Consider the following 44,188-nt stretch of genomic DNA (forward strand, 5'->3'; position numbering starts at 1 on the left):
CTGACACCGGCATCCTGCACGGGGCCCAGCTCTGGTATGCCCTACCCGACACCGCCAGGAACATGGCCCCAACCTTTGAGCACTACGCCCCGGAACCTGTCCCGGGCGACGGCACCGAACTGCGGGTCTTCCTTGGCTCCCTGGCCGGTTCCTCCTCGCCAGTGACCACCTACACCCCGCCGCTGATGGGAGCCGAAGCGGTGCTCAGGGCCGGTGCACGGCTCGAACTGAACCTGGACCCGTCCTTCGAACACGGAATCCTGCTCGACACCGGCGACATCTCCCTGGACGGCACCCCCATGGCCGTGGACCACCTCCACTACCTGCGCACCGGCCGCGGCAGGGTCGTCCTGGAGGCCGGGCAGACCCCGGCCCGGGTACTGATCCTCGGTGGAGAGCCGCTCGGTGAACAGATCGTGATGTGGTGGAACTTCGTCGGCCGCACCCACGAGGAGGTGGTCGCCTATCGTGCCGCCTGGCAGGCCGAGATCGGCGCCGAACCGGCCGGCCCTCCCACCGGCAACACCTACCAGGACGGCGCCCCGTACCCCCGCTTCGGACCCTACCCGGAAGGGTACCCGGCACCGCTGCCGGCCCCGGCCCTGCCCAACGCCCAGCTACGCCCCCGCGGCTGACCAACAACCCCAGGAGACCTCCATGGAAAACCAGGCGAACATCACCGTCCGGAACACACCGGAACGCCACCGCTACGAAATCCTCGACGGCGACGCCATCATCGGCAAAGCCCACTACCTGCCCCACGACGGCAATAAAGGGCGTGAGCGGATTTTCTACCACACCACCGTCAGCGAGGACTACGCCGGGCAGGGCCTCGCCGCACGCCTCGTACAGGAAGCGCTGGACGATACCCTCGCGGCCGGAATCGCCGTCGTCCCCGTCTGCCCCTACGTGAAGGTCTGGCTGCGCAAGCACCCGGACTACCAGCCGCGGATGACCGCCGTACACCCCGAGCACCTGACCGCCGTCGAAAACGCCGGACGGCAGCAGCAACAGCCCCGTCCGTGAACCAACGGCCGAGCACGGCCGGGGCGGCGCCGGCACCTTCTGCCAGCACCGCCCCTAAAACGCGTCAGCAGGTCAAGGGGCCAGCCGCCCGTGCTACTTGCTCGTGTCCGCGGCGGAGTCGACAGGCATCTCACGCGTCCTGCCGGGGAGGGCCCGGACGGGAAGGGCACGAACTCGCGACTAGGACGAAGGTCCGATCAGGCTTTGGCGAGCGGCAGCACCAGCATGTAGCCGGCCGGCAGATCGCTGCTCCAGCGTCGCGGCTCGCGGACGACGAACTGCGTCGCCAACTGCTTGGGGGTGAGCAGGGTGTTGGGCGCGGGGGACGGTCCCCACCGCTCGTCGCCGTACGGGTAGAGCGGATCTTGGACGCGGATGCCGGTGACCGAGAACTCCGGGAACTGGTCGGGATCGCCGAGTGACGCGAAGCCGCTCATCACCCACACGTGGCGACCGCGCCACATGACCAGCCCGACCGGCCGGTCCGTATCTGCGATGGCGCGCGCCGCGGTCTGCAGCGCTTCCTCATAGTCGGCGATGCTGACGACGGCGTACGACCCCATCCCGACCTCGTTCAGCACCTTCGCCCACCCCAAGGGGTTGGCGCCGTTGAACGAGTTGGACGACCGTGCCCGGGCCATCTCCCACAGCTCGCCCTGCTGAACGCGATCCGCCCACATGCCGGCCCCCTTGTCGTCGATGAGGTTGTGCATGATCTGGATGCTCGCCGCCACACACCATTCAAAGGTGTACTGGGGAACGAAGTCCCCCTCCTGGTAGAGGTTGAGGGCGAACGCCTTGGGCCTCGGGGCCGGCGTGGGGGACTGGGTCCGGTGAGGAGCGGGAATGTCATCGCGTGCGGCCGGCGGGGCCGAGGAGGTCTGGACCGGTCGTTCGGTGGCGGCCTCATCGAGTCTGACAGCGGGCGCGCAGGCCGAAAGGAGGGTGGCTAGGCTGACGAACCAGGCCAGAAGACGGAGCTTGGCACCCATCATGATCAACCCAGTTTATCGCCACGCGGCAGGAAAGCGTCGAGCAGGGGATGGCACAAATGCGCCTCGAGAACGCCAGCGAGCTGTGCTGGAAGAACTCCCGTTTGGCAGCGGCGATCATCTTCGACGTCGGACTTGGTGGCGTCTTTGTCGTCCTCGGACAAAACAACTGCGGCGCCGTCACGGCCGCGAAAGGGGCCGTGGATACTGGGGAGGTGCCCTCCGGCCACATCCCCGACCTGGTTGAGCGGATCACACCGTCGGTGCTGAGCTCGTTGCGTGCAGGCTCCTAGTCGGGCCTTCCGACAACGACGTGTGACGGGCTGTGAGTGACGTACCCCGTAAGCCAGGAGGAGAGTGCCCGGACCTTCTGCTGCGTGCCGGGCAGTAAGGCGAGGTGAACCCCGAGCCAGGATAGGAACGCCAGTGGTCCTTGGAGCTGGATGCGTTTGCGGCCCAGTTCGGCGACTGCTGCGCCGCGGCCGACCATGGCCATGTAACCCTTGTCCCAATAGGCGAAAGGCTGCCGAGTGCCGCCGGTAAGGTCAGCATGGATGTTCTTGGCGGCCCATTTCCCGGACTGTTCAGCAACAGAGCCGAGCTGGGGCAGTTTGGCGCCGGTGGCGTCGGTGATGTTGGCGGAGTCACCCAGGACATAGACGCCTTCGGTGCCGGGCACGGTCAGGTCCGGCAGCACGTCGATGCGTCCGCCTTTCCCCTGCGGCAGCCCGGATTCGGCGATGATTTTTCCAGCTTTCAGGCCCCCGGCCCACACGACGATCTGCGCGGGAATGATAGTCCCGTCCGCCAGCGTCACGCCGTCGGGTCGGACTTCGGTAACGCCCTGGCCCATGTGCAGCTGAACCCCAAGCTTTGTCAGCCGGTCCCGCGTGTACGCCTGCGACTTGGCAGAGAAGGGCATGAGCACGTTCGGAACCATATCCACAAGATGGATGCGGCACCGGGCTGCCAGTCCGGGCGAAAAATACTTGGGCACCAGGTACTTGACGTTCTCGGCGAGGGCGCCGGCTGTCTCCACGCCGGTGGGGCCGCCGCCGACTACGACCACCTCTGCGCGGCCGGCCTTCGCACGGTCCGCCTGGTCCAGGGCCGCAGTGAGGGCAGTGCTCAGGCGCGTGGCGTCGGCCACTGAGTACAGGGGATAGGCGAGTTCTTCGGCGCCGGGAGTGTCGAAGAAGTTCGGTACTGCGCCCGCGGCAATTACCAGGATCTTCGCCTGGTAGCGGGATCCGTCGACTGTGGTGACGGTACGGGTGGCGGAATCAATCGCCGTCACCTCCGCAGTGAGGACCCGGACACTTTCGCTGCTGCGGAACACGGACCGCAGCGGCCGGGCCACTGCGGACACACCGATCTGCGAAGCAGCCACCTGGTAGAGGAGGGGCTGGAACTGGTGGTAATTGTTCGCGTCAATAAGCAGGACCCGGATGCCTTTGCGCCCAAGCTGCTCAGCTGCTGTCATGCCGGCAAATCCGCCGCCGACCACGATCACCTGGTATGTATCGTCCATTCGTGCAACATACCCTGCCAGGCAACGCTGCAACAGGGCACGGTTAGTGCAAAATAGCGCTAATCTCGGCCCGGACCAGCCGCTCGGCCAGTTCGCCAAGGTCCAGGTTCAGGACGGCTTTGAGGGCGCGTGCCATGTTAGGGGCAGCGGCAAGGAATTCGGCCAGGGCCGGATCGGATTCCAGCTCCCGTCCAAGCTTTTCCCTGACGTCATTGGCGCTCCAGTGGCTGTCGGTGTGCTGACTGGTGAGTACAGTCTTGGCGTTCATGGCCCTGCCCTTCGTTCGCCCCGTGCATTGGCTCTGCCATGAACGACAATGCCGGGCTGGGCTCAAGAATCGGTCAGGCAACGGGCCAGATTTGAACAGGTTTTGCCGAAGTTTTCCTAAAGGCCCTTACCGGGACTAATTCGGCGCTTGGCACAGTTATGCGTCTGGGGCCGGAACCGGGATGCGCGCACGCACCTCGCTTTGATGACAACGGGAAAGAGATTACATGACGACGACGACTGCCGAGGGAGTGGGCTTCCGTTCCCGGCGGGGACCGATCCTTATTGCCCTGATGCTCTCGACGGGCCTGGTGGCGATCGATTCGACGATCGTTGCAACGGCGGTGCCGTCGATAGTGGCTGACGTCGGCGGCTTCACGTCCTTTCCGTGGCTCTTTTCGGCCTATCTGTTGGCGCAGGCTGTCTCGGTGCCCGTCTACGCGAAACTCTCGGACGTCGTCGGCCGTAAGCCGATCATCCTCAGCGGTATCGGACTTTTCCTGCTCGGTTCGATCCTCTGCGGAGTGGCCTGGAGCATGCCGGCCCTCATCGCGTTCCGTGTGTTGCAGGGCCTGGGCGCTGGAGCAGTCCAGCCGGTGGCGATCACCATCGCCGGCGATATCTACACGCTGACCGAGCGGGCAAAGGTGCAGGGCTACCTTGCCAGCGTGTGGGCGGTGTCCTCCGTCGTTGGCCCTACGCTCGGGGGCGTCTTCGCCTCACTCGGCATCTGGCGTGGGATCTTCCTCGTGAACATTCCCCTTTGCCTCCTGGCAGGGTGGATGTTGATCCGAACGTTTCACGAGAATGTCGAGCGTGCGAAGCACCGCGTGGACTATTTGGGGGCGGCGCTGCTGACAATTTCCCTAAGCCTGCTCATCCTTGGCGCCCTCGAGGGCGGCCAGGCGTGGGCATGGAACTCTTCCATCAGCATCGCCGTCTTCGCCGTCGGAGCTCTCTTGTTCGCCGCGTTCCTGCTCGTCGAGAGGAAGGCAGCGGAGCCGGTCCTGCCTCCGTGGGTCGTGTCCCGGCGGCTGCTGGCGACGACGGCGATGATCTCGTTCGGCGTCGGCGCAGTCATGCTTGGCCTCACCTCCTACGTTCCCACGTTCCTCGAAGGAGCCCTCTCGACCTCCCCGATTTTCGCGGGACTCGCCTTGGCGGCATTGACCATCGGCTGGCCGATCAGCGCGTCCCAAGCGGGCCGCTTCTATCTGCGGATCGGGTTCCGGAGGACCGCCCTGATCGGCGTCACGGTCACGGTCATCGGGACAGCCGTTCTGGCTCTTACTGCCGCCGCACCCAACATTTTGGTGACAGCGGCAGGTTGTTTCGTCGTCGGACTTGGACTGGGGCTGGTAGCGACCCCGAGCCTCATTGCCGCCCAGTCAAGCGTTGAGTGGAACGAGCGCGGTGTAGTCACCGGTACCAATCTTTTTGCACGATCGATCGGCAGCTCCATCGGCGTCGCCGTCTTCGGGGCAGTTGCCAACGCGATTTACGCCGGTGCCCCGGGCGGCGCTAGCGATCCGCAGACAATCGTGTCGGCGTCGAGCGCCGTATTCCTCGCTGTACTGGTCTGTGCAGTACTCAGCGTTGTTGCCGTTGTCGCGATGCCCGCCGTAGACGTTAAGAGCACGACCCCCGACGCGGCCGCCAAGGCCAGCGCGGCATCTTCACCTGATTAGGACCGTACTCGACTCCGGTGTACTGCTTGCTGCGACTTCTTGGGTCGAACGGGTTGAACAGGCTGAGGGCGGGTGACTGCCAAGATCATGCCGATGCCGGCCAGGGAAGAAACCATCGCTGAGCCGCCGTAGGAGATGAACGGCAAGGGCACGCCGATGACCGGGAGCAGGCCGGTGACCATGGCGATGTTCACGACGGCCTGGCCGATGATCCAGGTGATGACGCTGGAGGAGACAATGCGGGCGAACGTGTCTTGGGTGCGGGCAATGACCTTGAATACAGCGATGCCGAGGACCGTAAACAGCACGAGCACCAGGAGAGTTCCGGCCAGGCCGAGTTCTTCGCCGAGGATTGTGAAGATGAAGTCGTTGTGGGCTTCGGGGATCCAGTTCCATTTCTGCCGGCTCTGCCCCAGGCCCACCCCGAACCAGCCGCCCGAAGCCAGGGCGTACTGGCCGTGCAGCGCCTGGTAGCCGACCCCCTGGGAATCGTCCGCGGAACCCGCACCGAGCCAGGACGAAATTCGCCCGACGCGGTTGCCGCTGGTGGCAGCCAGGACGAGGGCTAACATCGTGCCGAAAATTCCGGCGACACCGAAGACTTTCATCCGTACCCCGCCGTAAAACATCGTGGCGGCGAGGACCATCATGATGATCATGGCCGTGCCCAGGTCATGGCCGAGAACGACAAACCCGATGATGATGACGCCGGCCGGCACGAGCAACGGGACGACTGCGTGCCTCCACTGATGAAGGAGAGCCTGCTTGCGGGACAGGACGGCCGCCGCCCAAATGATGAGCGCGAGTTTGGCGAACTCGGAAGGCTGGACGGTGAACCCGCCGAAGCCCAGCCAGTTCCGGTTGCCGTTCACCGTCATGCCCAAGGGTGTGAATACCAGGCCGAGGGATACGACGGCGGCCCCCAAGAGCGGCCAGGCAAGCCAGCGGATATGCCGGGTCCGGAGACGGGCCAGGCCGAACATGATGGCTATCCCGGCTGCCGTCCACATGGCCTGCCTAAGCGGAAGATCGTAGGGGTTCTTTCCGGCCGCCACCGATTCCACCGACGACGCGGAGGCAACTTCGATCAGGCCAAGGGCTGCCAGAACCAGTACAACCGCCAGGATAACCGGCCGGGTGCGGTCCCCGGACTCGTCACCGAGCCAGCGTCCGATGCGGAGCAGGAAATCGCCGCGGCCCGTCATTTTGCTCGGCGGATGCGTGGCGGTCATTTGCTCATCACTGTTTCCTTCCCTCGGGCCGGCCCTGCTCCGGGCCGTTCCGGGAAGGAGAAACCCGCCGGGGAAAAATCATACGTCCTTGTCTGCGCAATCAGGTGCTTTGCCGGACGTGAGGTCATCCCATGTAGAGGTGCCAGCGCCGTGGCTGCCGAAGCGGGGGAGCGGAACAGAACTGCTGGAGGTCTGCGACCAGCCGGAAGTACCGGTCGGATTCGAGCGCTGCCAGCGCCTTGTCGTAAGCCGCCTCATAATCGGATCCCTGAGCCTGGCCGCGGTCGTGGAGGTTCCGTGGGGTCTGTTCGTGGACAAGTGCGGACTTGCTCAGTGGCCCCAGGGCTTCGGCAAGCCATGTTAGTTCTGCACGAAGCTTCTCCGATTCGGTCCTGTTGAAGAGCTTCCGGTCCCCGAGTATTGACCAGACCCGCCCGGCGGCGTCACTCATGGCATTTGAGGCGTCCTGTTCACCGGATCGCACGCTGGGGTCGTAACAGAGCAGCGCCGCAACCTGATCGAAAAGGAAGGATGATGCGACCGGCTCGGCCTGTTGGCTGGTTTTCTCAAGAGCTTTTAGCATTTTATGTCCCGACTGTCCCGACTCTTCCGATGTCCGGGCCGGAAGAAGGCCCCGCTGGATTCATCGCTTTCGACACCTTCCATGGTGACTTGAGGACCTGAGACTGCCATGAGAAGCCCGTGAGGGTCTTCTCATGTCGAGGCGACAGCCCGTGTGGAACGGGGCCGGCGGCAGCGCCGTGGTCTATGCGTCCCGGTGGCAGCGCAGCGCTCCGTCGGCCCTTCGGGTCGAGCCCCTTGATGGTCTCGGTGACGACTGGCCGACGACCTACGGGGACCTCGTACCGTTCTACGCGCAGCTCAAAGCCGGCTTCGGAGTCTCAGGAAAGCCCTCGACGTGTGCCAGTACGAAATTCAGGGAGAGCCATAGCCACGGATGGCACAGTAAGAAGGAATGAGGCGACGTTCAGCCAATCTTTTACACATTCACCAGCGGGCCAGTCACGAAACTGAGTTCACCAGCTGGAGCTTCGATGTGAGATGTTCTTCAGCGTCCGGCGAGAGGTCGGCCCCGACGATCACGTAAAGGGCGCGCGCCTTGTTGCCTGAGGAGATAAAGGCCATTACCTTGATGACGTCCGATTCCAGGGTAGGAGGCCAGGTGATGACAAGTTTCCCATTCTCGAAGTCCAACGTGCCAGATACAGCCCACGCCTCGTTGTCCTGCAGGGAAAGCGCACCAGGGTTGTCCCAGCGGAAAACTCCGTAATGCTTGTCGCCCCCGACTTCAGTTGTGTAGTGGAGCCTCCCCTTTGTGCCGGTCAATTGGCCGGCATCCCTGGTCAGGCAGGCCGCCAATTGCCAAGCGTCTATCTGCTCAGGCGGTAGAACGTTGTGCCCGCGGGCTGCGCCGTCCGCCCATTTGCCCTGCTTGTGGGCTTCCCTCGTCAACTCGAACGAGTAGTTCGTCAAGTTAGCAACGCGGATGGCCACCGTGTCATCGGCATCGACCGCCTCATAAACAGTCCTCAAGGCCTTTTCGACTTCTTGTGCTGCTGAAGAGACCTTCTTGGCGGTCTCGTCGATGGCAGAGGCGATGTCGCCAACGTTTTCAATTGCCTGAACGATTGCCATTGGGGCTTCCTATCGAAGGGCGCAGGACAGAAGCTCTGGCCGACACTTGTGTGCGTGCGTATTGGCAATAGTGGACCGACGTGGATGGTCGGTCAGGGCGCTCGTCGTCCCGTCTAGCTGGGCGGCCAAGATGATCGGCGCATTTTGCCCATTGGACGCTGTGCCGTGGCTGTCTATGCTGATGCTTGCAAGCAAGCTCACCGCGACGCGATGGAGGTCGCCATGAGGAGCGTAGAGCAATGACTGAACGTACGGGGCGGGTGGTCTGCGACATCACGGTTACGGCAGACGGGTACTCGGCCGGGCTCAACCAGACCGAGCAGCGCCCGTTCGGCGACGACGGCGGCGACGGCTTCGGCGACGGGCTGCACGCCTGGATGTTCAAAACTCCCGACGAGAACCGGGCGGAGATCGACCAGATCATTGCCGCCAAGGCCTTCATCATGGGGCGCAATATGTTCGGCCCGGTGCGTGGTGAGTGGGATCGGCCGTGGAACGGGTGGTGGGGCGACAGTCCGCCGTACCACGGCCCGGTCTTCGTGCTCACGCACCACGCCCGCGAACCGCAGCCGATGGACGGCGGCACCACGTTCCACTTCGTCACCGACGGCATCGAGTCGGCGCTGGCCCAGGCACGCGCGGCGGCCGGCGACGGCGATGTGGCGATCGGGGGCGGCGCGACAACCATCAACCAGTACCTAGCCGCCGGCCTGATCGACGAGCTGCGCGTGCACATTGCGCCGCTCACGTTCGGCGCCGGCACACGGCTGTTCGAGGGCGTCCCGCCGCTGAAGCTCGAGCAGGTGAAGTCACGGGCAGCGACCCTGGTCACTCACGTGACTTACCGCGTGCTGGTTTAGCTCAGGTACGCGTCGGCTGCAGACAGTGCCTCGTCCAGGATGGCCAGGCCGGCCGAAGCATCGGAGTCGTTCACGTTGAGGGGTGGAGCGACGTGGACGCGGTTGCCCTGGACCAGAGGCAATAGCCCCCGTTCCAGGCACGCCTTGGCGACGGAGACCATCGGCGCGTTCTCGGAAGCTGTGGCTCCCGGGGGTACGAGTGGCTGTTTGGTCTGTCGGTCGCGGACCAGTTCGAGGCTCCAGAGGCCGCCAATACCGCGCACGTCCCCCACCGATGGGTGCCTCTCGGCGAGCCCCCTGAGTCCCGGCCCGAGGACGTCGGTGCCGAGGCGGGCAGCTGCCGCGGCGATGTGCTCCTCATGCATTGCGTTGATGGCGCCGACGGCTGCCGCGCAGGCGAGGGGATGGCCGCTGTACGTCATGCCCGCCGGGTACGGGCGCTTGGTGAACGTCTCGTAGATTGCGTCGCTGACCAGGACGCCGCCCAGCGGGACGTATCCGGAGTTAACGCCCTTCGCGAATGCCATCAGGTCCGGTGCCACACCAGCATGGTCCACGCCGAACCAGGCCCCCGTGCGGCAGAAACCGACCATGACCTCGTCGGCGATGTAGACGATGCCGTGGCGGTCGCATAGCTCACGGACCCCTCGCAGGTAGCCCGGTGGCGGCACGATGACCCCCGAACTGCCGGTGACTGATTCGAGGACCAGACCGGCGATCGTCGACGGGCCTTCCAGGAGGATCACCTGCTCTAGATGGGCCAGCGCCCGCTCGCACTCTTCCTCCGGCGTCCTTGAGCCGAAGGCCGATCGGTACAGGAAAGGACCAAAGAAGTGGACGGCACCCGCCGCGCCCGTGTCCGAGGCCCAGCGGCGCGGGTCGCCCGTGAGATGGATCGATGTCGTGGTGGAGCCATGATAGGAGCGGTAGGCGGCGAGCACCTTGGGCCGTCCCGTGTGGAGACGTGCCATCCGCACCGCGTGCTCAATTGCTTCCGTTCCGCCGGTGGTAAACAGCACGTGCCCGAGGTTCTCCGGCGCGACTTCTATGATCAGCCGGGCCGCTTCGCCCCGTACATCTGAGGCGTGGCCGGGTGCGAGCGTGCACAGGCGGTCAGCTTGCTCCTTGATCGCGGCCACAATGCGCGGATGTTGGTGACCGAGGTTGGTGAACACCAGCTGCGAGCTGAAGTCCAGGTAGCGCCGTCCGTCCACGTCGACGACGTGGCTCCCGGAGCCGCCGGCCAACGTAGGCACCTCGCGCGGCCCCTGGACAGCCCAGGGGTGGAAGACCAGATCGTCGAGATTCATGACATCCTCCGTAGCTTGAGTGCCGGACGGTTCACCCCACTGCTTCACACTGGCACCTTCCAGCACCAGTTTCCAGAGCTCTGCCACCGTCACCTGGCGAAGGACCTGCGGGACCCGGAACTTAGCCACGAACGCGGTGATGAGGAGGCCTTGAACGGCTGATCGCTCCGTGGATAGCATTGCCGGCATCGACGGCGCAGCGTCCCGGCGGCTCCTGACGTCGATCGGACGAAGGAGACGGCCATGGGCGAAACAAGTGCAGAAACGTCATCAGCGAGCCTGATGGTCGACCTCATCATCTCCCTGGATGGGTATGCCTCCGCCGAGGGATGGCCCGGCTGGTGGGGTCTGGAGGGGCCGGAATACCTGGCGTGGCTCGAGCAGGAGGGGGAGAAGGGCTACACCTTCCTCCTGGGGGCGAACACCTACCGGGTGATGTCCAGCATGTCTGAGGAAGCATCGGCTGATCGCTCCGGATTCTCCCAGGATGAGGGAGCCGCCCTGACCGGCCTTGACGCCGTTCCCAAGATGGTCTTCTCCTCCACCCTGCAGGCACCCCTGACCTGGCCGAACTCGGAGCTGGTCACCGGCGACGCCGTCGAGGCCGTGAGGGAGATGAAACGGACCGGGACCGGGCCATTGAGTACCCTCGGGAGCCTTAGCCTCTGCCGGTCACTGCTGACCGCCGGCCTCGTGGACCGGTTCAGGCTGGTGGTTTTCCCGGTCATCACGGGCCGCAACGGCCGGGAGCGGATCTACGACGGCTATCCGGACGTCTCGCTCGAAATGGTGGACAGCAGGACCTTCGACGGCCGGCTCCAGCTGCTCGAGTACGTCCCCACGGTGCTCGCCCGGCCGCCGGGCAGCGGGCCGAAGTGAGTCATTCCCTTGAACTTTTCGCTTCGGTGCCGTTGATCTGACCGGAAGCGAGGGCTGCCCAGGGATGTCGAGAAGCTTGGTTACCTCACCGCCTACGCCTACTTGGGCTTTTCCAGTTCCACGCATGCTGCTTACTGCGGAACGAGCCGCTTCTCAAGGCGCTGCCGCGCGCTGGCCAGGGACTGCTTGGTCAGCTTGGTGGCTTCCTTGACATCCCGTGCCCGTGCTGCGTCCAGGATGGCGGGCTGCGGGGTCCACAGGCTGGCGTCGTTGTGCTCCACGGCCTCCGTTGCGCCGATGACCTTGTACGGCCGGCACTGCAGCCAGAGCGTTTCGATGACACTCACCAGGACCGGATTGCCGCCCGCAGAATAGAACGTCCGGAGCAGGTCTTCGTCATCGTCCAGCGCATCCGAGACGCGGCGTTCCGCGACCGCCTTCTGCATCCGGGCCAGGGCGGCTTCCATGCGGGCCACGTCGGCGTCCGTGATGTTGGCGGCTCCGCGGCGGGCGGCCTCCACCTCCAGCGTGGCCCTGACCTCGTAGATATGGATCAGTTCACCGACCGTGAACTCCCGGACAACTGCGCCCCGGTGGGCGGCCACCCGCGTGGCAAGTCCGGTCTCCTCGAGCCGGCGGATGGCTTCCCTGACCGGCATGACGCTGGTGCCCACCATCTCGGCCACATCGCGGACGCGCAGCGGGGAGCCCCCGGCCAGTTCTCCCGTGAGGATGGCGGTGCGCAAAGCCTCATAGACCTGGTCCGCCACGAGAGTGGGGGTGATGGCAAAAGCCGGCGAGGATCCCATGGCGGCCGCCAGCCCAACCTTCTTGTTCTCCGGCTGTTGAGAAGCATCGACTTTTTTTCCTGGCATGGGACGATCCTATGGCGCATGGACCGGTTTCGCGCTTATTTGCAGGGCCAGCGGCGGAACGACGGCGTCCCCGGGGGGGTCGCCGTCGCCGTCGTTATCCAAAAGCCGCCAAAGTTATGAAAGTCGCCGGCTCAAACAGGTGCGGCGACCTGGCTGAGGTCCGCAGCCGCCTGGCGGGTGCTGCTGATGAAGTCGGCACGCGCCTCATCGGTGGCAGCCCGCTCGAGTGGCACCATGGTGGTGACGACGCCGGCAAGCCGGCCGCCGTCGTCGAACACCGGGGCGCTGGCGCCCCAGACGCCCGGGGCCAGGGCGCCCGAACTGGTGGCATAGCCGCGTTCCCGGATGGCTTCCAGATCGGCGCGGATGGTGAGTCCCTCCTCCGGGCGGAGGAAGTGGCCGGCAAGGTGATCGTCCCTTTCCTCGTCCGGAAGGAAGGCGAGGATGGCCCGTGCACTGGCCCCGTTCAGGAGGGGGCGGGAGCGTCCGGCGGCGTAGCTGCAGCTGAGGATGTGGGCGCTTTCCACGGACTCCACGCACAGCACTTCGTCACTGCTCTGCACCAGGTAGGCGGCCAATTCGCCGGTGTCCTGCGACAATTGCTCGAGCCTGTGCCGCACCTCGCCCTGGGCCAGGGCTTCCTCGCGGTAGTTGTCGGCAAGCCGCACCACTTCAGGTCCGGCCGAATAGCGGCCGATGAGCTGGTTTTCCACCACGAAGCCGGCCTGCAGCAGAGTCTGGAGGTGACGGTAGACAGTGGAGGCGGGGATCCGAAGGAGGCCGGAAATCTGCTCGCTGCTCAGGGTCCTGTGGCGGGCGAACAGGAGCAGGATGGACATCGCCGTGCCGCGTTCGTCACGGCGTTTCAGGGGTGGCAGTGCACTTGGGCTGGTTTTGGGTCGGGAGCTGATGCGTTTCTTCATTGGTGAACTTCCGTGGCTGGGTGGAAGGCCGGAGAGGGCAGCAGCCGCTGCCTGGACAGGTCAGGCAGCGGCTGCTGGGAAGCCGTTCGGTCTGTTGCGAAGGAGTCCGACGGCGGTTGGAGGCTGGGTGCGCGGGTGCGCACCCAGCCGGTCAGGAAAGGCCCGGGTTACCGGTCGCTTGCTTAGTCAGCGAGGTACGGCTGGCGCCATTCGCTGGACGGCGAGAAGTTCTCGTGGATGAAGCGGCCGCTGAGCCAGCGCTGCAGTGCCAGGCGGGAACCGGCCTTGTCATTGGTGCCCGAGCCGCGGCCACCGCCAAAGGCGACCTGTCCCATGAGGGCGCCGGTGGGCTTGTCATTGATGTACGTCATGCCCGAGGCGTTGCGGAGCTTGTCCAGGGCAAACGAGACGGCGCGGCGGTCATTGGCAAAGATGGACAGGGTCAGGGCATAGTTGCTGGTCTGGTCCACCAGATCCAGCACGGACTCCCACTCGCTGTCCTCGTAGACGTAGACCGTCAGGAGGGGGCCGAAGAACTCTTCGCTCATGGTGAAGGCGTGCGGATCGGTGGTCTCGAAGATCGTGGGTTCGACGAACCAGCCCTCTTCGGCGTGGACGCTGCCGCCGGCCAGGAGGGTGTGGCTCGGGAGGGCCTTGGCCTTCTCAAGGGCAGCCTCGATCTTGCGCAGCGACGTCTCGTCGATGACGGCTCCGAGGAACGTCTCGTGCTCGGCGACGTCGCCCACGCGGAGCGACTTGACGGTCTCGACGAGTTCGTCCTTGATCTGGTTCCAGATGCTGCGCGGGATGTAGGTCCGTGATGCCGCGGAGCACTTCTGGCCCGAGTATTCGAAGCCACTCCGGATCAGGGCTGCGCGCAGGGCATCGGCGTCGGCGCTCGGGTGTGCCACCACAGCGTTCTTGCCACCTGTTTCGCCTACCAGGCGCGGGAAGGAACGGTACTGGTCGATGTTGTCACCGGCTTTTTTCCAGAGGCTGCGGAAGACGTCCGTGGAACCCGTGAAGCTCAGCCCCGCAAAGTCCGGGTGGCTCATAGCCTGGTCGGAGATCGCACGGCCCGAGCCGTGGACGAGGTTGATCACACCTGGCGGAAGGCCGGCTTCCTCGAACATCCGCATGAGGACGTCATTGCTGAGGGCCGCCTTCTCGGAGGGCTTCCACACAACGGTGTTTCCCATGAGTGCAGCAGTAGTGGGAAGGTTGCTGGCAATGGCGGTGAAGTTGAACGGCGTGATAGCCAGGACGAAGCCTTCCAGGCCGCGCTGGTCCAGCGAGTTGCCTTCGCCCTGCAAGGACTCGGGCTGATCAGCGAAGATCTGCTGGGCGAGGTGGGCGTTGAAGCGGAAGAAGTCCGCCACTTCGCTGGCGGCGTCGATCTCTGCCTGGTGGAACGTCTTGGACTGCCCGAGCATGGTGGTAGCTACCAGTTCGTCCCGGTACTTGCCGGCGGCCAGGTTTCCGGCGCGCAGGAAGATTGCGGCCCTTTCCCACCAGGGTGTCCGGGACCAGTCGTGCTGAGCGGCCAAGGCTGCGTCGATCGCCGACTGGGTTACTGACTCATCGGCAGTGGGGATGCGGCCCAATACCTGGGAGTGGCGGTGGGGAGCCGTGACGTTGCGCAGCTCGCCGGTCATGGAGCGCACCCCGTTGATGACGTGGGGCAGGTCGCGGACGCTGGATGTGACCTCGGCGATCATCTTCTTGACCGAGGCCGCCTCCGGTGAGCCGGGACGGAATTCCCGCGACGGCTCGTTATAGGGCGTGGGGACCTTGAAGTTTCCAGTAACGCTGACAGATTGGGTGGACATTATCTGGGTTTCTCCTTTTGGACGTTCCCGGACCTTGGGGGTCGCGGGTTGGTTATTGGGTTTCGAGCCGCAGCTCCAGCCGGCGCAGCGCGCTGGCCAGGGAGTCCGCGGTGATAGTGGTGACTGCGGCAGTGTCGCCGTCGAACAGTGCCTGGACCAACGCTGGTTGCGGAGTCCAGAGAGTGTTGTCGTTCTTGGCTAGGGCCTCAGTTGCGCCGATCACCTTGTAGGGGCGGCACTGGAGCCAAAGTTGTTCGATGATGCTGACGAGTACGGGATTGCCCGAGGCTCTGTACAGGGCACGGAGAACATCCTCGTCCAGGTCCAGGGCGTCAATGATGCGACCTTCCGCAACGGCCTTCTGCATCTTTTCGCAGGAGGATTCCATCTCCCGTAGGTTCTTGCGGCTGACATTAGGGGCTCCCTGGGTCGCAGCTTGTACCTCGAGGATGGTCCGTACGTCGTAGATGTGCATCAGTTCGATGGCAGTGAATGTCCTGACTACTGCACCCTTGTGGGGGATGCGGGTGGCCAGCCTTGCTTCCTCCAGGCGGCGGATTGCCTCCCGGACGGGCATGACGCTTGTGCCTACCATGGCTGCCAGATCGCGGACCCGAAGGGGTGACCCGGATTCCAAAGTGCCAGTCAAAATGGCGTTCTCCAGGACCTCGTACACCTGGTCAGCCACCAATGTGGGGGTGACTGGACGGGTCATTTCAAGGCTCATGGAGTACTCCGTTTCTAGCTGGCGGCCGCTAATCGTGATATTTGATCACAATCCAGCTTACGTCAATGCCACATCAGCCTCCGATGAGGGAGCGAAGGAAGAGCAGCAGGTTGGCTGGTTTCTCGGCCATCCGACGCATCAGATACGGGTACCACTGCGTTCCGTAGGGGAGGTACACCCGGACGCGGTATCCGTCGCGGACCAACTCATCCTGCAACTTCCTCCGAACTCCGTACAGCATCTGGAATTCGAAGTCCTGCTTGCCCAGTCCGAGCTCGGCCGCGGTTTCCTTGACCACGTCGATGCAGGTGTCGTCGTGGGTTCCGAAGGCCGGGTCCGGCAGGTGCTGAAGCGCCCAACGGGAAAGATACTTGTATTGCTCAGTGACCTCGTCCGCGTCGCAGAGGGCGTCGGACGAGGATTCGTCAAAGGCGCCTTTGACAAGACGGATCCGGGGCTTGATGTCCGTGAAGGACAAGAGGTCCTCGGGCGTATGGCGCATGTTTGCCTGGATCGCCAGCCGGGTGTTGGGGTGGTCCGGCAGGATGCTCTTGTAAATGGCCAGCGTGTCCCGGCCGACAGAGCTGTGTTCCATGTCCACCTCCACGGTGGCCCCGTGCGTTGCTGCAGCGTTCAGGAGCGTCTTCAGGTTGTTGGCGCACTCCTGGCGGTCGATCATGATCCCCAGCTGCGAAAGCTTCACGGAGACGGTAGAGCCGGGAGCCTGGTTCTGAATGTTCTCGATGGCCCCTTGGTATTCCTGGGTGGCGGCCTTGGACTGGGCGAGGTGGTGGACCGATTCGCCCAGCAGGTCCAGGCTCACATCGATGCCGGCCCGGTTGAGGGCCTTCGTTGCGGTCCAGGCCTCATCGAGCCCGCGGCCTGCAACGTACCGGTCCACGATGGGGCGGGTCAGCCGGTTGCGCGTGGCAATGGCTTCAAGCTTCTTGTTCTCTGCGACGTGCAGGAGCAGTCTGTTCGGCATTGTGTACTTCCTAAGAGTCGCCGCGGACGGACCGCGGTTCCCGGCCGTTCCCTGGATTTGGGTCCGGGGATTTTTTGCCAACCCCCTTGCGAGTGTTGTGTGCACCACACTATGTTGTGATCACAAATCACACAAGTGGGCAGCAGAAAAAATTTGTCCTCCGGTTCGAAAGGAATGATCCATGAATGCAATACCCGTACCAATCGCACAGCCTGACGAGGTTGACGGCTGCGCTGACGGCTGCTTTTACTGCACCGGCCCCGAGACGGACTAGGCCGGCATCGGGCGGATGACCCGCCGGGGCGCGAGCGGCGCGACCGGGCGCGCGGTTGGAATGAATTTACAGCGGTGTTACAGCAAACCCATTGACTGATATGTGATCACAGATTACAGTTTGAGTGTGACTCCAACCACATCGGGCCTGGCTCCCAAGTGGCCGGTCAGCCTGGCACCCCAGGACCAGGGCTAAGACCGTCAGCCGACGCCGGCAACCGCCGGCACTCACATGATGTCGTGAGGCATCATCTGACAGCTTATGCAGGCGCTGAGCAACCGCCCGGCCCCTGCAGATCATCTAACATGCGCGGACCGATGTCGGGGTACACGCGTCCGCTACCCGAAGGAAACGATATGGGTTTAAGTTTTGGCACGAAAGCTCCCCCGACCGCGCTCTCTGGTGAGGTTGTGGTCTCTGGGCTTGGCAAGAGTTATGGCACGAGCCGTGTGTTGTCGGATGTGGATCTGGTGATGAACGAGGGTGAAGTGGTCTCGGTCATCGGCCCGTCGGGGGCGGGCAAGAGCACGTTCCTGCGGTGCCTGAACTACCTGGAAACACCGACGGAGGGCACCATTGCGATCGGCGGTGCCCGCGTTGTTGCCGGTGGGAAGCGGCCGGACAAGTCCAGCATCGACCACCTCCGGCGCGTCACCGGGATGGTCTTCCAGAGTTTCAACCTGTTCCCGCACCTGACCGTGATGGAGAACATCACCCTGCCGCAGCGCAATGTGCTGGGCGCGAGCAAGGAACAGGCCCAGGAGGTCGCGGAAAGGCTGCTGAAGCGTGTTGGCCTTCCGGACAAGGCCAAGGCGTATCCCGCCCGCCTCTCCGGAGGCCAGCAGCAGCGCATCGCCATCGCCCGTGCTCTGGCGCTGTCACCGAAGGTCATGCTCTTCGACGAGCCGACGTCCGCCCTCGATCCCGAGATCGGACTCGAGGTTCTCGCCGTCATGCGCGACCTCGCGGACGAGGGCATGACCATGCTCGTCGTCACCCACGAGATGCACTTCGCCCGTGACGTCTCGGACCGGATCATGGTGATGGGCAACGGCGGCGTGCTGGAAATCGGCCCGAGTCAGCAGGTCATGTCGGAACCGCAGAACGAACGCACCCGGCAGTTCCTCAAAGCCGTGCTGGACCGGTGACACCGCAATGATCACCCAACTTTTACCCGCGATTGCCCAGGGCGTCGGACTCACGCTTTACGTCACGGGCGCGTCGCTCCTGTTCGGCGGTGTCATCGGCCTGGTACTTGTCGGGGCCACCCGCTCACCGATCGGAATCGTCCGGGGCATCGCCACCCTGTACATCAACGTGGTCCGGGTCATCCCGCCGATCACCTGGCTGTTCCTGATCTACTTCGGCCTGCCCCAGTACGCGCTGCGGCTCTCCACGATCCAGGCCGCGATCATAGGCTTCTCCATTATCGCCTCGGCGTTCATGGCCGAGATCTACCGCTCGGGACTGCTGAGCATCCCCGAGGGCCAACGCGAAGCCGCCCACGCGCTCGGGCTGAGCACGCTCACCACCGTCAGGCACATCATCACCCCGCAAGCGTTCCGTGTCGCGCTGCCCGCGATCGCCACGTACGGCATCGGGCTGCTCAAGGACTCCGCCCTGGCCTCCACCATCGGGGTACGTGAGATCACCTACTACGCCCAGCAAAGCGCGGAGCAAACACACGAGGGCCTGCTCTCATTCATCGTCGCCGGCGCGCTCTACATCGTGATCAGCCTCGTCATCGCCGTCGTCTCCCGGCGGGTCGACCTCACGCTGCGCAAAAAGATCGGAGTGGCGTGATGGACATCCTCACCCAATGGCTCGGCTGGTTACCGAACCTCGCACCAGGACTGCTCATCAGCCTCCAGCTGACCGGACTCGCGCTGCTCTTCGGATTCCCGCTCGGCCTGCTGCTCGCCGTGATGGCAGCGGCGAAATTCGCCCCCCTGCAATGGATCTCGTTCCTGGTCGTTGAGATCGGGCGGGGACTGCCGGCCCTGGTGCTGTTGTACCTGCTGTACTTCAGCCTCCCCGACGCCGGCGTCACCCTGACCTCACTGACCACAGCGATCATCGCGTTGAGCTGGAACACCGGCGCCTACGCCTCGGAATACTTCCGCGCCGGACTCGCCGCCGTACCACTGGGGCAAAAAGAAGCAGCCCTCACCTCCGGGCTGCGCGGCTGGACCGGGTTCCGGATCGTCATCCTGCCCCAGGCCCTGCGGATCTCCACCCCGCCCCTGGCCGGACTCGCCGTCCTCGTCTTCCAGGGCAGCGCACTCGCCTTCGTGATCGCCGTACCAGAACTGATGTCCAAGGGCTTCGAAATCGCCTCCATCACCTTCGAATACCTCAGCGTCTACCTGCTCACCGCTGTGATCTACGGATCCATCACCCTCGTCTTCCTCGCCCTCGTCCGGGTCCTGGAACAGCGCCTCGGCCGCCACCTCCAACGCAACTGAAGCCACCACGTCTCTACCTATCCCGGGCGACCCGCCCGGGACACCCAGCACAGAAAGAAAAACCATGACACGAAATCCCCGTACACTCGTGCGCGCGCTTTCCGCCGGCACCGCCGCCGGCCTGCTCGCCATCTCCCTCACAGCCTGCGGCGGCAGTGATACCGCCGGCAGCGCATCCGGCTGCACCCCGGCACACAAAGACCTCAAAACAGTGACGCCCGGCGAGCTCACGGCCGCCAGCTACGACTATGCACCCGCCACGATCCTGAACGGCGACAACGTCACCGGCATGGAGGGTGACCTGATCAACGAGATCGCCAAACTCGAATGCCTCAAGGTCACCGTGACCACCTCGGGCGGCGCGGGCGCGGTCATCCCGTCCGTGCAGACAGGACGCGCCGACATCGGCTCGGGAGGCTGGCTGCGCACGAAGGAACGGACGAAGATCGTCCACCTGAGCACGCCGCTGTGGACCGATCCCCAGGCGATCGTCTCAACAAAGGGTCTCGCCAGCGACGGCCTTAAGGGCAAGAAGGTCGGCTCGGTCGCCGGCAACCTCTATAACAACAGTTTGCAGAAGTGGCTCGGAGATAACTTCAAGATCTACCAGGACGACGAGTCCATCTACGGAGACCTCAAAGCCGGCCGCATCGATGCCCTCGTGGCATCCGCCGCGTCCGCCAAGGGCCGATTCAAGGACGCCCCCATCGAGGGTGCCCAGGTGATCGACGTCAAACCGAACCCGAATGTCCCCGAGTTCGCTGCGGTCGGCCAGGTCATGTTCCCGTCCAGCCTCGACAACGACACGCTCGGCAAAGCCCTGGACGAGGACATCGAGAAGCTCCGTGAAGACGGCACCATCAAGAAGATCCTCGAAAAGTACGGAATCGACCCCGCCGTCGGCAAGCCGGGCAAACCCAACGAACTCTGACCAGAGCGTTATGCTGCACCTTGGCGACGTCGGATATTTTATCCGGCGTCGCCAGGGTGACTAGTGCCAAAAGGCGCACCCACTCCCTAACAGAGGGTTAGCTAATGCCAGCGCCATCGCTAAAGCACGTGGCCTGCGCCGTAGGTGTTCGCGGTGATCGGCCCGCGGAGCGCATGGAAGAAGCGCGATGGCAGAACCGAGAAACCAGACGATATTGTTGGCAACTGATGGCCAAGCATGGCATGTCCCATGACAAGATCACCTTCGACCGGTACGGCCTGACATTGGTCGGGAATCTATTCACCCCCGAAAACCTCGACGAGAAAGGGTCGTTCCCGGCGGTCATCGTGCAGGGCTCATTCTCATCCGTCAAGGAGCAGTGCCCCACGGTCACCTACCTTACGGATCAGCCCTTTGTCTCTGCTGTCGGCATGATGGGCATATGCACCTCGGCCAGCAATGGTGTCTACCTCGCCGCGGAGGACCCGCGTCTGAAGGGATTCGCGACGATCGCCGGGTTCGTCGCCGACGCCCGCCGCACCTTCGAAGAGACAGGGGAGCCGACGACGATCCCCGTCTACAGCGAGACCGACGAGAATGCCGTTAATTACCGCCCAGTTAGGGGCGCATACGACTACTGCACCAGCCCGCAGCGCGGAAACGTGCCCGCCTACGTCAACCGATTCGACGTCCGCTCGTGGGACACCTGGCTGAAGCTCGACCCTGGCCTCACCGTCTGGTCCCCTGCACCCGGGTAACCAAGCGAAGACAAACTCCCCATCCTCAGCTCGTGGATTCAGGACCCCGCCGCCAGGACAGACGGCACACGCGCCTGAACGAACAACGCCAGCAACGAGGTCCGGAATGACATCCTGCAGCCCGCTCCTAGGGGAGGAGGACGGAAACTCATCCATCTGCCCAGCTGGACGCATGCAGTGCGGATTTTTCAATCCTTCTAGGAACGCAGCCATTCAGGTTCGCTAATGATTGGCATGCCTGCTATAGCTGATTCAACACAATCCCTTGCGGTGCCAAAGTAGATTCCCCGACCCGTCAGCCCAGGCCCATAATGTGCAAACTTGCCGGAGTTGGTCATGATGCCGGAAGCGTCAGACGGGACTCGCCTGGGATTGAACATGCATAAACAGGTATCGGTGCTGATTCGCACCCCGAACGCGTCCAAGTCCTGCATGATGCCAAGCTCCTGGGCTTGGTCACGCACGAATCTGCTTGTAGTAACCAGGAACTCGACCTGCGGGTGCTTCTTCTCTCCGCGAACGAGGGCCCCGAGTTCGGCCAGGTCACGCAACGTTGCGTGTGGGCTTCCCATAGCGACCATGTTCAGAGTGGTGCTGGAGGCGCTTGATAGTTCATGCCAAATTTGGCGAAGTTGGTCCTTAGTCACCTGGAGCCTGCGTTGCGGCGCGACGTTGCCGAGAGCCGCTGCCAGTGTCGGGGCCTCGGGTGTCACGCCCACCATATGGAACATCCCGACAGCCCCGGAAGTAGCGAGGGTCGCGCAGAAGGTTTTCAGCTCTTCAAGTGAAGGTTTCTGCCGGATTCCTTCGATTACAGGAATGTCCGTTCCGGCGTGCTTGCCAATGAGGTATCCCAAAACCGTGTAGTAGCTGGGGTCAGCATGGACTACACCGGGGACGTTCACGAGAAGGGTTCCACGCCGGTTCTCGCTCAGGTGCAGGCCTGAGTTTGGAACGCGGCCGGTAAGCGCAGCGCACACGTCCATGAAGTCTCCGTGACGGTTGGTTCGAGCCCCTATCACGCTATTGGCATAAACGATTGCGTTGGACTCGGCCCACAGAATGTTTTGTCCGAACTGGGGTGTCTTCGGGAACACGTAGGGCGTGCAGGAAAAGATGGGGTTGGCACCCATTGCTTCGAGTGCCGTTGCCAACCGACCTGCGTTCGTGTCGAACTCGTTGCCGCTGTTCCAGGCCCCTGTCTGGCTTCGGTCGATGGAAATGGCGTTGAGCGTGGTGGGGACGCGTACCTTGGCCCCGTTGGAAACCAGCTCCTCTATGACGTTCAGGCTTCCCTTGCCCGTGTAGATGCTTCCCCCGATGTGCGCGTGGGAAATGTCAACCAGCTCCGTGGCCTGCTGGACGTGAGCCATGCGAACGATGATTCGCATCGCTTGCTGCGCGGCCCTGCCTTGGATTCCGTCGAGCATGTCCAGATCTTCTTTGGAGAGGGAAAGCCTGGACGCCGGAACGTCGCGTTGCTGGAGTCTACCCATGAAGGACCACCTGCCCGTCAGCGAGGATCTCCGCATACGAGGCCGTCAAAGCACGCGAGAAGTCGTCGTCATTAAGCACCAGGACGGGAATCGTTCGGGAATGGAACTCGTCGTACACAACCGCTCCCAAGGAGATAATTTCGTCAACTTTGTTCATAACGATGCCTGCCGGGCCCGCCCCTTCAACCAGGGCATCAAGCATGACGTAGCTTCCGGTGCTGGATCCTTTCCCTTTCGGAAGGACGACGATCTTTCCGGCGAGGGAAACGCCGTGAAGTGGATGGCGCCGGTCGATGACGATTCCGGTCGAAGGATCGACTCCGCCCCAGAAGCTAAGCATTTGCTCGCTGGCTGCAATCTCCCCCCGCGCCTCCCCCGGAACGAGGATCAGTTGTGCGCTTACTGTCGTACTGGGACTGTTGCCCATTGGTATATGCCTTTCGGCCGGATTCCCCAGGGCACGCGTGTTCGTCCGTTCAGCCATCCTTTGGGGCGACGAGGTGACAAAAGTGCTGCGAGAAGAGCGCCATTTATTGCTGCGAGTCAAACACCCGCGCCGTGAAGCCGGCGCGGGTGTTGGGTTTTGAGGTTAGGCCATGAGCCCCTGCAGGGCGTCGGCCAGGGTCTGAGCGCCGGTCTCGGCATCCTCGTCGACGACGTGTTCCTCCGGCGAGTGCGATACGCCGCTGGGGTTCCGGACGAACACCATGGCAGTTGGCACAAAGGGTGCCAGCACGCCGGCATCGTGCCCGGCGCCGGTGTCCAGGACGGGGGCCTGCGGCAGGGCCCGCTGCAGCTCTTTCTGCAGGCCGGGATCGAAGTGAACGGTGGGGCTCAGCGACTCTTCGCGGAGTTCGACGCTGCAGCCTTCCTCGGCTGCAATGACCTGGGCCTGTGCATGGATGCTTTCCACCACGGCCGCCGTCACGGCGTCGTCGGGGTGCCGGACGTCCAGCCAGAAGTCAACGCGCGAGGCGATGACGTTGGTCCCGCCGGGCACCGGCTGGAGCCGTCCGACGGTCGCCCGGGCGTGGGCCTGGTTGCGGGCGATGTCGCGGATGGCCACCACCATTCTGGAGGCCGAGACCATGGGGTCGTGCCGGTCCGCCATTAGCGTGGTTCCGGCGTGGTTGCCCTGCCCCTGGACGCTCAGCCGCCAGCGTCCGTGTCCGAGTATGGACGACGCGATCGCGATGGGCTGGTCCAGGTCGATGAGGCCGCGGCCCTGTTCGACGTGGAGTTCGACGAAGGCGCCGATTTGGCCAAGGAGTTTTTCGTCCCTGCCCACAAAGCGGGGGTCCAGGCCGTTGGCCCGTGCGACGTCGGCGAAGGTCGAACCGTCCGGGTCCCGCAGGTTGCGGGCCTTGTCCGGGTCGATGGCGCCGGTCATCAGCCGCGAGCCCAGGCACGCGACGCCGAACCGGGAGCCCTCCTCCTCCGGGAAAACCACGACGGCGAGTGGCCGGGTGGGGGTGGCCAGGCGCGCCTTGAGGATGTCAACGGCCACCAGGGCGGAGGCCACGCCGAGCGGGCCGTCGAAGGCTCCGCCCCCGGGCACCGAGTCGAGGTGGCTGCCGGTGACCAGGCTGTTGCTGCGGTCCCCGCCGGGCACATCCCACCAGGCCCAGATGGCGCCGTTGCGGTCCGTTTCCACGGTAAGGCCGCGCTTGGTGGCTTGTTCGATGAACCAGTGGCGCAGGTCCATTTCGGCCGTCGAGTACACCGGCCGCGTGTAGCCGCCGCGGAGCGCATCGGTGCCAGTGGCTGCAATCTCGGAGAGCAGCCCGGTCACCGTTGCTGTCGAAACCGGGGGCAGGGGAGTGGTGCCGGGGGTCACGCGTGGACTCCGGTGGCCGTTGCCTGCGCCTGGGCTGCCAGCCGGAACTGGTCCGGGACGGCGCCGGCGCCCGTTGCCAGGTTCGCCGCGAGCTGCCCAATCAGCGGGGCAAACTTCGCGCCATGGCCCGAGCAGGGGGAGAGGACGGTAACGCCGTCAGCACGGTCGAGGATGAAGTCCTCCGTGGGGGTGTTGGTGAAGAGGCAGGTGGTCTCAGCGTAGGGTTCCGGTACCAGCCCCGGCAGGTACTGTTCCACGTACTCGATGACCCGACGGCGGTTGTCCGGGTTGATTTGTCCGTCCTGCTCGGCGGCGGACGGCAGGATCTTTCCGCCGTTGTATTCGGCGACCTTCTGCCCACGGAATCCGGCATCGCGTCCGCCTGGCAGGCCGTACGCCTGCCAGCCTGCGCGCTTGTGAATGAACGTCGGCCACGGTGAAGCATCATGATCCGTGCCGTCGGCGTAGGGGAAGTGGTAAGCCTGTTCCTGCCGCACCTCGATAAAAGGCATTCCGGCGAGGAAGGACGAGGGCAGCGACAGCGATCCCAGCAGCTGGGGCAGCCAGCCGCCGGCGGCGACAATCACGTTGGCGGCCCGCAATGTGCGCCCGTCTTCGGACGTCAGGGTGTAGTTCCCGTTGGACCCGGAGATCGAGGCAACGGCCCAGTTGTTGTGGAGTTCCGCGCCGTGCGCCACGGCCTGGTCAACCATGGAGGCGACGGATTCGTGGGCGTCGATGACACCGGCGTCCGGGTGCCACAGGACCTGGGTGTCAAAGGCGATTTGGGGCCACCGGCGGTTGGCTTCTTCCGGGCTCAGAAGTTCGTGGTCAATGCCGCGGGCAGCCAGCACCGCGGCCAGGCGTTCGGGCTGACGGATGGCGCCGTAGTCGACGGCGCCGGTGGGGGTGATGAGCTGTTTGCCGCTTAGACGGGCCAGCTCGTCCCAGCCGGCCTTCGCTTCCTGGACGAGGCCGGTGTAGAAGTCCTCCGGATAGGCGTACCGGAAGATGCGGGCGGAGCCGTGGGAGCTGCCCGCATCGTTCGCGGGCGTTGAACGCTCGAGCAGGGCAACGTCGTGGCCGCGGGCGGCGAGATGCCACGCGGTGGCAGCTCCGGACAGCCCAGCACCGACGACGGCGTATTCGGTCGATTCCATGGATGGCTCCTCTGACGGGGGAATGGGCGACGGGCGGCGCCTCTGTTGATATCCAGTAACTCACCCGCTGGTGCAGCCGGTCCAATATCATTTAGCTTGTAATTATTAGCGTCAATCGAAAGAATCGCCATGGAACTCCGGCAGCTCCGGTACTTCCTCGTCGTCGCAGACGAGCTGCACTTCGGCCGCGCCGCCGAACGCCTGCACATCACCCAGCCGCCGCTGACCGTGGCCGTCAAGGGGCTCGAGCGTGAGCTCGGCGTCCAGCTCTTCGACCGCACCACCCGCCGCGTGACGCTGACAGCGGCTGGTCAGGCGTTCAGGGACCGGATCCAGGCTGCTGTTGCGGACCTTGACGATGCCGCCGGAGACGTTGCCGACGTTGCTGCCGGCAAGAGCGGCAAGATCAGGGTGGGGTTCGTCAGTTCCGCGAGCTACACCACCGTTCCCGAGGCCATCCGGGCTTTCCGCCAGCAGCGCCCGCGCATTAACCTCGTGCTGCATCCGCTGACCAGCGGGGAGCAGATTGAGCAGCTGCTGGACGGAAACCTCGACCTGGGCCTGATCCGGGATCCGGGTGACGTGCCCGGGCTGAACCTCGAACTTCTGGGCACGGAGGACCTGGTGGTGGTCCTTCCGGAAACACATCGCCTGGCCGCAGCGGCGGAAATCCGTCCCGAGGATCTGGAAGGGGAACCCATGGTCCTGTTTCCCTACCGGCTGATGCCCGGCTTCGTGGCACGGGTCCTCAGGCTGTTCGAGTCCCTCCCGACCCCGCCGATCGTGGTCCAGCAGGCCATCCACCAGGAAACGGTCCTCGGCCTTGTCGCCGCGGGCCTGGGGGTATCCGTACTGCCGGAATCGGTGCAGCGGTTCCAGATGCCCGGAGTCACCACCCGCCGCTTTGCAGGGAGGCCGCAGACGGAACTCTACGTTGCGCGGGCCTTTGGCCGTTCCCCCGCCGTCGAGGACTTCATTATGTGCCTCAAGGGGGAGATTCCGGAATAACTCTTGTGTGATCACATATCCCGACCCTAGTCTGGGCGGACATCCGAACAGGAAAGTGGTCAAGCATGAAGACAATCCACGACGTGGTGGTGGTCGGGGCCGGGCCCGCGGGCCTGGCCCTCGCCTACGACCTCCGCGACCTGGACATTGACGTCCAGGTGCTGGAGGCTGACGGCGACATCGGCGGACGGACGCGCAGCGTCCAACTCGCCGGCGCCCCCGTCAATACGGGCGCAATGTTCATCTACCGCGGCACCCGGGCCGAAATGCTCGCCAAGAAACTCGGCCAGGAGACCGCACCGTTCCACCCGGCCACGTACGGCGTGCATATCGACGGCGTTACTTCTGTTGCAGGGTCCACACCAGAAATCGTCGAACGCCTTCCGCTGCCGACGGAGTCCAAGACCGCCCTGGTCGATTTCATGGAGGGACTGGCGTGCGAGTATCGGGACAATGTGTCGGATGGAACCATCACCGACAAGGCTGCTGGGCTGGCGAAGGAAACAGTGGCCGACAGGCTCGATGGGCTCCCTGGGCCCGCCCGAAGCATTATTGAGACCGCAGTCCGGGGCGGTGCAGTGGGCGATGCGGCCCAGCTCTCGGCGAAGTACGCGCTGCGATATCTCGCCAGCTACATCGCCCACGAACGCGACAGCCGTCTGTACCCCGTGAACGGAATGCAGGCCCTGCCGCGTGCGCTCGCAGCCAACGTCGGGGCCGGCACGGCCATCCGGACCGGCATCCGAGTCGGAAACATACGGGAACTGGATGGCCTGCTTGAAGTGAGTGCCGCCAGCGACGATGGGCAGGAAGTGCTTCTGGCCCGGCACGTGGTCATGGCGGTGCCTGCACCGCTGGTGGCGGGCATCTGCCAGGACGTGCCCCTGTGGAAGCGCGAGGCGCTGCGGGCGGCTGAAACGCCAGGCAGCACGACGCTCACCATCGCCGCCAACGTGGAAGGCCTGCCAAAATTCGCTGACTGGTCCTTCGTTTCGACCGTCGGCAAGAAGTTTGATGCCATCATCAATCCCCAGCCCGGTGTTCTGCCGGCCGACGGAATCGTCAGGTTCACCTGCTACGGCAACTCAGCAGGATTCATTCCGGGGATCGAAAGCGACGACCAATTAATCCGGGAGTGGATCGAAGACTTCATGGACGTCGCTCCCCAGCTTCGCGGGCGGATCGTAGATGCGGCAGCGGCCACCTGGGAGCACTGTTTCTCCGTGCTGTCCCCAAAGCGTAATGCCGCCTTGCCGGACCTCCAGCGCAGTGTGGGGAACATCCACTTCGCGGGGGACTACACCTCGGAAACTGCAGGCTCGCACGGTGCGTACCAGGAAGCCCAGCGGGTGGCAGACACGCTGCGCGAAGCCCTCGCGCAGCGGACGGCCAAACCTGCCACCGCTGGATCACCAGCGTCCGACTGGTAACCGTACGTTGAGACGGTGGATCACTAAGCGCCTGTAGTCAGGCGACTGCCGGCATGCCCGGAAAGCGCAGCCCTAAGGGGCGGCGCTTCCCGCGTTTAATGGCCCGTTCAGTTGTTCGCGCGGCCGCCAAATCGCTCCAAAAAGAAGTTCACGAAATGGCTAGTTGTGATCACATATCTCACATATACTGTGACTCAGCCGACTATCAACGAGGCGTCTCGAACCTCGCTGGCGGCTACCCAATTCTTGCTTCCCCATAAGCGCGCCCAGCGCGACCCCCGGAAGCCAACTGACATTTGAACCTGAGACGTGGACGTCTCTGACTGCAAGGGAGATAACGTGGCCTCCGCCCGAATTGACGCAGACACCCGGATCCTCATCATCGGCGCCGGTGTGGTTGGCGCCGCCCTGGCCGACGACCTGACCCGCCATGGCATGAAGTCCGTAACCGTGGTTGACCAGGGGCCCCTCTACCGCACGGGCGGGTCCTCATCCCACGCCCCCGGGTTCGCTTTCCAGACAACCGGATCTGCCGTGATGTCTGAACTGGCCAGGCGGACACTCGACAAGCTGGACGGGCTGACGCTGGATGGCCAGTGGATCCTCAAGCGGGTCGGCGGGCTCGAGCTGGCCTGCGAGCCGGAGCGGCTGGAATACCTGCACCGGCGGCACAACCTCGCCCGGTCCTGGGATGTGCCGGCCCGGATGGTTTCCGCCGACGAGTGCGGGAAGCTGTTCCCGGGCCTCGACACCTCCACCGTGCTCGGCGGTCTGCACACGCCAACGGACGGGGTGGTCAAAGCCGTACGGGCTGTCGAGTGGCAGGCCCGGCGTGCCATCGAGAACGGAGCGCGGTTCTATGGCCACACAGCGGTCACCGGGTTCCGGACAGAACGAGGCCGGGTGACCGGCGTCGAGGTCCGCCAGACGCCGCCGGTGCCGGGCAATCCGTCCAAAGGCGACCAGCTCCCGGAGGGGACGTCGTTCATCGAGGCGGATATCGTCGTCGTCTGCGCAGGTTTGTGGGGGCCCGGGCTGGGAAAGCTGCTGGGGCTGGAACTGCCCATGGTTCCGATGGAACACTGCTCGTCCCACACCAGCCCGCTGCCGTCGCTCGCCGGATTCAGTGATGAGGTGGAGATCGACCTGCCGATGGTGCGGCACCAGGCCACCGGTTCCTACCTCCGTCAGATGGGCGACCGGCTGACGTGGGGGACCTATGAGCACCGGGTCATCCCGGTGGAACAGTCGGAGATAGCGTCCCCCGAGGACTACGCGGAAACGCGGGTTGAGCCTGCAATCCACCCCCTGACGTGGAACGATCTGAAGGACGGATGGGCAGAAGTCCAGCGGCTCTTCCCTGAGACCCAGAGCTGTAAAGCGACCGAAGGCTACAACGGGATCTTCTCCTTCACCCCGGACGGAAACCCGCTCCTCGGCGAGGTGCCGGGCATCAGTGGGCTGTGGCTGGGGGAGTCCGTTTGGCTCACCCAGTCCGCAGGTGTTGCCGGCGTTCTGGCCGACTGGATTGTGACCGGGGATCCCGGCATCGACACCACCAGCCTCGACTTCCGCCGGTTCGACCAGACGCACCTGACGCGCACCGTCAGCATTGAGCGCGCCAGCGAGAACTATGACGAGGTCTACGACATAAGCCACCCCCGCAAGCAGACGAAGAAGCTGAGGAAGTTCGCTACGACCCCCTTCTACGTCCGGCAGGAAGCCCTGGGTGCGGTGTTCGGCACCGCGCAGGGCGGTTGGGAGCGCCCCCTCTGGTACGGCTCCACCCAGTGCCCGGATATAGCAGGCCGACGGCGGGATGCCTGGGGAGCGTACGGATGGTCACCCGCCATTTCCGCCGAGGCGCGCCAGGCTGTGAACGGTGTGGGGCTCGTCGACAGGGGAGCCGCCAGCGTCTTCGAAGTCCGGGGCAGCGGCGCTGAAAAGCATCTCCAGGAAATCCTGGCGGCAGGCCTGTCCCCCGAAGTGAACACTTCCACCGGGGCCTTTGTGAAGAGCCCCTCCGGCGGCATCGCTGCCGACCTGACCGTTGTGCGGACCGCGGAAGATGCCTACCTGGTCATCGGCAGCAGCCCCGAGGACGTCTGGCACCTTCGCCGGGAAACCCCCCACCTGGACGGGGTAACGGTTTCGGACGTGTCCTCCGCGACGACGGCCCTGGCGCTCATCGGTCCTGATGCTGCTGCCCTTCTCGCATCGGTTACCCGGGGCGGGATACCAGCGGCTTCCTCGCCTGTTGCGCCGGTGCTCGACGTCGGCGGGGTCCCGGTCCGCGCAGTCGCCGAAACCACCACCGGAGTTGGCGGCTGGATGCTCTATGCGGCCACCGAACACGGGTTGTACCTTTGGGACTTGTTAGTTGCAGCCGCTGGAAAGCAGGGGATTGCCCTTGTTGGCGATGAAGCGGTTACGGCACTGCGGATAGCCAACGGCGTACCTGCCTTCGGCATTGACTTCGGTCCGCAGGACACTGCGTACGAAGCAGGCCTCGCCGAACCTTCCGCCGGTGCCGATGCCCGCCCCGGCCACCGACTCCTGGTCCGACTCCGCCTGTCCAGTGACCGCCACGCAGTTGTCACTGGGGAACCCGTATCCAGAGGCGGCAGCGTTGTTGGTTACATCACCAGCGCAGCGGAGGATCCGGCCTCCGGTCGCTTCCTGGCATTCGCGTGGGTGGACCCGGAGGCAGCCCGCGCGGGCACAGCCCTGGAGATATCGCACCTCGACGCCGCGTGGGCTGCCAACGTGGACCGCTCGCCGCTAACCACCCCCTGTCACGCCTGAGATTTCATTTAGCCCATTACAGCCGCCGCTATTGACTGATATGTGATCACAAAATAGGCTACTGTGAGGCGAGCCACAGGGTGCCAGAGCTGCCCCGCTTCGCCGCCGACACCTTCCAGCGTGTCCCGATGAGAGGACTGAACTGCCAGTGAGCACCATCTCCAAAGAAGAACTTGCAGCATTGTGCGAGCGTGCCCTTCTGGCCTCCGGCGCCCGTCCAGGGGATGCCAAAGTCCTCTCGAGCGCGACGGTAGAAGCCGAGCTTGTTGGCAACCGCGCCGTTGGTGTGGGACATCTCTTCGATTACCTCGACGGCTACAGGCAGGGCCGGATTGCCGCCGGCGCCGAACCGAAGGTCCGCCGTGCGGCGCCTGCCGTCATCGATGTCGATGCAGGAAACGGACTTGCCCAGGCAGCCTTCCAGGCGGCTTTCAGGGATCTGCTTGAGGCTACGCACGAGGCCGGGATCGCCGCGCTGTGGATCCGCAACTCCTATACCTGCGGCGAGCTGGGCTATTACGCACGCAAGGTGGCGCAGCAGGGTTACATCGCCATGGCGTCAGCCAACAGCCCGGCCCTCATGTCTATCGGAGGAGCTCCCAAGCGCATCCTCGGCACCAACCCGCTGGCCTACGGCATTCCCCGGCCGGGCGGCATGCCCATGGTCATCGACCAGGCATCCTCCTCCACCGCGTTCGTGAACATTCGGCGCGCGGCCGACGCCGGGAACCCCATTCCTGCGGGCTGGGCGCTGGCCGCCGACGGGGAACAAACGGTGGATGCCAATGAAGCCCTGGCGGGAACCCTGTTGCCCTTCGGCGGGCATCGCGGCGGAAACATAGCCCTGCTGGTGGAGATCCTTGCCACCCTCTCCGGCGCCTCGTTCTCCCTGGACGCGGCACCTTTCGACAGTGGCAGCACCTCGCCCGGCATCGGCGTCTTTGTCCTGTGCATCGACCCCGCCAATTTCACCGGTTCGGCCGACCGCCTCTCCAGGCAATTGGAAAACCTCCGCGACGAGCACGGGGTACGCCTGCCGGCCATGGAGCTCACCCAACTGCCCGAACAGGTGGAGATCGACGCCGACACACTCCACCGCCTGGAACAGGCCGCGAATACGGAATCAAGCGCCGGCCGGGCATTGCACGGCCAGCGCGCGTGACTGAACACTTGTTCAAACGCTTACAGGAAGGTACAGAGCATGAGCTTTAAGCGGATGATTCAGGCTGTGGAGACCCATTCCGGGGAACCGATGTGCGTTATTACCGGCGGCGTGCCCCATATCCCCGGTAACACCGTGTACGAGCAGATGAAGTGGCTCGAAGAGAATGACGATCAGATCCGGATGCTGATGCTGCGCGAGCCCCGCGGGTACCCGCCGCTGTGCTGCAACCTGATCGTTCCGCCGAAGCACCCGGCGGCGGCGGCGGGATTCATCATCATGGAACAGGTGGAATACCCCGTCATGAGCGGCGGAAACACCATTGCGGTGGCGACGGTCCTGCTTGAGACGGGCATGATCCCCATGCAGGAACCGTTCACGGAATTCAAGCTCGAAGCGCCTGCGGGCCTCATCGCCATCAAGGCTGAATGCCGCAACGGCAAGGTCAAGCAGGTGACCTTTGAGAATGTGCCCGCATTCTCTGTTTACACCGACGTGGTCATTGACGTTCCCGAGCTTGGGAAGGTTACGGTCGACGTGGCCTGGGGTGGCATGTTCTACGTCATTGCCGACGTGGCGCAGTTCGGATCCCTCGAGCTTGTCCCGGAACGTGGCCGGGACATTACGCGCATTTCTTCCCTCATCCTCAAGGCGGCGCAGGACCAGCTGCCGGTGGAGCACCCTGACTACCCTGGCATCGGCATCACCATTTCCCAGCTCTCCGGCGTCACCGACAACCCGAACGCCGACCGGAGGAATGCCGTCACGGTAGCCAGCGGCCCGGTTGATTTCGGCAACCCCGCCACCTGGACCGGCGGTGTTGACCGGTGCCCCTGCGGTACCGGCACCTGCGCCAAGATGGCCACACTGCACGCAAAGGGCGAACTCGGACTCAAGCAGCCCTTCCGGCACGAGGGCGTCCTGGGCACCGTCTACACCGGTGAGCTTGTGGAAGAAGTACAGATCGCCGGCCGCACCGGCGTCGTTCCCCGGATCAGTGGCCAGGCATGGATCACCGGGTTCAGCACCTATGTGCTCGATCCTGAGGACCCCTTCCCCAACGGCTTCACGCTCGGAGACATCTGGGCCCCTTCAGCGAACGAAGAGGGCGCTCCGGAGACCGGCCCGCCGGTTGCCACTGACAGTGACCGGACGGTCCGGCAGGTGGAAGCCTCCGTTTGAGTTCCTCCTGCAGGCGCCCCGGGTCTTCGGACCGGGGTGCCTGCAGCTTTAACGTGATTCACTATTTCCGGGCGGCAGGAATGCTGTCCCTTTTTCTGACTAGTGCTCGCACATCTAGGTGAAGCAAATCCAATGGCCTGAAGGGGTCTGACTATCAATGGGCGCGCTCGGATACCTCGCCGCTTCTGTCCCACCCAGAATGGCGAGTGCCGGTTCCGCCGTTGCCCTCCCCATTCTTGCCGTGCAGCAATTACACGATGTCGCCATGGGAGGAGCGCTGGTTGCGGCGTCACTGGGCCCCAGCGTCCTCGCGGCCCCGCTGGCAGGCGCAGCCCTCGACAGAGCCCGTCGTCCGGGCCTGCTGGTGGCGGCTTCCGGAATGCTTACCGCCGTCGCCTTCGGGTTGACCGCCTTCCTCGGCCAGGTACCACTGCCGGTTGCGTTCGCATGTCTGGCTGCGGCTGGAGCGGTCTCGCCCTTTTACATGGGCGGGCTGTCAAGTTTCGTTCTCGGTGCGATTCCCGATGTACGCAGGGCATTCGCCTACGATGCCCTCTCTTACAACGTCTCGGCCGTGGCCGGCCCGGCATTTGTCGCCCTGATCGCGGCGTTCCTGCCCGCCCAGGTCGGTCTCCTGGCGCTGGCGGCCGGTGCCGCCCTGGGCTCTGTGGCCGTACGCGCCGTCGGGCTTCGCCCCCATGCGCGCGCCGGGGGTTCACCCTGGCAGGCGGTCAAGGCCGGTTTGCACAGAATCTTCAGCCACCGTCCTTTAGCCGTGATGACCGCCGCGTCCACACTCACCCAGTTTGGCCAGGGCGGTTTAGCAATCGCAGCGGTTGCGCTCTCGATTGAACGGATCGGTTCACCCAAGGACGGGGCAACCGTCGTGACAGTCTTCGCCGTCGGCAGCCTTCTCGGTGCCCTCATCGAGGCGGCCCGGCCCACGCGCAGCCGCCCCCACGCAGTCATGATGGCGGGTTTCTTCGCCACGGGGTTGCTGACCATCGGTGCTGCATTGGATTTCGGGGCAAGCTGGACTCTCATAACCATAGGATTATCAGGAGCCTTCACCGCATCCTCGACTGCAGCGATGCTCTCCCTGCGCAACCGGCTTAGCCCGCCGCACCTCAGATCCCAGATTTTTACGGTCAGTGCCGGCCTGCGCGTGAGCGCCACGGCAGCCGGTGCAGCGCTGGCAGGCGCGGCCACCGGAACCGGTGGCGCCGTTATCCTCGGCGCAGTGGGTGCCCTGTGGATTGTGTCGGCAGTGCTCATGATCGCCTACCCGCGGACCACTCAGGATGACGCAGAGCTGCCCTCCACCCGGTAGGCGGAGGGCAGCTGAGTCGCCACTTCAAACAGGGGGCCGTCCGGCTTAGTGCGAGAACCCTGCGGCCGTCTCGGTAAGGGACTTTCCTTTGGTTTCGGGAGCCAGCCACTGCGACAGGATGGCACCGACGAGAGTGAGCCCTGCGGCCATCAGCATGGTGACCTGCGGCCCGTAGGTCACCATGGACCAAGGGAGCAGGAAGGTTCCAGCGCCGGCTCCCAAACGACTGACGGCAGTGGCGAACCCGGTTCCGATCCCGCGGATTTCGGTCGGGAAGACCTCTCCGGGGTAGATCCCTGTCAGCGTGTTGTACCCCGCATTGAAGAATGAGAAGGCAAGGAAGCAAACCAGCACAACCCAGGCGGGTGCGCCCGCCCACAGTCCGATGATCAGCAGGAGCACGAAGCACAGCCACTGCGGCGGGACGGTCAGGAAGCGCCGGCCGGCCCGGTCGATGAGGATCACGGTGAGGATCACACCCGCGGTGGCGACCGCCGAGAGCCCTACCCCGCCAGCGAGTCCTTGGCTGAGTCCGTATCCCTTCAGCACGCTCTCGGCGAAGGTGGCGATCGCGAAGTAGGGAGTGACGGCACACAGCCAGAACATGGAGCAGAACAGAGTGGCGCGCCAATAACGGCGGGAGAACAGCATCTTGACGCGGCCCTCCGGCCGGTCATGCTCGTGCTCGACGTCGTTCATGTCGCCGGCGTTTTCCATGTACTTGTACGCGACGGCGCGGGCCTCGTCGTGGCGGCCCTTGCTCCACAGCCAACGCGGCGACTCCGGCAGTCCAAAGCGAGCGAAGAACAGGATCACGGCAGGAAGGGTGCTGGAGCCGAGGATGATCCTCCAGTCCACAGAGGTGGTGGTGGTCAGTGCGTAGCCGACAATGAACGCCACCATGAAGCCAACGTAGAAGGCAACCAGCGTCAGGCCCATCAAGCGTCCCCGCATTCTGGCGGGAGCGAACTCCGACATCAGCGGCCAGCCGACCGAGTATTCGACGCCGACCGCAATGCCCATCAGCAGCCGGACCAGGAACAGCTGCCAGGGTTCATGGACGAAGAACTGGAGAGCAGAGCCGACGAGGAAGATGCCCATGTCGATCATGAACAGTGGCTTGCGGCCGAATTTGTCCCCGAGCCAGCCCCCGACGGGCGAGCCAACCAGGATCCCGAGCAGCGACGAGGCAACGATCAAGCCCTCCCACAACGGGGTGAAGCTCAGTTCCGTGGAGATGGTGCCGATCACCGTGCCGATGATCCCGAGAATGTAGCCGTCCAGGAACATTCCTCCGACCAGGACAGCTGTCAGCCTGGTCAGGAAGCGGCGCTTATAGGCCGTGGCCGTGGCCGCGGCATCGTCTTTGGGTGATCTGTGGTTCTTGATGGAAGACACCTGTGGCTCCTTGCGTTCAGGGTGGCAACGTGGATTTCGCCTTCGTCTTTGGAGAAGGGAGTGCTTGTGCAGGGTCTGATCCAGCCGGAGAAATTGGGAGGACCAGGGCGCTTCGCACGTGATGTGGTCGCCATCACGTCTAATGTAATCTGTGATCACATATCAGTCAACGCGGCACTGTTACGCTCATGTAAATTCTGCCGCCGCAAGCGGCACGCGGAGTCGACAACCGGAAATGCTTGAAGCTTGAACTAATCGGCGCTAAGGTTAGTTCAAGCTTCAAGTAATCTCCTGAAATGTCGAGGAACTCTGATGACCGCTTGTGTTGAAACTACCCTGCGGGCCGCGGCCCTGCCCATGGCCACTGTGCGCAGCCAGGTAACTGTGCCGCTGCGCTTTCCGGACGGATTCAGCACCACGGCCGAGGTGCTGACGTTCCGCGGCCTCGTGGACGGCAAGGAGCACCTGCTGCTCGCCCTGGGCCAGTGGGAGCAGACGCTCCTCGCCCATGACGTGCCGCTGGTCCGGCTGCACAGCGAATGCATGACCGGCGACGTGTTCGGCAGCCAGCGCTGTGACTGTGGACCGCAGCTTCGCGAGGCTGTCGAAGAGATCGCCGCAGCAGGCGGATTCCTGCTCTACCTCCGCCAGGAGGGCCGCGGCATCGGCCTGTATTCCAAGCTCGACGCCTACGCCCTGCAGGACACGGGCCTCGATACCTACGACGCCAACCTGGCCCTGGGCCACGGCGAGGACGAGCGCGACTACACTGCGGCCGCGCAGATGCTGGGCGCCCTCGGCGCCACAAGCATCCGCCTTCTGAGTAACAATCCGGACAAGGCCGCACAGCTGACGGCTCTGGGCATCGACGTCGCCGAACAGGTTCCCACCGGCGTGTACCTCTCGCCGGCCAACCACGGTTACCTGGCGGCGAAGCGGGACCGCACCGCACATACGCTGGAACTGTCGGGGGCCGACGTCGGGCACGTACCGCCGGCTACAGCCGGCACCGTCCCCAGTCAGGACGAGATACTAAGCCGTGTCGACGAGCTGGTTCCCCGGCTGCGCGAGCGGGCGGAGGAAACTGAGCGGCTGCGCCGCCTCCCGGAATCCACCATGAACGAACTTAAAGAGGCCGGCGTGTTCCGGATCCTGGCTCCGCTGGAGCTGGGTGGATACGGCATGGGCGTGAAAACCTACGCTGAGGTCATCCGGCGGCTGGCCAGGGGTTGTGCGTCGACTGCCTGGACTGCCGGGCACCTGATCGAGCACGTTTGGATGCTGGCCCGCTGGCCCCGGCGGGTCCAGGACGAAGTCTTCGCCAACGGGCCTGCTCCGCTGGCTGCGGCTACGAGTGCACCCGTGGGCACGGCCAGGAAGGTCCCGGGAGGATTCGCAATTTCGGGCCACTGGAGCTTCGCGTCCGGGGTCATGCATTCGGAGTGGGCCCTGCTGGCGGTGCAGTCCGACGGCGTCCGCCTGCAGTGTCTCGTTCCCGTCGCCGAGCTGGAGTTGCTGGATGCCTGGCACACGGCCGGGCTGCGGGGGACCGGCAGCAATGACCTGCGGGCGGAGGAGCTGTTTGTTCCGGAGCACCGGGCCATGGACTGGGCGCTGCTGAGCGCAGCGGACAATCCCGGCAGCCGAATTCACTCGGACCCGATGATCCACACACCCATGGCAACGTTGCTGAACCTGGTGGCACCCGCCGCCGCGCTGGGAGCCGCCGAGTACGCCGTCGACGTGTTCCGGGAAAAGATGCTGGTGCGCAAGGTGCAGAACACCATTGACAACCGCCAGGCGGACTCACCCTTGGCGCAGGCCCGCTTCTCGCAGGCCTTCGGATTGGGTGCCACGGCGCGCCTGCACTGGCAGGAGGCGCTCCGCATCGTTTCGTCGTCACTTGAGCACCAGCCGTCGGGCCTGACTAAAGACGAGCGGGCCAAGTACCGGCTCTCCCTTGCCCTCAGCGGCGAGGCAGCGGAGGAAGCAGTGCGGCTCACCGTCTCGGGCTCGGGAGGCAGTGCCCACCGGCTTTCGCATCCGCTGCAGCGGATCCAGCGTGACGTGAATGTCCTCCTCAACCACCCGACCCTGAGCCTGGATCCGATCCTCGAACAGGCGGGCCGCGGCCTGCTGGGCCTGGGATTCACAGTGCCGTCCTTCTAGCCAGCGTCCTTTTAGCCAGCGTCCTTTTAGCCAGCGTCCTTTTAGCCCCGACCCGTCTTCGCCTGTAGGCCGGTCAGTCCGGACCGTTCATCACGCTCACGGTCCGGGGCGCTTGGAAGGACAGGTGCCGGATCCACTCCGGCTCGTGATCCCGCAACTGGATCCCCGGCAGCGCCGCCGCGGCTTCCTGCACCATGACGCTGGCTTCCAGTTCGGCGAGCTTGGCCCCGAGACAGCGATGGATGCCCGAACCGAAAATGAGACCGCTTGAAGGTCCGCGCCCAGCCTCGGCATGCGGCGAAGGGTCCGCAGGCGCACCGCCTCCGGTGATCTGGTTGCCGGACAGCTCAAGGAGGATCTCGGCGCCGGCCGGAACCTGCTGACCGCCGAGGCTGGTGTCGTGTGCGGCCACGCGGCGCCAGGTGGGGACGGATGACTCGGTGGCGAGCACATGCCTGACCGCGGACCTGGCGCCGGCTTCCGAGGCCGCTTCCTTCCAGCCCATGGGCGTGGCACCCTCCAGCAGCCGGAACAGCGTGGTGCTGATCAGCTGGGTGGTGGTTTCCTGGCCGGCGATCAGCAGGAAGTAGCCGAGCGAGCACATCTCGGTCCTGGACAGGCCATGCTCGGCCAGCAACTTGAAGAGGTTGCGTCCCGGAGCGTCCACGGATTCGGCCACGAGCCGGCGCAGCCAGACATAGAACTCAGCGGCGCTGAGGGCCAGCTCGAGCTGCCGCTCTCCGTCCGGCCAGCCCCAGAACAGTTCCATGGAGTCCAGCCCCCAGCGCTTGAGCGCCTCAAGATCCCGCACGGGCAGCCCGAGGAGTTCAAGCATCACCACCGCAGGGGGAAATGCTGCGACCGTCTGCACGAGGTCCGTATGTCCGGACCGGTGCAGCTGGTGGGCGGCGTTCCCCGCCGCTTGCCTTGCCAGTTCCCGGATGCGCGGTTCCATGGCGGTGACGGTGGCGGGGGTGAAGAATCCGGCCACAACCTTGCGGATTCCGCTATGCGTTCCGGTGTCGTTGCTGGCCAGGACCGGTGGCAACGCAAAGCCCACGCGCTGCAGCACGCGCAGGGCGGGTCCCTCCAGCGGTGTCACCGCCACCAGGGCATTCGCTGGGCTGAAATCGGCAGGCCGGTGCAGGACATCCCAGACCGATTCCGGGTCCCGGACCACGAGGTAGGGGCACCTGGTCGCGCCGGGAGGCTCCGCCGGAGCCGGACGCTCCGCCGCTTCGGCAGTTCGCAACGCCGGCATCATGCGGGCAACCCGTTCAGCCATGCCGCTGCGCCGGCACGGAAATCAGCCGGGGATAATTCCGAGGCCTGCTCGGGCAAGGCACCCAGGAGCGGCACGCGCAGTGACCCCAGCACCTGCCGGTTGCTGTGGTGTACCGCGTCGGGGCTGACGGGCCAGCTGCCGAGCACGACCCCGAGGACGCCGAGCCCGCGGCTGGACAGCGCCTCGAGGGTCAGGGCTGTGTGGTTCAGCGTGCCGAGCGCTGGCCGGGCGACGAGCACAAATACCGCCGCCAGCAGCGATCCCAAGTCCGCCAGGGTGCCGCCGTCGGAATCCAGTTCCACGAGGAGGCCACCGGCGCCCTCCACCAGGACGTGGTCGTGGGATGCGGTGAGTTCGCGGATCCGCCGTGCGTGTGCATCCAGCGCAGGCAGCGGCGTCCCGTCCACAGCGGCAGCCGCGACCGGCGCCATGGGTTCCTGCAGGACGACGCCGGCTTCGGCGGTCACGGCGCCGGCGAGCCGTACGATCTCGGCCGCGTCGGAATCGCCGTCGGCCGCACCCGACTGGCACGGTTTGTAAACCGCCACGCTGCGTCCCGTTCCGTGCAGGACGGCGGCGAGGGCCGCCGTCGTGATGGTTTTGCCGACGCCGGTGTCCGTTCCGGTGACCAGAATGACGGGGGAAAGGCTCATGGAAGTTCCTCCAAAATGCCGCGCAGCACTGCGCTGCTGTCTTCGATTTCTTCGGGCGTGAGGGTGGCTCGGGCGGTGAGCCGCAGCCGCGAGATCCCGTCCGGAACGGACGGCGGCCGGAAGCAGCCGACCCGGACGCCGGCGCGGCGCGCGGACTCGGCGGCAGCCAGGGCAGATTCCGCGGACGGCATGGGGATGGACTGGACGGCCCCGGCTGTCCGCTCGGGGCTTGCGCCGCGGCTGGCAAATGCCGGGGCAAGTCCGGCGGCAAGCGCCGCCGCGTTGCCGTGGACGGATCCCGCCCGCCACGGTTCGTCCCTGATGATCCGCGCCGCGGCGAGGGCCGCTGCGGCGGACGCCGGAGCCAATCCGGTGTCGAAAATGAAGCCGCGGGCCCGGTTGAGGAGGTGTTCGCGCAGCAGCGCGGATCCCAGGACCGCCCCGCCCTGGCTTCCCAAGGCTTTCGACAAAGTGGCCGTCACAATGACGTTCGGGTGCCCGGCGAGGTTGGTCCCGGCCACCGATCCGCGGCCCTGGAAGCTGCCGGAGCCGGTAACGCCGAGGCTGTGGGCCTCGTCGATGAGCAGCACGGCGTCGTGCTGTTCGGCCAGGGCCAGCAGATCGGGGAGCGGTGCTTCGTCGCCGAGGACGCTGTAGACGGATTCGACGGCGAGAATCGCCCGCGGTTCTGTGCGGCCGGCGAGCAGGCGGCTGGCTTCCTCAACGCTGTTGTGGGCGAACGATTCGGTGCGCGAGCGGCTGAGCCGGAAGCCGTCGATCATTGAGGCGTGGCAGTGCTCGTCCGCGACGATGAGGGTCCCGGGACCGCCCAGCGCCGTGATCACCCCGATGTTGGCCAGATAGCCGGAGGAGAAGACCAGTGCCGCTTCCATCCCGGCCAGCATGGCCAGTTCCTGCTCGAGATCCAGATGCAGCTGGGTTGTTCCGGCCACGAGGCGGGAGGACGTGGCGCCGGCGCCCCACCGCGACGCCGCCTCCGCGGCTGCCCCGGCAACCCGCGGGTCCGTTGAAAGGCCGAGGTAGTCGTTGCTGGCCAGGTCGATGAACTGCTCGTGCGCAACTCGGGGGAGCGGGCGGCGGACCTGGCCCCGGCGTTCCCTGACGGCGGCCTGCCGCTCGAGCCACTGGGTCATGGCGCCGCTCATGACGCACCGCCGGAGCGGGCGGGAATCCGTTCGTGGACCTGAGCCTCGTGGACCTCCGCTTCATGAACCTGAAGTTCGTGGATCTCGGCGACGGCCGCCGTCATCCCCGCCGTAATCTGTGCGATGTCCGCCGCCGTGCTGATGTACGGCGGCATGGTGTAAACGAGGTTCCGGAACGGGCGGACCCAGATGCCGTGGCTGATGGCTGCCGCGGTGACGGCGGTGACGTCGACGGCGTCGTGCAGCTCGATGACCCCGACGGCGCCGATGGTGCGGACATCGCGGACGGCCGCCAGTTCCCGGGCGGGGGCGAGCCCGGACGCCAGGCCCGTGCCGAGGCGGGCCACGTCGGCCCGCCAGCGGCCGGTCTCGATAATGCCGAGGCTGGCGTTGGCCACGGCGCAGGCCAGCGGGTTGCCCATGAATGTGGGGCCGTGCAGCAGCGCCCCCGCACTGCCGGCGGAAACCGTTGACGCGATCTCAGCGGTGCAGAGCATGGCGGCGAGGGTCAGGTACCCGCCGGTCAGGGCTTTGCCCACACACATGATGTCCGGCACGACGCCGGCATGATCGGCCGCGAACAGCTCGCCGGTGCGCCCAAAACCGGTGGCGATCTCGTCGAAGATGAGCAGCAGCCCGTGTCGGTCCGCCAGCTGCCGCAACGCTGTCAGGCACTCGCCCGGGTACGCGTGCATGCCGCCGGCGCCCTGGAGCACCGGTTCGACGACGATCGCCGCCAGTTCGGCGGAGTGCGCGGCCGCGAGATCCGCCACATCGGATGCCCACGCCTGCACCGCTTCCGGTGTCGCCGACGCCGCCGGAGGACGGGGCGCAAAGAGGTTGCCGGCGAGCAGCCCGGGGAAGGCCGAGTGCATGCCGTCCACCGGATCGCAGACCCCCATGGCCGCGAACGTGTCGCCGTGGTAGCCGCCGCGGAGGCTAAGGAACCGCTGCCGCCGCGGATGGCCGACGGCGGTTTGGAACTGCACCGCCAGCTTCAGTGCAACCTCCACGGCGACCGAACCGGAGTCCGCGAGGAACACCCGCTCCAGCCCCGGCCGGTCCGGTGCCGCAGGGGCCAGGGCCACCAGGCGCTCGGCCAGTTCCACGGCGGGGGAATGCGTCAGTCCGCCGAACATCACGTGGCTGAACTTCGCCAGCTGCGCTTTGGCAGCGGCATCCAGCACCGGGTTGCGGTAGCCATGGATCACCGACCACCACGAGGACATCGCGTCGATTACCTCGTGCCGGGTACCGTCTTCGCCGCGGAGCCGCAGCCGCACGCCGTCGGCCGCCTCAACCTCATACAGCGGAAGGTCGGGGGAGGCCGGCGCGTAAGGGTGCCACAGGCGTGCGCGGTCCCGCTGGATGAGGTCATTCTGCTCCGAATCCCGCGTCACGGGACCAGCACCCCGTGTCGGGAACATTCCGCTGACCAGCCCAGCGGCGTGACCTGGACCTTCATCCGCCGCCGGCAGGCGGTGCAGTAGCGCGGCGGTTCCATGGCCAGTCGTTCGCCGCACGTCCGGTGGGCGTACGACGGCGTGATGTCGCCGCCGTCGTACGGCTCACCGCAGTGCCCGCAAAAGGCGGCCCCGCTGGTTGAGCTTGCCGAAACCGCGGTGACCGAAACCTCGCTGGTTGAGCTTGTCGAAACCCCGGTCATAGCGTCTTCTGGAGTTCCTTGATCGGCATGTTCAGCTCGACCAGGAGGTTCAGGTCCGCCTTCGCCGGTCGGCCGAGCGTGGTGAGGTAATTGCCGACGATGACGGCGTTGATACCGCCGAGGAGACCGTTGCGGGTGCCGAGGTCGCCCAGGGTCAGCTCGCGGCCGCCGGCGTAGCGCAGCACGGTCCGGGGCATGGCGAGCCGGAACGCGGCGATGGCGCGCAGGGCGTCCTTGCCGTCCATGATGCCCTGGTTCTCCAGCGGGGTTCCGGGGCGCGGGTTGAGGAAGTTCAGCGGGACCTCGTGGGGTTCGAGGGCTGCGAGCTGGGCGGCGAGTTCGGCGCGCTGTTCGAGGGTTTCGCCCATGCCGATCAGGGCGCCGCAGCACAGTTCCATGCCGGCGGCCTTGACCATGTTGCAGGTGTCGAGGCGTTCCTCGTAGGTGTGCGTGGTGACCACCTCGGGGAAATAGCTGCGGGCCGTCTCAAGGTTGTGGTTGTAGCGGTGCACGCCCCACTCGGCGAGCTGGTCCACCTGGCGCTGGGTGAGCATCCCGAGCGAGCAGGCGATGTTGATGTCCACTTCCTCGTTGATGCGGTCGATCGCGAACTTGATCTGGTTCATCAGCTTGATGTCGGGGCCGCGGACGGCGGCGACGATGCAGAACTCGGTGGCGCCGGTCGCAGCGGTTTCCTTCGCTGCCTTGACCAGCTCCGGGATGTCGAGCCACACGCCGCGGACGGGGGAGTCGAACAGGCCGGACTGGCTGCAGAAATGGCAGTCCTCGGGGCAGCCGCCGGTCTTGATGGAGATGATGCCTTCCACCTCGACGTCCTCGCCGCAATGCTTAAGGCGTACTTCGTGGGCCAGTTGCAGGGCAGCGGGAAGGGCCTCGTCCGGAAGGCGGAGCACTTCCTCGAGTTGCTCCTGGGTGAGCCCGATACCGTCCTTGAGAACCTGCTGCCGGGCGGTTTCCAGGATGGGGAAGGTGCCGGGGATAATCGCGTGGCTTGTGTCTTCGCTCGCGTTTGCCTGAATCGTCATTGATGGGTCCTTTGCGTGTGATGGCTGCGGATATTCCTCCGAACTGACGCTAATTCCCCATCGAGGCCAAGATTTTGTGGGGTCCCGACAAGCAGATCAGTAGGACATTAGTCGGGTCCTACTCTGGTTCTCTACTCAGGGGCATGCAGGGCGGGCCGCCGTCGCAATGCAGCGACGGCGGCCCTCG

Annotated in this window: 40 protein-coding genes and 1 pseudogene; 18 read left to right on the forward strand and 23 right to left on the reverse strand. The window is 65.0% G+C overall.

Annotated elements, in window-relative coordinates; all coding sequences use genetic code 11:
* Positions 1 to 635, forward strand: a 635-nt coding sequence (locus J7I85_RS21955) for a pirin family protein (RefSeq protein ID WP_285289641.1), incomplete at its 5' end; no start/stop codon positions are given.
* Positions 636 to 657: 22 nt separating this feature from the next.
* The gene (locus J7I85_RS21960) at positions 658 to 1,026 is read left to right on the forward strand and encodes a GNAT family N-acetyltransferase (RefSeq protein ID WP_214857226.1); all 369 of its coding nucleotides are present in this window, start codon (positions 658 to 660) and stop codon (positions 1,024 to 1,026) included.
* A 197-nt stretch (positions 1,027 to 1,223) separates the two neighbouring features.
* On the opposite strand, the gene J7I85_RS21965 is transcribed toward J7I85_RS21960, so the two are convergent.
* Positions 1,224 to 2,021 carry a hypothetical protein gene (locus tag J7I85_RS21965; RefSeq protein WP_214857228.1) on the reverse strand — a complete coding sequence of 266 codons (798 nt, stop codon included), beginning with the start codon at positions 2,019 to 2,021 and terminating at the stop codon, positions 1,224 to 1,226.
* A gap of 92 nt (positions 2,022 to 2,113) precedes the next feature.
* On the opposite strand from J7I85_RS21965, the pseudogene J7I85_RS21970 reads away from it, so the two are divergent.
* Positions 2,114 to 2,299 (forward strand): annotated as a pseudogene (locus J7I85_RS21970) (carbonic anhydrase); the annotation flags it as partial.
* 8 nt (positions 2,300 to 2,307) lie between these two features.
* On the opposite strand, the gene J7I85_RS21975 reads toward J7I85_RS21970, so the two are convergent.
* Entirely contained in the window at positions 2,308 to 3,549 is a 1,242-nt protein-coding gene (locus J7I85_RS21975) for an NAD(P)/FAD-dependent oxidoreductase (RefSeq protein WP_214857230.1), read from the reverse strand.
* Positions 3,550 to 3,592: 43 nt separating this feature from the next.
* Positions 3,593 to 3,817 carry a hypothetical protein gene (locus tag J7I85_RS21980; protein WP_214857232.1) on the reverse strand — a complete coding sequence of 75 codons (225 nt, stop codon included), beginning with the start codon at positions 3,815 to 3,817 and terminating at the stop codon, positions 3,593 to 3,595.
* 226 nt (positions 3,818 to 4,043) lie between these two features.
* Here J7I85_RS21980 and J7I85_RS21985 point away from each other — a divergent pair, with 226 nt between their 5' ends.
* Positions 4,044 to 5,504: an MFS transporter gene (locus J7I85_RS21985; protein ID WP_214857234.1), complete on the forward strand. Its 1,461-nt coding sequence runs from the start codon at positions 4,044 to 4,046 to the stop codon at positions 5,502 to 5,504.
* Here J7I85_RS21985 and ftsW read toward each other — a convergent pair.
* From ftsW to J7I85_RS22000, 3 genes are all read right to left on the reverse strand, one after another.
* The gene (gene ftsW, locus J7I85_RS21990) at positions 5,501 to 6,736 is read right to left on the reverse strand and encodes a putative lipid II flippase FtsW (protein WP_214857236.1); all 1,236 of its coding nucleotides are present in this window, start codon (positions 6,734 to 6,736) and stop codon (positions 5,501 to 5,503) included. The two genes, J7I85_RS21985 and ftsW, sit on opposite strands and share 4 nt — an antisense overlap.
* A 124-nt stretch (positions 6,737 to 6,860) precedes the next feature.
* Positions 6,861 to 7,319, reverse strand: coding sequence for a CHAD domain-containing protein (locus tag J7I85_RS21995; protein ID WP_251024695.1), 459 nt, complete (start codon positions 7,317 to 7,319; stop codon positions 6,861 to 6,863).
* Positions 7,320 to 7,759: 440 nt separating this feature from the next.
* Positions 7,760 to 8,392, reverse strand: coding sequence for a hypothetical protein (locus J7I85_RS22000; RefSeq protein WP_214857245.1), 633 nt, complete (start codon positions 8,390 to 8,392; stop codon positions 7,760 to 7,762).
* 239 nt (positions 8,393 to 8,631) lie between these two features.
* On the opposite strand from J7I85_RS22000, the gene J7I85_RS22005 reads away from it, so the two are divergent.
* Positions 8,632 to 9,252 carry a dihydrofolate reductase family protein gene (locus tag J7I85_RS22005; RefSeq protein ID WP_214857247.1) on the forward strand — a complete coding sequence of 207 codons (621 nt, stop codon included), beginning with the start codon at positions 8,632 to 8,634 and terminating at the stop codon, positions 9,250 to 9,252.
* On the opposite strand, the gene J7I85_RS22010 is transcribed toward J7I85_RS22005, so the two are convergent.
* The gene (locus tag J7I85_RS22010; protein ID WP_308159612.1) at positions 9,249 to 10,610 is read right to left on the reverse strand and encodes an aspartate aminotransferase family protein; all 1,362 of its coding nucleotides are present in this window, start codon (positions 10,608 to 10,610) and stop codon (positions 9,249 to 9,251) included. The genes J7I85_RS22005 and J7I85_RS22010 overlap by 4 nt on opposite strands.
* 195 nt (positions 10,611 to 10,805) lie before the next feature.
* On the opposite strand from J7I85_RS22010, the gene J7I85_RS22015 reads away from it, so the two are divergent.
* Positions 10,806 to 11,441 (forward strand): dihydrofolate reductase family protein, encoded by a 636-nt coding sequence (locus tag J7I85_RS22015; RefSeq protein ID WP_214857249.1) that lies wholly within the window; start codon positions 10,806 to 10,808, stop codon positions 11,439 to 11,441.
* A gap of 131 nt (positions 11,442 to 11,572) precedes the next feature.
* On the opposite strand, the gene J7I85_RS22020 is transcribed toward J7I85_RS22015, so the two are convergent.
* The 5 genes from J7I85_RS22020 to J7I85_RS22040 all read right to left on the reverse strand — a co-directional run bounded on the left by J7I85_RS22020 (position 11,573) and on the right by J7I85_RS22040 (position 16,780).
* Positions 11,573 to 12,316 (reverse strand): GntR family transcriptional regulator, encoded by a 744-nt coding sequence (locus J7I85_RS22020; protein ID WP_251024696.1) that lies wholly within the window; start codon positions 12,314 to 12,316, stop codon positions 11,573 to 11,575.
* A gap of 131 nt (positions 12,317 to 12,447) precedes the next feature.
* On the reverse strand, positions 12,448 to 13,239 hold the full coding sequence (locus J7I85_RS22025; protein WP_214857256.1) for an IclR family transcriptional regulator: 792 nt from the start codon (positions 13,237 to 13,239) through the stop codon (positions 12,448 to 12,450).
* A 182-nt stretch (positions 13,240 to 13,421) separates the two neighbouring features.
* Positions 13,422 to 15,068, reverse strand: a complete 1,647-nt coding sequence (gene pruA / locus J7I85_RS22030; RefSeq protein WP_214857259.1) for an L-glutamate gamma-semialdehyde dehydrogenase — start codon at positions 15,066 to 15,068, stop codon at positions 13,422 to 13,424.
* 52 nt (positions 15,069 to 15,120) lie between these two features.
* Positions 15,121 to 15,795: a GntR family transcriptional regulator gene (locus J7I85_RS22035; protein ID WP_214857261.1), complete on the reverse strand. Its 675-nt coding sequence runs from the start codon at positions 15,793 to 15,795 to the stop codon at positions 15,121 to 15,123.
* Between the two features lie 73 nt (positions 15,796 to 15,868).
* A complete protein-coding gene (locus J7I85_RS22040) occupies positions 15,869 to 16,780 on the reverse strand; it encodes a proline dehydrogenase family protein (protein WP_214857268.1) in 912 nt (303 codons plus the stop codon).
* Positions 16,781 to 17,410: 630 nt separating this feature from the next.
* Here J7I85_RS22040 and J7I85_RS22045 point away from each other — a divergent pair.
* The 5 genes from J7I85_RS22045 (at position 17,411) to J7I85_RS22065 (ending at position 21,208) form a co-directional block, all read left to right on the forward strand.
* Positions 17,411 to 18,202, forward strand: a complete 792-nt coding sequence (locus J7I85_RS22045; protein ID WP_214857270.1) for an amino acid ABC transporter ATP-binding protein — start codon at positions 17,411 to 17,413, stop codon at positions 18,200 to 18,202.
* A 7-nt stretch (positions 18,203 to 18,209) separates the two neighbouring features.
* Complete coding sequence (locus J7I85_RS22050) at positions 18,210 to 18,857, forward strand: amino acid ABC transporter permease (protein ID WP_214857272.1); 648 nt, start codon at positions 18,210 to 18,212, stop codon at positions 18,855 to 18,857.
* The gene (locus J7I85_RS22055) at positions 18,857 to 19,519 is read left to right on the forward strand and encodes an amino acid ABC transporter permease (RefSeq protein ID WP_214857273.1); all 663 of its coding nucleotides are present in this window, start codon (positions 18,857 to 18,859) and stop codon (positions 19,517 to 19,519) included. Before J7I85_RS22050 ends, J7I85_RS22055 begins: the two co-directional genes overlap by 1 nt.
* A 64-nt stretch (positions 19,520 to 19,583) precedes the next feature.
* Positions 19,584 to 20,450: an ABC transporter substrate-binding protein gene (locus J7I85_RS22060; RefSeq protein ID WP_214857275.1), complete on the forward strand. Its 867-nt coding sequence runs from the start codon at positions 19,584 to 19,586 to the stop codon at positions 20,448 to 20,450.
* A gap of 227 nt (positions 20,451 to 20,677) precedes the next feature.
* Entirely contained in the window at positions 20,678 to 21,208 is a 531-nt protein-coding gene (locus tag J7I85_RS22065) for an alpha/beta hydrolase (RefSeq protein WP_214857277.1), read from the forward strand.
* A gap of 197 nt (positions 21,209 to 21,405) precedes the next feature.
* Here J7I85_RS22065 and J7I85_RS22070 read toward each other — a convergent pair whose 3' ends face one another.
* The 4 genes from J7I85_RS22070 to J7I85_RS22085 form a co-directional block, all read right to left on the reverse strand.
* On the reverse strand, positions 21,406 to 22,704 hold the full coding sequence (locus tag J7I85_RS22070) for an aconitase X catalytic domain-containing protein (RefSeq protein ID WP_214857279.1): 1,299 nt from the start codon (positions 22,702 to 22,704) through the stop codon (positions 21,406 to 21,408).
* Complete coding sequence (locus J7I85_RS22075; protein WP_214857281.1) at positions 22,697 to 23,131, reverse strand: aconitase X swivel domain-containing protein; 435 nt, start codon at positions 23,129 to 23,131, stop codon at positions 22,697 to 22,699. Before J7I85_RS22075 ends, J7I85_RS22070 begins: the two co-directional genes overlap by 8 nt.
* A gap of 162 nt (positions 23,132 to 23,293) precedes the next feature.
* A complete protein-coding gene (locus J7I85_RS22080) occupies positions 23,294 to 24,541 on the reverse strand; it encodes an allantoate amidohydrolase (protein WP_308159607.1) in 1,248 nt (415 codons plus the stop codon).
* Positions 24,538 to 25,701 carry an FAD-dependent oxidoreductase gene (locus J7I85_RS22085; protein WP_214857288.1) on the reverse strand — a complete coding sequence of 388 codons (1,164 nt, stop codon included), beginning with the start codon at positions 25,699 to 25,701 and terminating at the stop codon, positions 24,538 to 24,540. The genes J7I85_RS22080 and J7I85_RS22085 overlap by 4 nt, the downstream gene beginning before the upstream one ends.
* A 129-nt stretch (positions 25,702 to 25,830) precedes the next feature.
* Between J7I85_RS22085 and J7I85_RS22090 the strand changes: the two genes are divergently transcribed.
* From J7I85_RS22090 to J7I85_RS22115, 6 genes are all read left to right on the forward strand, one after another.
* Positions 25,831 to 26,709 carry a LysR family transcriptional regulator gene (locus J7I85_RS22090; RefSeq protein WP_214857295.1) on the forward strand — a complete coding sequence of 293 codons (879 nt, stop codon included), beginning with the start codon at positions 25,831 to 25,833 and terminating at the stop codon, positions 26,707 to 26,709.
* A gap of 65 nt (positions 26,710 to 26,774) precedes the next feature.
* Positions 26,775 to 28,139 carry an NAD(P)/FAD-dependent oxidoreductase gene (locus J7I85_RS22095; RefSeq protein ID WP_214857296.1) on the forward strand — a complete coding sequence of 455 codons (1,365 nt, stop codon included), beginning with the start codon at positions 26,775 to 26,777 and terminating at the stop codon, positions 28,137 to 28,139.
* Positions 28,140 to 28,478: 339 nt separating this feature from the next.
* On the forward strand, positions 28,479 to 30,944 hold the full coding sequence (locus tag J7I85_RS22100) for an FAD-dependent oxidoreductase (protein WP_214857304.1): 2,466 nt from the start codon (positions 28,479 to 28,481) through the stop codon (positions 30,942 to 30,944).
* Between the two features lie 148 nt (positions 30,945 to 31,092).
* Positions 31,093 to 32,106 carry an Ldh family oxidoreductase gene (locus J7I85_RS22105; RefSeq protein WP_214857306.1) on the forward strand — a complete coding sequence of 338 codons (1,014 nt, stop codon included), beginning with the start codon at positions 31,093 to 31,095 and terminating at the stop codon, positions 32,104 to 32,106.
* Between the two features lie 39 nt (positions 32,107 to 32,145).
* A complete protein-coding gene (locus tag J7I85_RS22110; RefSeq protein WP_214857307.1) occupies positions 32,146 to 33,288 on the forward strand; it encodes a proline racemase family protein in 1,143 nt (380 codons plus the stop codon).
* 199 nt (positions 33,289 to 33,487) lie between these two features.
* Positions 33,488 to 34,618 (forward strand): MFS transporter, encoded by a 1,131-nt coding sequence (locus J7I85_RS22115; RefSeq protein WP_374102518.1) that lies wholly within the window; start codon positions 33,488 to 33,490, stop codon positions 34,616 to 34,618.
* A gap of 45 nt (positions 34,619 to 34,663) precedes the next feature.
* Here the strand turns inward: J7I85_RS22115 and J7I85_RS22120 are convergent, their stop codons facing one another.
* Positions 34,664 to 36,016: an MFS transporter gene (locus tag J7I85_RS22120; protein WP_308159608.1), complete on the reverse strand. Its 1,353-nt coding sequence runs from the start codon at positions 36,014 to 36,016 to the stop codon at positions 34,664 to 34,666.
* A gap of 312 nt (positions 36,017 to 36,328) precedes the next feature.
* On the opposite strand from J7I85_RS22120, the gene ribA reads away from it, so the two are divergent.
* Positions 36,329 to 38,185, forward strand: a complete 1,857-nt coding sequence (ribA, locus tag J7I85_RS25820) for a GTP cyclohydrolase II RibA (RefSeq protein ID WP_308159609.1) — start codon at positions 36,329 to 36,331, stop codon at positions 38,183 to 38,185.
* A 73-nt stretch (positions 38,186 to 38,258) separates the two neighbouring features.
* Here the strand turns inward: ribA and J7I85_RS22130 are convergent, their stop codons facing one another.
* The 6 genes from J7I85_RS22130 to bioB are packed head-to-tail and all read right to left on the reverse strand — an operon-like array spanning position 38,259 to position 44,001.
* Complete coding sequence (locus J7I85_RS22130; protein WP_308159610.1) at positions 38,259 to 39,470, reverse strand: cytochrome P450; 1,212 nt, start codon at positions 39,468 to 39,470, stop codon at positions 38,259 to 38,261.
* A complete protein-coding gene (gene bioD / locus J7I85_RS22135; RefSeq protein ID WP_214857311.1) occupies positions 39,446 to 40,123 on the reverse strand; it encodes a dethiobiotin synthase in 678 nt (225 codons plus the stop codon). The genes J7I85_RS22130 and bioD overlap by 25 nt, the downstream gene beginning before the upstream one ends.
* Entirely contained in the window at positions 40,120 to 41,277 is a 1,158-nt protein-coding gene (locus tag J7I85_RS22140; RefSeq protein WP_214857313.1) for an 8-amino-7-oxononanoate synthase, read from the reverse strand. The genes bioD and J7I85_RS22140 overlap by 4 nt, the downstream gene beginning before the upstream one ends.
* 8 nt (positions 41,278 to 41,285) lie before the next feature.
* Positions 41,286 to 42,716: an adenosylmethionine--8-amino-7-oxononanoate transaminase gene (locus tag J7I85_RS22145; RefSeq protein WP_214857321.1), complete on the reverse strand. Its 1,431-nt coding sequence runs from the start codon at positions 42,714 to 42,716 to the stop codon at positions 41,286 to 41,288.
* The gene (locus tag J7I85_RS22150) at positions 42,686 to 42,955 is read right to left on the reverse strand and encodes a hypothetical protein (RefSeq protein WP_214857322.1); all 270 of its coding nucleotides are present in this window, start codon (positions 42,953 to 42,955) and stop codon (positions 42,686 to 42,688) included. The genes J7I85_RS22145 and J7I85_RS22150 overlap by 31 nt, the downstream gene beginning before the upstream one ends.
* Positions 42,952 to 44,001, reverse strand: coding sequence for a biotin synthase BioB (gene bioB, locus J7I85_RS22155; RefSeq protein WP_214857324.1), 1,050 nt, complete (start codon positions 43,999 to 44,001; stop codon positions 42,952 to 42,954). The genes J7I85_RS22150 and bioB overlap by 4 nt, the downstream gene beginning before the upstream one ends.
* Between the last annotated feature and the right edge of the window lie 187 nt (positions 44,002 to 44,188).

Source organism: Arthrobacter sp. ISL-65, from assembly GCF_018613795.1.
Taxonomy (GTDB): Bacteria; Actinomycetota; Actinomycetes; order Actinomycetales; family Micrococcaceae; genus Arthrobacter.

What these genes read in the sequence shown, in the direction of transcription:
- J7I85_RS21995 (WP_251024695.1), bottom strand. Translation starts at nt 7,319, where the DNA reads ATGCTAAAAGCTCTTGAGAAAACCAGCCAACAGGCCGAGCCGGTCGCA.
- bioB (WP_214857324.1), bottom strand. Translation starts at nt 44,001, where the DNA reads ATGACGATTCAGGCAAACGCGAGCGAAGACACAAGCCACGCGATTATC.
- J7I85_RS22020 (WP_251024696.1), bottom strand. Translation starts at nt 12,316, where the DNA reads ATGCCAGGAAAAAAAGTCGATGCTTCTCAACAGCCGGAGAACAAGAAG.
- pruA (WP_214857259.1), bottom strand. Translation starts at nt 15,068, where the DNA reads ATGTCCACCCAATCTGTCAGCGTTACTGGAAACTTCAAGGTCCCCACG.
- J7I85_RS22060 (WP_214857275.1), top strand. Translation starts at nt 19,584, where the DNA reads ATGACACGAAATCCCCGTACACTCGTGCGCGCGCTTTCCGCCGGCACC.
- J7I85_RS22075 (WP_214857281.1), bottom strand. Translation starts at nt 23,131, where the DNA reads ATGGGCAACAGTCCCAGTACGACAGTAAGCGCACAACTGATCCTCGTT.
- J7I85_RS22070 (WP_214857279.1), bottom strand. Translation starts at nt 22,704, where the DNA reads ATGGGTAGACTCCAGCAACGCGACGTTCCGGCGTCCAGGCTTTCCCTC.
- J7I85_RS22065 (WP_214857277.1), top strand. Translation starts at nt 20,678, where the DNA reads ATGGCCAAGCATGGCATGTCCCATGACAAGATCACCTTCGACCGGTAC.
- J7I85_RS22000 (WP_214857245.1), bottom strand. Translation starts at nt 8,392, where the DNA reads ATGGCAATCGTTCAGGCAATTGAAAACGTTGGCGACATCGCCTCTGCC.
- J7I85_RS22035 (WP_214857261.1), bottom strand. Translation starts at nt 15,795, where the DNA reads ATGAGCCTTGAAATGACCCGTCCAGTCACCCCCACATTGGTGGCTGAC.
- J7I85_RS22085 (WP_214857288.1), bottom strand. Translation starts at nt 25,701, where the DNA reads ATGGAATCGACCGAATACGCCGTCGTCGGTGCTGGGCTGTCCGGAGCT.
- J7I85_RS22090 (WP_214857295.1), top strand. Translation starts at nt 25,831, where the DNA reads ATGGAACTCCGGCAGCTCCGGTACTTCCTCGTCGTCGCAGACGAGCTG.
- J7I85_RS21965 (WP_214857228.1), bottom strand. Translation starts at nt 2,021, where the DNA reads ATGATGGGTGCCAAGCTCCGTCTTCTGGCCTGGTTCGTCAGCCTAGCC.
- J7I85_RS22040 (WP_214857268.1), bottom strand. Translation starts at nt 16,780, where the DNA reads ATGCCGAACAGACTGCTCCTGCACGTCGCAGAGAACAAGAAGCTTGAA.
- J7I85_RS22025 (WP_214857256.1), bottom strand. Translation starts at nt 13,239, where the DNA reads ATGAAGAAACGCATCAGCTCCCGACCCAAAACCAGCCCAAGTGCACTG.
- J7I85_RS22005 (WP_214857247.1), top strand. Translation starts at nt 8,632, where the DNA reads ATGACTGAACGTACGGGGCGGGTGGTCTGCGACATCACGGTTACGGCA.
- J7I85_RS22045 (WP_214857270.1), top strand. Translation starts at nt 17,411, where the DNA reads ATGGGTTTAAGTTTTGGCACGAAAGCTCCCCCGACCGCGCTCTCTGGT.
- J7I85_RS22150 (WP_214857322.1), bottom strand. Translation starts at nt 42,955, where the DNA reads ATGACCGGGGTTTCGACAAGCTCAACCAGCGAGGTTTCGGTCACCGCG.
- J7I85_RS22145 (WP_214857321.1), bottom strand. Translation starts at nt 42,716, where the DNA reads ATGTTCCCGACACGGGGTGCTGGTCCCGTGACGCGGGATTCGGAGCAG.
- J7I85_RS21975 (WP_214857230.1), bottom strand. Translation starts at nt 3,549, where the DNA reads ATGGACGATACATACCAGGTGATCGTGGTCGGCGGCGGATTTGCCGGC.
- J7I85_RS21985 (WP_214857234.1), top strand. Translation starts at nt 4,044, where the DNA reads ATGACGACGACGACTGCCGAGGGAGTGGGCTTCCGTTCCCGGCGGGGA.
- ribA (WP_308159609.1), top strand. Translation starts at nt 36,329, where the DNA reads ATGACCGCTTGTGTTGAAACTACCCTGCGGGCCGCGGCCCTGCCCATG.
- J7I85_RS22115 (WP_374102518.1), top strand. Translation starts at nt 33,488, where the DNA reads ATGGCGAGTGCCGGTTCCGCCGTTGCCCTCCCCATTCTTGCCGTGCAG.
- J7I85_RS21960 (WP_214857226.1), top strand. Translation starts at nt 658, where the DNA reads ATGGAAAACCAGGCGAACATCACCGTCCGGAACACACCGGAACGCCAC.
- J7I85_RS22140 (WP_214857313.1), bottom strand. Translation starts at nt 41,277, where the DNA reads ATGACCCAGTGGCTCGAGCGGCAGGCCGCCGTCAGGGAACGCCGGGGC.
- ftsW (WP_214857236.1), bottom strand. Translation starts at nt 6,736, where the DNA reads ATGACCGCCACGCATCCGCCGAGCAAAATGACGGGCCGCGGCGATTTC.
- J7I85_RS22110 (WP_214857307.1), top strand. Translation starts at nt 32,146, where the DNA reads ATGAGCTTTAAGCGGATGATTCAGGCTGTGGAGACCCATTCCGGGGAA.
- J7I85_RS22050 (WP_214857272.1), top strand. Translation starts at nt 18,210, where the DNA reads ATGATCACCCAACTTTTACCCGCGATTGCCCAGGGCGTCGGACTCACG.
- J7I85_RS22130 (WP_308159610.1), bottom strand. Translation starts at nt 39,470, where the DNA reads ATGGCTGAACGGGTTGCCCGCATGATGCCGGCGTTGCGAACTGCCGAA.
- J7I85_RS22095 (WP_214857296.1), top strand. Translation starts at nt 26,775, where the DNA reads ATGAAGACAATCCACGACGTGGTGGTGGTCGGGGCCGGGCCCGCGGGC.
- J7I85_RS21980 (WP_214857232.1), bottom strand. Translation starts at nt 3,817, where the DNA reads ATGAACGCCAAGACTGTACTCACCAGTCAGCACACCGACAGCCACTGG.
- J7I85_RS22055 (WP_214857273.1), top strand. Translation starts at nt 18,857, where the DNA reads ATGGACATCCTCACCCAATGGCTCGGCTGGTTACCGAACCTCGCACCA.
- bioD (WP_214857311.1), bottom strand. Translation starts at nt 40,123, where the DNA reads ATGAGCCTTTCCCCCGTCATTCTGGTCACCGGAACGGACACCGGCGTC.
- J7I85_RS22015 (WP_214857249.1), top strand. Translation starts at nt 10,806, where the DNA reads ATGGGCGAAACAAGTGCAGAAACGTCATCAGCGAGCCTGATGGTCGAC.